Consider the following 56141-nt stretch of genomic DNA (forward strand, 5'->3'; position numbering starts at 1 on the left):
TTGCTTGGTGACAATAGCATTGTGGTCCCACCTGATCCCATCCCGAACTCAGAAGTGAAACGCAATCGCGCCGATGGTAGTGTGGGGTCTCCCCATGTGAGAGTAGGTCATCGCCAAGCGCCTAATTTAGCTTAATGTGAAAACGTTAAGTTAAAGGAGCGGTAGTTCAGTTGGTTAGAATACCGGCCTGTCACGCCGGGGGTCGCGGGTTCGAGTCCCGTCCGCTCCGCCAACATTAAGAGATAAGCCTCTGCAGCAATGCAGAGGCTTTTTTCGTTTTATCTGTTTCATTTTTGAGCCGCTCTTATCTCTTTGTCTATCTATCTTCAGGCTAACGCAAAATAAATCTTTATTTTCTGCTGTTGAAATCATGTTATTTGCCCCAAGATAATCCGAAGTGCTGCAATCTGGTGGCGTTTATCACAGGAGTTTATGTCATGCTTTATGATTTAACGGCTGTTCAATTTAGCAAGATGCTGAAAAACTTGAGTCTTATTCTGGAAAAGGGTGAGGTTTTTGCCAACTTGAAGAAGGTGGATATGGCGGTATTATTGAATTCCCGCTTAGCACCCGATCAATTTAATCTGATCCGTCAGATCCAGATTGCCTGTGATACCGCCAAGATTGGAGTCGCGCGTTTGACGGGTAATTTAGATACAGTGCCTAAGCATGATGATACTGAAACGACGCTACCTGAGCTGCAGGCGCGTATTGCTTCTGTTATCGAGTACTTAGCTCAATTTACCGAGGCAGATTTTGCCGATGCAGCGACTATCCATGTTTCTCAACCGCGTTGGGAAGGTAAGTATTTGACAGGGTACGAGTTTGCGATTGAGCATGCCATCCCGAACTTATATTTCCATGTGACGACGGCTTATGCGATTTTGCGCCATAACGGTGTGGATGTGGGTAAGAAAGATTATCTTGGCCCTATGCCTTACAAGTCGTAATCCCCACCGCACAGCAGAGTGTTTGCTTTGCTGTGCGCTTAATGCGGCTGAGGTAATATCACGCTAACCTTTAGCCCGCCAAGAGCTGAATGCGTAAAGCTAAGTTCCCCCTGATAACTCTCGACAATATCTTTACAAATCGATAGGCCTAAGCCATGGCCTTGAGTGCTCTCATCGAGCCGAATCCCACGCTCCGTGATCAACGTTAAATCGCTATCCAATACTCCTTCGCCATCGTCGCTGACCTCAATCAGATACGCTCGATTGCTGGTATTTGTCTGTTCAATACAAAGCTGTATCTGTCGACGCGCATGCTTGCAGGCGTTATCGAGCAGATTGCCAAGCAGTTCCAGCAAGTCGTCCCGATCGAAGGGCAGCACAAGTTTCTTATCAAACTGACAATCAATTTGACGTTCTGGATAGATGCGCTGCATCACTTGGATAAGTGGCGGTAGATCGTCATTGAGCACGGTGAAACGTCCAGGGGTTGAAAGCCCGACGATTTTAGTGCGTTTAAGCTCTCGCTCAATAATATGGTGCAGATCCGCGAGTACCTTGCTGCCTTCGCGTCTTTGCTCTGGCGCTAGGCTCTCGAGGTAGGATTGTAGCCCTTGCAGAGGGCGTTTCATTTCGTGGGCAAGATTACCCAAGGCATTGCGTGAACGTTGCACCCTCTGCCCAAGTTGATTCATGAGGCGTTCGATTTCCTCAATCAAGGGGCTAATTTCTGTTGGCGTGTGCTGGGTATCGATTTCTTGCCCTTGGAGCCGCAGTTGCCTGATGGCATCTGGCATTTGCTCTAGCGGTTTAAAGCCTCGTTTGAGCAACAGATGCTGCGCAAATAGTAGGATCATAATGGTCAGGAGTACCACTACCGCCGCAAAGCCTAGAAAGCGTAATTGGGTTTGCTCGAGCGAGCTTATGTCTTCCGTTACCCACAGGGTAATGGTTTGCCCATTCTTGACTATGGTCTGGCTGAACATCAGCCAGTGTTCCTGGCCCACGTATTGAGTGGCTTGTTTTTGCTCGCCAACTTTAAGATTGGGGAGTGAAACGGCATGGTCAAACAGCGAGCGTGAACGTAATAACTGCTCACCGATGTTAATCGCAAAGTAGTGACCCGAATTGACCCTGTGATACTCATTGGGGAGCCTGTCTGTACTTAGCGCCCAAGTGCCATCGGCTTGCGGCTCTAGGGCGGAGATCAGGCTATCGGCATCGTGCTGCAGGCGCGAGGCAACAAAGTCTTGGGTCAAGATTTGAATGCCTTGAAATAGCAAATACAACAATAGCACCATGGCGCAGGTGAGGGTGATAAGCAGATTACGGGTGAGATAGGCTTTGAGTGAATACACGCTTATGCATCCTTGAGTCGATAACCTTGGCCGCGCCGCGTCTCGATATAGTCTTTGCCTAGGCGTTGGCGGAGTCGGTTGACGTACACTTCAATCACATTACTGTCTTTGATTTGTTCCTCTTCGTAAATGCGCTCGCTCAGCTCGGATTTGGACACAATCTTAGTCGGGTTAGCCATTAAATAATGCAACAGGCGATACTCAATCTTAGTGAGCTCGATAACTTCCCCTTCGGCATTGGTCACAGCTTGTTTATCCACATCGAGGGAGACACCCGCATGTTGCAGCAGATTATCGGCGCGGCCAAAGTGTCGGCGGATCAGCGCTTCTAATCTGGCGAGCAGCTCCTCAACATGGAAAGGTTTACCGAGATAATCGTCGGCGCCGGCCTTAAGGCCATCGACGCGTTCGTGCCAAGCATCGCGTGCCGTAAGAATTAACACTGGCATCAGCAGGCCCTTTTGGCGCCATTGGCTCAGTACGCTTAAGCCCGGTTTTCCAGGCAAGCCTAAATCGAGGATCACCGCTTCGAAGGCTTCTTCCTCCCCCAGAAAAGCGCCATCGATACCATTATTGGCATGTTCAACCGTGTAGCCCGCCTTGTTAAGGGCGGGGACGAGGCGAGCCACTAAGTCAGTATCATCTTCAATTAGGAGTAAGCGCATCAGTCGACCTTTTCCTTAAGCCATTCACCCGTTTTGGCATCGATCTTAATCTCATAGACCACGCCATCGTCGCGCAGGATTTCGAGTTCATAGATGATGCGCCCGTGTTTTTGCTCGACCTCGAGGTCGAGCAAGCGCCCCTTAAGGCGCGACTCATAGCGTTGCATGATGGTGTCGAAGGGTAATACTTTACCCTCCTTCACCCATTCGACCACTTTGTTGGAGAGGTCTTCATCATGGGCTAGACAGCTTGGGCTGTTAATCATCCCAGCGGCCAACGCCAGGAATATTAACGGTATCTTCATCGAATATGCCCTTCTCTGCGAGGTTATGGCAATTGCTGCATTGGCTGAATGAGCCGACTTTGGGGTTATCTTGCACCATGCGTCTTGGGAGCTCATCGTGCTTACGGATAAAAAATGCCTGCTCGGTAATTTTCTGTGGCCCCATGCCGTCAATCAAAGGTTTGCTATTTTTCATCACCTTACCATTTTGTGCAGCATGTTGAACGAGATATTGCTCAATTCTAGCCGTTGCTTCAGGCGACAGACTGGCATCATCACCAAAGTGGTTGCTTAGGTTGCTGGTAATTGCCTGCCACTTTTCGGCGGGCAGTAGATTTGCGGGATACGCCATATGGCAGCTACCGCATTCTGCTGAATATTCTGCATTTTGTGGGATGGCTTGATTATGTTCGAAGCCATCGTGGGCATAACCTGTGCCGGTAAAGGTTAAGCTAAGGCCTACGGCGCCTATCGCAAGGGCGAGGACGGTGAGTGTGGTTCCGGCAATCCAGCTTAGGGGATGGGCTTGTTTAGTCATGGTATTTCCTTAAGTTTTACTGATTAAAATGGGTGTGAATAACGCCCTTATTGCAAACTCAGCCACAGCAGTACGTCGCCTTTTTCTTGAGGCGTGCACTCGCGTTTAAAGGTCCAGTTACAGTTGCGGTTAAACCATTTCTCAATCTTGGCCGCATCGGTTAAACGGTTACTGGTAAGCGACGGCGCCATGGCTTCAATGGGTTTTCGGGTATTTTGATGCATACCTGGGTCTGTCACTTTGGCGGTGTGACAGCTGGCACAGCTGCGATCCTCACTCTGCTGTAGCCACAGCGCTTGTCCTGCATCTGCGCTAAAGGGGCCTGCACCTTGTGCTTGATATTGTTGCAGTTGTAAGCCAATTCGCTCGGCACTGAGTGGCAAGCTGGCGACCTTAGTATTGGCGGCACTGGCATTAACACTGCTGAGTAGTAGCGCAGTGATTGCTAGTCCGATGCTGTGTTTATTCACGTAGTTCATTTCTGACTCCTTTGAACGGTCGAGTTGCGGCGGTTATTGATGTTCATCTTGTTGGATCAGCGGACGCTGCTTTTTACCTGTCAGCATGGCTTTGACGAGGTTTTCCTTATGCAGCAGGCTGCTGACGATCACGCCGCCGACATGGGTGACGATAAGAAACAGGCTGAAGTTGGCGAAAAACTCATGCACTTCTTTTAATGCGCCCTCTGGCCAAGTGGCGAAAAAGCTTGTGGCCAGTGGACCTTGGCCATCGGTGGCATAAAGCGCCATGCCGGAGAAGCCCGTGAATCCTATGCTGAGGATCAGGGCGACTATCATCAGCGCGCCTGCGGGATTGTGGCCGATGTAATCCTTAGCCTTGCCCGTGAAGAGTTCTTTCAGGTAAGTCCATGCTATGCTCGGACGGGTAACAAAGTTGATAAAACGCGCATGGTGAGTGCCAATCACGCCCCATAACAGGCGAAATACCAGCAGGGTTAAGATGCTGTAGCCAGCGTAACTGTGGATGTTCATCCATTCGTCTTCACCTTCGGTGAGGTAGGCTAAGGTAAAAAAGCCCACCAATGACCAGTGAAAGATACGGATCAAGGGATCCCAGACTTTGATGTTTTGCTGCATATTTGAGGACATGATATGTTGCTCCTAAGGTGGTGTGCTTGCAGGCTACTAAAGCCAAACTTAAACGGCGCTTAAATTTTGCGGAGTGAACTTGCCCGCTGTTCTGGTGAGCGAAATGGGTAAATAGGAGATAAATCCATCGAACTAAGCTTGTTAAGGTATTGGTATTCAGCTAGATTTTGCCGCTTCATCTTCGAGAGGTAAGGGAGCAACCTGTTTATGCCAGTCCATCTTTTTAGCCGTCAGCCCGATCGAAAATCTTTTTTAATTTATGCGGTGCTGCTGTTTATCATCGAAGTGTCGATCGCGCGTTTTGCGCCTTCGGGGTTTATTCGCGGTTTTGTCGGTGACGTGTTAGTGGTGATCCTGTTGTTTTGCATGGCGCGCACGCTAGTGCCCGTGGTGAATGCAAAAGGGGAATCAATCAATCGGTTTTGGCACACGCCATGGTTGGCGCTGGCTGTGCTGCTGTTTGCCTTCGGTATCGAATTTGGCCAGTATTGGGGCTTAGTCGACAAGCTGGGGTTGGGCGGCAATCGTTTGGCGCGCATTGTGATTGGTAGCCATTTCGACCCACTCGACTTGCTGGCGTATTTTGTGGGATACCTGATATTGATGGGCTTGTATTGGAAGCGAAATTAGCTATTTCAAGGCAAAGGAAGGATACAACATGCAGCCGATAACAGCCTTCACACTGCGAGTGTCCGATACTGAGGCGCTCACTCAGCCTTTGTATTTCAATGAGCAAGCTACTGGGGCCAAGATTGCGGGAAGGCAGCTTGAGGCCCAGTACCGCTGCACTTTACCCAGTGGCACCCAAGGCTATTTACTGTTGACCTCCTACGATTGTCCCTTTGAAGAATCGACCGAGTGCAGCCTGCTCGATACAAATTTTAAATTAGTGGCGAGTCGCTCCTTCTCGCAGAGTTATCATTCGTTTTTACTCTATGCCCATTGGCCTGTTGCGGATAATGGCCTGCGGCTGCATTACTACGATCAGTTAGTTTGGGATTTGCATATTCTGCCAAGCCGTTTAGGTCGGTTCGGCGGTCCGCGTCTCGAATTTAACCCAGTAGCCAATCCTGAGTGCGATCCCCGCACCACAAGCTCGATGGCAGAACTGTCGCAGCGGTTAGCGAATATCGAAACTGACCATTAACGCGATACTAAAAAAGGCGTCAGCAACTCGGTTAACCAAGCCATAAATACCTGAAGGCGTTTAGAAAGATGGCGTCTATGGGGATAGAGCAAGCTCACAGGCATTGAGGGCGCTGGGTAATCTGGCAAGATCTCTATCAGTTCGCCAGTTTGGAGATATTTCGCCACCCCAATATTCGGCGCTTGAATAATCCCTAAACCCGCCAGACAGGCCGCGCTGTAGGCATCGGCATTATTAACTGTGATTAGCTTTGGTAAGGCTAGGGCGCATAGTTCGTGATTATCTTGGCTTTGATACTCAAATCCTGAATCGCTGCCGCCCAATTGGCCAACGTAATGAATAAGCTTATGCCCTTGGCTAAGCTCTTCTATATTCGATGGTTTACCGTATTTTTCGATATAGCTTGGGCTAACGCAGTTCAGCATCTTAAAGTAGCCAATCTTTTTAGCGATAACGCCATCTTGCTGCACGCTACCAACGCGGATCACGCAGTCAAAACCTTCGGCGACGATATCGACCTTGCGGTCGGTACTGCTTAGCTCCAACTCAATTTGGGGATATTGCTCAATAAAGTCAGGAAGATGGGGAAGCACTAAGTTACGCGCAATCCCTGTGGACATATCGACTCTTAAGCGACCCGAAACTTGCGTCGCCTGCAGCTGGAAAAGGCTTTCTAATTCTTGATAGTCGGTGAGCAAGTTTTTGCAGCGCTCATAACAACTTATACCATCTTGAGTGAGGCGCACTGTGCGAGTGGTACGTTGAAGTAAACGTGCGCCTAGAGCGGTTTCGAACTGGGCTACGACATTCGATACATGGGTTTTCGACAGACCTAGGCTGATACTGGCTTGAGTAAAACTCTCTAATTCAGCCACCCGCATAAAAATTTGCATGGCTTGCAGTCTATCTTGCATCGCAATTGTTCTCTAATAGCTAACAGTCTTGCCATTTATAGTGTGTTTATCCCTCTATTTGCAAGTAATAAGCTGTGTGCAGTGGAATCGCCATGCTGTGCGGCGGCATTAACATAGATGAATGAAGAGGATACACAATGAACACAACTCCCATCGCGCTGATCACCGGTGCAAGCCGTGGCTTAGGTAAAAATGCGGCCCTGACCTTAGCCGCACAAGGTGTTGATATTATTCTAACTTACCAAAGTAATGCCGCTGCCGCCGCCGAGGTGGTTGCGGAAATTGAATGGCACGGACGCAAGGCTGTCGCGTTACCGTTAGATGTGGGTGATAGCCGGTCCTTTAGGGATTTTTCTCAACGCGTTAAAACCGCACTCGAACAGACTTGGCAACGGGATAGTTTTAACTATCTAGTTAATAATGCCGGGATTGGTATTCATGTGCCCATGGCTGAAACCAGTATGGAGCAGTTCGATACTTTGATGAATATTCATGTCAAAGGACCTTTCTTCTTAACTCAGGCTTTGCTGCCTCTGCTTGCCGATAATGGCAGTATTATCAATGTCTCTACGGGGTTAACGCGCTTTGCTGTTCCGGGGTTTGGTGCCTACGCCACCATGAAAGGCGCGGTCGAAACCATGACCAAGTATTGGGCGAAGGAGCTTGGTCCACGCAGCATTCGCGTTAATGTGCTGGCTCCCGGTGCAATCGAAACGGACTTTGGTGGTGGTGCAGTTCGGGATAACCGACAGATGAATGAGTTTTTAGCGCAGCAAACGGCGTTGGGGCGGGTGGGATTACCCGAGGATATTGGCGGTGCAATCAGTGTCTTGTTATCACCCGCCGCGGCGTGGATAAACGCACAACGTATCGAGGCTTCTGGCGGTATGTTCTTATAGTTCAATGCGATAAAAACAAAGAAAGGGCCAATGGCCCTTTCTTGTTATCAAGGCAAAGTTGCAGCTGGGTTAGAAGAACCCGAGCGGATTGATATCGTAACTCACCAATAGGTTTTTGGTGTTTTGATAGTGATTGAGCATCATTTTATGGGTCTCACGGCCGATGCCCGACTTCTTATAACCGCCAAAGGCCGCGTGGGCAGGATAGGCGTGGTAGCAGTTAATCCAAACGCGACCCGCTTGAATGCCTCGTCCTAGACGCTGGGCGCGGTTCATGTCCCGAGTCCATACACCCGCACCAAGGCCGTATTCGGTATCGTTGGCAATTGCCAAGGCTTCGGCCTCATCCTTGAAGGTGGTGACCGAAATAACCGGACCGAAGATTTCCTCTTGGAAAATCCGCATCTTATTATGGCCTTTCATGATCGTTGGGCTGATGTAATAGCCTTTGCTTTGCTCGCCTTCAAGCTGGCAGAGCGAGCCGCCTAAGAGCACCTGTGCGCCTTCATCTTTACCAATCGCGAGATAGCTTAAGATCTTATCGAACTGTTCTTGGGAGGCCTGTGCGCCCACTTGGGTGGCGGTATCCAGCGGATTGCCCTGCTTGATGGTTTGCGCACGGGCGAGCACTTTTTCGATGAAGCGATCGTAAATCGATTCTTGGATCAGCACCCTTGATGGGCAAGTACAGACTTCACCTTGGTTGAAGAAGGCTAACAACATGCCTTCGACGGCCTTATCTAAATACTCGTCTTCGTGGTCCATCACATCGGCGAAATACAGGTTAGGCGATTTACCGCCGAGTTCGACTGTCGATGGGATCAGCGATTCGGCAGCACATTTTAAGATGTGGTAACCGACTTCGGTGGAGCCAGTAAAGGCCAGTTTGGCGATGCGTTTGCTGGTGGCGAGGGCTTGGCCCGCTTCTGCGCCAAAACCGTTGACGACGTTGAGGATGCCGGGCGGCAGCAGATCTTCAATCAGTTCGAGTAGTACAAGGATAGATACCGGCGTTTGCTCGGCGGGTTTGAGTACCACGCAGTTGCCTGCGGCGAGTGCAGGGGCGATTTTCCATGCCGCCATCAATAGCGGGAAGTTCCACGGAATGATTTGCCCGACGACACCCAATGGCTCTGGGAAGTGGTAGCTGACGGTATTGCCATCGATGTCCGCGGCGCTGCCTTCCTGTGCTCGAATGCAGCCAGCGAAGTAACGGAAATGGTCGACAAACAGAGGTAAGTCGGCATTGAGGGTTTCGCGCACCGCTTTGCCGTTTTCCCAAGTTTCGGCAACGGCTAAGTATTCAAGATTTTGCTCAACGCGATCGGCGATACGCAGCAGTAAATTCGCACGCTCGGTGACCGAGGTTTTTCCCCAAGCGTCCTTAGCGGCGTGGGCAGCATCGAGCGCCAGTTCAATATCGCGGTAGTCGGAGCGGGGAATTTTACAGAAGTTTTGACCATTGACGGGGGAGCGATTATCGAAGTATTCGCCGTTGACTGGGGCGACCCATTTACCACCGATAAAGTTGGCGTATTTTTCTTTAAAGTTAACGATGGCACCAGCGGTTCCGGGTTGAGCATAGATCATAGTGTTTTCCTTCTGTGACTGCCGAATACGCTAAATGTGCAGCGTCTCAGCAAAGGGTCTTGTTGAAATAGGTTTTAGCACTGTTGTTATTTTTATCCTTTGCCAATCGAATTGACTGACAAAGCTATTGATTAAGTTGGTGTTCTCTTACGCAACACTTGAGTACTGCGCACAAATGGATATCGCAAGGACAGTGCCAAACTGGCAGGAGTTGTACACTTGTTGAGCTAACAGTATGATGAAAAGCTAATTTTGCAGATCCCAAACAATAGGGGCACTCACGGAAGGAAAGGTGCCCTGTGGTCATTTTGTCATCCAACGACACACTATGGGTGTGCCGAAATGGAACAGCGCTCGGGGAGCATGGCTATGACAGTAAAACCGCATTTTCCAACCACACAGGCATGGTTAGCCGATTCATGGCAGCGCAGCTTAGGTGCTGGCTTATCAGAGTTTCGTGCTGGTGAGGATCTCAGGCTCACGCGTGCTGAACTCAAACATAAACATGAGCAATATCAGCAACTCATCGAATTAGTACAATCCCATGCCTTACCGCTGTTTAATCAACTGATGGCGCACTCCAATAGTCGATTATTGCTCTCCGATGCCGACGGTTATGTGCTGAAACATTGGGGGGTGAGCCGCTATTCCAGCAAGCTGGCGGATGTGGCGCTCGATATTGGGGTTAACTGGCTCGAAAAGTATAAGGGCACCAATGCAATAGGCACGGCGCTTACGGCCAAACAGGCGGTATCAGTGGTCGGCGAGCAGCATTTTATCCGCCAAAACCGTTTTATGAGTTGCACCGCTTGCCCGATTTTTTCGCCCCAAGGCGAGATGCTCGGAGTGCTCGATATTACCAGTGAGCAGCAGCGGCATTCGCAGCAAACCTCGATGCTAGTGTCGAGTCTAGCGCAGCAGGTCGAAACGGCGCTGCTGTGCCATCTGCCCGATAGTCATTATCGAATCGATTTCGCGGCGCAGCCGAGTCTATTAAATTCCGGTTGGCAAGGCATAGTTATCGCCAGTAGTGACGGACGAATTGTGGGCTGTAATCCCATGGCTAAACAGCTGCTGAGCCAAGCCAAGTTGGGTGACAGTTTAGAGCTACACCTCGGCGACAATTGGGCGCGAGCGGGGGGCTTTCACCGCGATTCGGCGCTGCATGTGCAGACCCAAGCGCTGGCACTGACACAGACGAAAAGTACCAGAACCCTTCAAGACAAACCCTTGAACCAATTGGGGGTCAGGTTTCGCGATCCACTGCTTGAGCGGGCCTGGCAGCAGGCGAATAAGGTGATCACTAAGCAGATCCCCCTACTGGTGCTTGGCGAAACGGGTGTCGGCAAGGAGCAATTTGTGAAAAAGCTCCACGCCCAGAGTGCCCGCCGCGCGCAGCCCTTGGTGGCGGTAAACTGCGCCGCCTTGCCCGCTGAGTTGGTTGAGTCAGAGTTATTTGGTTATCAGGCGGGGGCTTTTACTGGCGCTAATCGAACCGGTTTTATCGGTAAGATCCGCCAAGCCCACGGTGGCTTTTTATTCCTCGATGAAATTGGCGAGATGCCGCTGGCGGCGCAGAGCCGTTTACTCCGGGTGTTGCAGGAGCGCGAGGTCGTTCCCGTCGGCAGTAATCAAAGTTTTAAGGTCGATATTCAGATCATCGCCGCGACCCATATGGATTTAGAGTCGCTGGTGGCGCAGGGATTGTTTCGTCAGGACTTGTTTTATCGCCTAAATGGATTGCAGGTGCGACTGCCTGCGCTACGTGAGCGGCAGGATATTGAGCGCATCATCCATAAATTGCACCGCCGTCACCGCAGTAGCGCGCAAACCTTGTGTACTGAGTTGTTGGCGCAGCTAATGCGTTACGATTGGCCCGGCAACCTAAGGGAGCTGGATAACCTAATGCAGGTGGCGTGTTTGATGGCTGAAGGTGAGGCCGTACTCGAGATAAATCATCTCCCCGATTACCTTGCTCAAAAGCTCATGAATCTGGCGTTTGAGCCCCAAACTTTAACTGAAGTTGTCGACGCCGAAACCACGGCGCATCCGCACGAACTGTCCGAGTCTAGCTCTACGACTATAGACTCGCTCCACGGAACCATAAATCTGAACGTGTTACAGGCTTATCGTGCCTGCGAGGGCAATGTGAGTCAGTGCGCTAAGCGTTTAGGGATCAGCCGTAATGCCTTGTATCGCAAGTTAAAACAGCTAGGGGTTAAGGACTAACGGCAGTTGACTGTTGATGATATAAGCCCCGCTAACGGAGTTAGCGGGGCTTATGTTTTTAGGTCGGTAAACTGATATTGACTTCGAGGCCGTGGGGCCGGCGATTCTCGGCTCTGATTTTTCCTTTATGGGCGCTAATGGCCGCTTCGGTAATGGCGAGTCCTAGGCCCCAGCCACCGCTTTCCCGCTGCCTTGCCGAATCGGGGCGATAGAAGGGTTTGAAAATCGCCTCAAGCTCAGCAGGATCAATCCCCGGACCATCGTCTTTAATGGTGATCTGTACTTGGCCGTTGGTTTGGCTCGCGCGCAGGTGAATATCGCTCTGGGCATAACGAATGGCGTTGCGCAGCAGGTTTTCTATCGCACGGGACAGGGATTTAGGGTAATGGCTGAGCTCGATGGCTTCATCGATATCGATAGTGATCTTTTTGCCCTGTTGATCGGCCTCAAACTCGGCGTCATCCAGCACTTGGCTGAGGGACTCGGCCAAACCGAGGCGGATCTTAGTTTCATTGGTGCTGAGTTTTACCCGCGATAGCTCTAACAACTCTGCAATCAGTTGTTCTAACTGTTCGGCCTCGTAGGCGATACGGTCGGTTTCGGTGGTCTGTTGGCCTTTTTTGCGGGCCAGTGCCAGTGACAATTGTAGGCGGGTCAGCGGGGTGCGCAGCTCGTGGGAAATATCCCCCATCAAGCGTTGCTGATTCTTCACCATGGCTTCAATCGAGTCCGCCATGCTATTAAACGCGGTGGCGAGCTGACCTATTTCATCGTTACGTTGAGTGGTGGCCTTATCGACACGATTGCTGAGGTCGCCTTCGGCGAGGGCATCGGCACTTTTCTTCAGCGAGTTTAATGGTTTACCTAAATGCCAAGCGAGTATGGCGCAGAGCAATCCCGAGAGCACTATGGCTAAACTGAGAGTGAGCAGCTTATTTTCGATAAAGAAGAAGAACCATGGGCGAGGGTGAATATCCGGCAGGCGGCCATAGAGGTAATAGGTTTCACCTTCGAGGCTAAATTGGTAGGGGCCAAACACTAGCTCATCTTTAAATTGATGACTAATGGGTTGTTTTTCTTCATCTGTCATCAACATAAAACTGCGAACACCGCGGCTCACTCTGTTGGTGTTAATCACTTGTCCTTGACTGTTGGCCAGATAGAGTCGCAGGGGCTTGCCCTCCATATCCCTGTGCCTTTCCCAGCGGCGCAGGAAATCGGATTTAATGAGGGTCGGATTGTCTTGAATGCGTTGTGCTATAGTCGCGAGCACTTTTTGCATGTGCGGCGGGATAGGTGCGCGGTCGTGATTTTGTTGCAGCAAGGGGAGCAAGCCGACTAAGGCGATAATCAGTGAGCTACAGAGCCAAAATCCGAGCAGTAATTTGATAAATAAGCGATTAGGCACAGTTGTTCCCGCCGTTATGGTAACCAGATATAGCCTTTGCCACGGATAGTTTTCACCCTAGGTCTGCCATCGCTGCGCTCGGGGAGCTTTTTGCGTAGATTCGACAGGTGCATATCTAGGCTGCGATCGAAGGGCATGAGCTTTTTGCCGAGCACAATTTCATTGAGCTCTTCTTTATTCATCAACTCTCCCGCATGCAGTGCCAGTGTGTGCAGCAGGGTAAACTCAGTCCCTGTGAGTATGATGAGTTGCTCATTGCAGTAAGCCTCTTGGCGTGAGGGATCTAAGCGTAAATCGCCAAATTCCTGCGCCGGAGTGGCATGGATTTCTTGGGCGGTTAAGTGTGAGCGGCGAATAATGGCGCGAATGCGGGCGATCAGTTCCCTGTCATTGAAGGGCTTAGGTAAATAGTCATCGGCACCAATCTCAAGCCCTACCACTCGGTCAATCTCGTCGCCTCTGGCGGTGAGCATCAACACCGGTGTTTGCTTGTGTTGGCGAAGGGCGCGTAGCACTTCAAAACCGTTTAATTTAGGCAGCATCACGTCGAGTAAGATCAGATCGTAATCCCCCGCGAGAGCCAGTTCTAGGCCTTGCTTGCCATCGTAGGCGAGGGTGAGTTTAAACCCTTCGAGTTCGAGTAATTGTCCGAGAAGTTCTGATAAACCAAGATCATCATCGATTAATAATATCCGACTCATAGTGTTCCTTAATCTGGGTGAACTGGTGCGAAAGTCTCAAAGCTGCGTGCTAAACCGCAGACGCTTTTAGCATTTTGCCTGAGTATACCTCTTTTGATGTCAATTGCTGTGTAGCAATGTAAGCCAAAGTAAAGAATAGAGAATCTGTATGCTCAAGCTATCCTCAATACACGAGTTTCAACATCTTAAAGTTGTTTGGGGATAGTTCTTATCGCAACTTTACACTGATTTACTCAGGTCACGCCCTCACTTACATAGGGTGCTTTAGACTGTGATCGTCGAAAGTGATTCGGCTTTTAAAAGGGTCGTCACTGTATACAACATAAGTTGAACTATTGAGGTTAACATGATGAAAACACTATCTCCTTTAAAAGCAGGTCTATTTGCCATCTTAGCAAGCTCCGCTGTATTTGCGACAACAGTCAGTGCAGAGCCCGGCCAAGGCTGCGATCATCCACGCGGTGAGTTCCATAAACATGGTGACCGTATGGGCCATGACGGTATGCACAGAATGTTCGAAGGTTTAGATTTAACCGATGCACAAAAGGCCGACATTAAGAAACTGTTTGCAGAGCACCGCGCCGCCCGCAGCGATGATAGACCAACCAAGGAAGAGCGTTTAGCGCACCGCGCCGAGATGCATGCGCTGATCACTGCGGCCAACTTCGATGAGGCGCAAGCTAAGGCATTAATGAGTGCCCAGCAGGAAAAACGCCAAGCTCAAGCGATTGAACGGATGAAGATGCAGAATCAAATCTACAACCTGCTAACGCCTGAGCAACAAGCAAAATTTAAAGCGCGATTTGAAGCACAAGCTGGTAAAGAACCTCGCGGTTAAGCTTGTAAGCTGATATACAATAGAGTCATAGCTTCCCGATATAGACCCCTATGACTCAAACTTCCCAATACGATTTTTGGGTCAAACTGGCTAGTCGCGCTTCCGTGGCTACCGCTTTGACCCTTATTATTATCAAGCTGTTAGCTTGGTTATATTCAGGCTCTGCCAGTATGCTGGCGTCCTTAACGGACTCCTTTGCCGATGCGCTCGCCTCGATCATCAACTTTATCGCCATTCGTTATGCTATCGTTCCTGCCGACCATGACCACAGATACGGCCACGGTAAGGCCGAGCCGTTAGCGTCGCTGGCACAATCGGCCTTTATCATGGGCTCGGCATTCCTGCTGCTGTTTTATGGCGGAGAACGCTTACTCAATCCTGCTCCAGTTGAATATGCCACCTTAGGTGTGGTGGTGTCTGTCGTTGCTATCGTGCTGACATTGGCGTTAGTGGCGTTACAAAAGCGGGCGCTTGCGGCAACTAAGAGCACTGTGGTTGAAGCCGATTCGTTGCACTACAAGTCGGATTTATTCCTCAATGGCGCCGTGTTACTCGCACTCCTTTTGTCCCAGTATGGCTGGTGGTGGGCCGATGGGGTCTTTGCTGTGCTTATCGCCTGCTATATAGGTCAACAGGCCTTTGATTTAGGTTACCGCTCTATTCAAGCGCTGCTCGACCGTGAGTTAGATGAAGAGACGCGTCAGCAAATTAAGCAAATCGCCAAGCAAGATCCTAGAGTGCAAGGGCTACATGATTTACGCACGCGCCAAGCGGGTAAAACCATCTTTATTCAATTCCATTTAGAGTTGGATGGTAACCTGAGCCTGAACGAAGCCCACAGTATTGCCGATACCACGGGGCTGAGGGTAAAGGCCGCCTTTGAAGATGCAGAGGTGATTATTCACCAAGATCCTGTGCAGGTGGAGCCCAGTTTAGGAGTTTAGTCTTCAATCACGAGTAACAACCAAAGGAATGGTTATGTCATGGGTACAGCAGCAGGTTCATCCCTTGGCCGAACAGACTCGGCTCATCTGCCGTTATCATAAATTTTCGACCCGCTTCGAGTTGATTGCTGAACATGCCCCCGCCGCGAGCGCGGGGCCTGATTCAAAACTCCTCGATCCGTATTTAGTCAATCCTCCTACGGGCGTTTGGAGCGAGCTTATCCTGCGCCAATCTTTATATTATTGGCCGAGAACGATCTCATTCAATATCGCGCAGCGGGGCTACCGACTGCATATTTGGCCCTTGTTGATGTGGCGCAGCCATGTGACTTGCGCACAGTCGGAAAAGGTTATGATTATTGAATGCCTTGATGAACGAAAACGCCGTTCGATAATTCGTTGGTGTTATTTTGGTATCATGAATTTATTGCGAATAGTCAGTTAATACTTATTGTTTAATATTGAGTATGTTATTTAATACTTAAGTGCATCAAGCTTGTTATTGTTTAATTTAAAGCTGAATATTTCCTGTATAAAGCGCATTTAGTTTTTACAAACTGTCACTCTTATTATTTGTTTGTTGTAATATCCGCAACGTTTACTACTCAAGTTAACTCATTAGGGAAATATAATGAAAAAACTATCTTTAGTTGCGGTATCTTTATTATCTGCATTAGTGGCCGGCCAAGCTTCAGCGGCAGCCGATACTACTGGTTTTTATGTGGGTGGCGCACTAAACCGCGTAACTGTAGAGGCTTTTGATGATTCAGAAACTGGCACAGGTTTCGGTGTTTACGGTGGTTACAACTTCAACGAGTGGTTTGGTTTAGAAGCCAATTTATTTGCGACGTCCGATTTGGGCGACAGCGATGTGGATATTACTGCGGGCGCATTAACCTTCGCACCTAAGTTTACTCTGCAAATCAATGATATGTTCTCAGCTTATGCAAAAGTAGGTGTTGCATCTATGGCTATGAATGTAGACGGTTTAGGTTTTGATGAAGATTTTACTGGCTTTGGCTGGACGTATGGCGTAGGTATCAATGCTGCCGTGACCGAGCGTTTAAATGTGCGCTTTAGCTACGATGTTACCACTGGTGATTTAGAGGCTGACCATAAACATTTAAATGTGAAAGATATCGACACCGATATGAAACAACTGGCGATTGGTGTTCATTACCAGTTCTAATGATTTAGATTTAATCTAAATAATAAAAAAGGGATAGTTATATCCCTTTTTTGCTTTTTAATGGATGGCTAATCCATAGACAATTCTTTGAGTTTTCGCGTTAAGGTATTTCTTCCCCAACCTAAACGTTTTGCCGCTTCTTGTTTATGCCCTTGGGTATGGCGTAATGCGGTTTCGAGCAAAATACGTTCAAAGGCCGGCTGAACCTCAGTTAATAAATCACTATTTCCCTCAGACAGTTTTTGGTCAATCCACTCTGTGAGTGCCGATTGCCAATCTTGGCTGCCTTTTGCCATAGGATTAATACTGGCGGGCTCTTTAAGTAGCTCTGGGGGTAAATCCTGGGGCAGGATTTCTTGCCCTGAGGCCATTACCGTGAGCCAGCGACAGGTATTCTCGAGTTGTCTCACGTTCCCTGGCCAAGGCAGTTGCGATAGCTTGGCGGCGGTCTCTTTGGTGAGGATTTTTGCCTCAACACCAATTTCCTTCGCAGCGGAGGCTAAAAAGTGGGTCGCCAGTTGGGGAATATCCTCACGGCGTTGTGACAGCGGCGGCAAGTGGACGCGGATGACATTGAGCCGATGGAATAGGTCTTCCCTAAATCCCCCTTTGAGTACGAGTTGCTCCAGATCTTGGTGAGTAGCGGCAATAATGCGCACATCCACTTGGACGGCGCTATGGCCGCCGACTCGATAAAATTGCCCATCGGCGAGCACCCGCAGCAGGCGGGTTTGCACGTCCAGCGGCATATCGCCTATTTCATCTAAAAACAGGGTGCCGCCATTGGCTTGCTCGAAGCGTCCTTGGCGCACGTTTGCCGCGCCGGTGAAGGCGCCTTTTTCATGGCCGAAGAGCTCTGATTCGATTAGATCTTTAGGAATCGCCGCCATATTCAAGGCGATAAAGGGCTTATCCTTACGTGGGCTGTGTTTGTGCAATGCGCCTGCAACCAACTCTTTACCCGTACCCGATTGGCCGTTGATCAGCACGCTGATTGAGGAGCGTGATAACCGGCCGATGGCGCGAAACACCTCCTGCATGGCGGGCGCTTCACCTAGGATTTCGGGCGTTTTGACTTGCGTCTCCTGCGCCGCAGGTGCAGGGCTTTGCTCGGTCGCATGGGTTAGGGCGCGCTCGACTAAGGAAATCGCCTCATCAATATCGAAGGGCTTGGGTAAATACTCAAATGCACCCGCCTGATAGGCGCTGACGGCACTGTCTAAATCCGAATGCGCAGTCATGATGATGACGGGAATATGCGGGTAGTGGATTTGCAGTCTTTCTAACAGGGTTAAGCCATCGGTGCCCGGCATGCGAATATCTGAGACTATGACCCGTGGCTGGGAAATCTCTAATGCCTGCCAAAGTGATTCGGCCGCGGCAAAGCTGGCGGTGCTGAGTTTCGCGCCTTGGAGCGCCTTTTCGAGCACCCAACGTATCGAACTGTCATCGTCGAGGATCCACACTTGTTCACTCATTCGCATTTTGCTTCCTCATACGGTATGTGTTGGTTTGTCTTGATTATTTGGCGCTTAAAATCGGTAACGAAATGATAAATTCGGTATGCCCAGGGCTGGATACACAATCGATTCTGCCTGAGTGTAATCTGGCAATGTTATGGGCAATTGATAGGCCTAATCCCGAACCTTGCTCACGACTGGTGACCATGGGATAAAACAGCGTGTCCATTAGCTCTGGTGGTATACCTGGGCCATTGTCGATAATGGACAGGGTCAGCACGAGCTTGTGGCGCTGCGAACCGATAGTGACCTGATGTTGCGTGCGGGTGCGGATCAGGATTTCGCCACCTGTATGCTCAAGGGCTTGCACCGCATTCTGCAAAATATTCAACACGGCTTGTTGCATTTGGTCGGGATCCATCTCGATATCGGGAATCGAGGGGTCGTAGTCGCGTTTTAGCTGAATATTGGCGGGCAGAGCCATTTCCACCAGTTTATAGACCTTCTGCACCACTTGATGAATGTTGTGCAGGCTATGTTGGGTCGGTCGCTGCGGGCCGAGCAATCTGTCCACTAGGCTGCGCAGGCGGTCGGCCTGCTCAATGATCAGATTGGTAAATTCCTTTTGTGCCGGATCCTCTAATTCCCGCGAGAGCAATTGTGCCGCGCCACGCAGGCCACCCAAGGGATTTTTGATCTCGTGGGCCAAATTTCGCACCAGAAATTGCGCCGCCTGTTGCTGGGCATCTTGGCTGAGTTGCTGGTGGATCCGGCGTTGCTGGTCCACCTGTCTAAGCTCAAGTAGGCTCAATTGTGCTTCGTCTTCGAGCGGGATCAGCGTTAGGTCGACGGTATGGTGCTGGGCATCTAAGGTCACTAAGGTCGCCGTGTTAACCGTGAGGCCTTGGCCAGCTTTCACCGCATCACTCAGTAATTGGGCATCAACGCCAAGGACTTGATAATGCTCCGGAAGGGCTTGCTCGACTAACCTATGGCTACCTACACCTAACAGTTGCTCTGCTGCTGCGTTGGCATAACAAGGCTTAAGATCCTTATCGATGACAAGTACCGCGGTGACTAAATGATTAAGCAGAGTCTCTTTATCCATCTACCGTTCCTGAAAATGGGGTTGCACCATTATGTTGCACCGATTTGGTGCAGGCTGCAACTCGACTTCATCAAACGGCTAGATTGAATAAAAACGACCTAATCAATTGTTATTAAATGGTTTAATTGGATTTTGGTTGTTTTTTCGGGACTGGATTCATCGCCGCTTGATGAAGAAATATCTTTCGTGGAGAGCTAGATGCAAAGACTTTGCCGTTTTGAGTCATGGCATCGACAACAATGGTATGTTCACCTCGGTCGATGTTCTTAAGTTGGAAGATGCCACCCACTTGAGGCTGGCCGACCGTTTGACCGTCGAGTTTTAGTGCCATCAGATACTGGCTTTTGATCTCCGGGGTGACAGTGGCCGTGACCTGAAAGTCGCCGTTATTGTCTCTCACGGTTTCCTCTTCTTCTGGGGAGGTGATAACGACTTGATACTGGATTTGCTGGATCACTTGCGAGTCATCCGCGTCATTTTTTACGGGGGGAAGTGCAATTTGATTGAGGGTTTTCTCTTTTAACTCAACAACCTCGGCATTGGGATGCGGCTCATCTGAATAATGGACTTTTCCATCCTTATCGACCCATTTGTACACTGTTGCCTGAGCGAACAAGCTGAGCAGCAATAAGCTGATGAGGGTGAATGCACGCATGCGAAAGTCCTTTTGCCTTGGAGATGAAGTTCTACAAGATTAGTCGTTTTTTCACCAAAAATCATGGTGTTTATTCAGCTCGGTTGAGGTTTAGCGTGGGAATAAACGCGGGGTTGATTTTATGCCTGCAACTTTGTAGCGCGTGTGGTTCTAGCGGCAAATATATTGTGGAGTGAAGGTGAGAGCGGTTTGGATGTTGAGGCGCAGCCGAGTTTGCCTCTTTTAGGGGAGTGTCAACGCACCACTATGGTGCGTTGACGGCGGCGACTAAAGCTTAGAGCGCCAAGGTTAAAATATCGCGGCTCATAGCGGGATCGATATTGCCATGTTCGCCTAGGGCAACCATGCCATGCTGCTCAAGCTGAGTGACGACAGCATCGACAGCTTCTTTACCTAAATCGTAGGCAGATAAGTGGGTTGCAATGCCCATGGATTCGAAGAAGGCTTGAGTTTTCGCAATCGCCGCCTCAATACGTTCATCTTCCGAGCCGCTGTTGATGTGCCACACTCTGTCAGCAAACTGCAGTAACTTCTCGCGCTTAGCGGCTTTAGTGCAGCGTAATAATGCTGGCAATACAATGGCTAAGGTGCGGGCATGGTCAACATCATACAAGGCTGTGAGTTCATGACCGATCATGTGTGTTGCCCAGTCGTGCGGTACACCCGTCGCAATCGTGCCATTGAGTGCCATAGTCGCGACCCACATCAAGTTGGCGCGGATATCGTAATCTTCTGGCTGTGTGAGTGCCTGTGGCCCTAGTTCAATCAAAATTTGCAGCAAGCCTTCGGCGAATCTGTCCTGCACCGCAGCATTGACTGGGTAGGTGAGGTACTGCTCTGTGATATGCACAAAGGCATCGACCACACCGTTCGCCACTTGTCTTTCTGGCAGGGTGAAGGTCTTAGTTGGGTCGAGGATTGAGAATTGCGGATAAACCAAGTCGTTACGGAACGGCAGTTTAGCTTTCAACGACTTACGGGTCACCACGCTGGCGTTGTTCATCTCTGAACCCGTCGCAGGCAAGGTTAATACCGAGCCAAATGGCATGGCTTTAGTCACATTCGCACCCCAGTTGGTGAGAATATCCCAAGGCTCGCCTTCAAATATCGCTGCCGCCGCAACAAATTTAGTTCCATCGATCACAGAACCGCCGCCGACGGCGAGTAAAAAGTCGATGTTTAATTCACGAACTTGCTCGACAGCCTGCATCAGGGTTTCGTAGGTTGGGTTAGGTTCGATTCCCTCAAACTCGACCACGAAACGATTTCCAAGCGCTTGTTTTACTTCGGCTAAGGTGCCTGTTCTTCTGGCGCTGCTGCCGCCAAATAACACCATGACTCTGGTATCGCGAGGCACTAAGGTGTCGATTTCAGCTATGGTGTTTTTACCAAAGTGGATTCGGGTTGGGTTGTAGTAGGCGAAATTGAACATACTGCTATGTGTCCTATGGTTGGAAAATGATTTTAGTAGACCAGTCGTCTAGATTTGTTTGGCTACTAAATGATAAATCAAGCCGATGAGGCGATATTTCATTGTTCATTAACGGGTTGCGGATTAATTGGTGTGCCAGTGTTGTTGGCATTAACCTATGGTTTTGGTCTTTAAAATTGATTCGGTCATTGCAAGTGCGCGCTCTAAAGCCTCGCGGCTGTGGCCGAGTTTATTCATCAAACTGGCACCGAGCCACATGTGATACAACAACTCTGCTGTTGCCTGGGCATCCTGTTCGCAGATGGATTTATCGGCAATCCCCACTTGAATGCACTTGGTTAAGCGCTCAATGATGCCAGCCGACCCCTTTAAAAGCACAAGGCGCATGGCCTCAGAGAGATCGGCCACCTCTGCACTTAACTTAACGACTAGGCATTTTTGATCGACACAGCCGTCCTGCTGCACGTGCAACCATCTTTGCCAGTATTGTATTTGGCGCTCAAAGCCAGAGAGTTGAGTCTCGTTAAACAGGCCATCAAGCTCAGCTTGGTATTGCTCGAAATACCCAGCTAACAAGGCCTCACCGAATTGCTCTTTGGATTTAAAATAATGATAAAACGAGCCTTTAGGGACTTGGGCGGCCTTGAGTAATTGGGCTAAGCCTAGGCACGAAAAGCCTTGTTTGAGGATTAGTGAGTATCCAACGTCGAGAATATGCTGACGTGTCGATTGGGTTTCAGATTTCATGGCGAAGGATCATAAAGTATATTAGACCAGTCGTCTAGTGGTCTGGTTTGCATCAACACAAAAGCGCTAACGATTAAGGAATGCCTAAGCTGGTTAAGCATTCCTTGGTAAGAGTCTTACAGGTAGCTACAGCAGTACTCGGCTATCGCACTGTTGCGGATTTTAAAGCTGACGTTGGCCGCGAGTTCAAATTGACTGCCTTCGCTAAAGGTTTGCCAGGTTGTGTTATTTGGCAGTAACACCTCGAAACTGCCGCTGGTAACCTGCATGATTTCTCCCTGAGAGGTGGAAAACTCATATTCTCCAGGGAGGACCACGCCTAAGGTCTTTTTGCTGCCATCGCTGAAAAATACACTGCGGCTGGCAACTTTACCCTCAAAGTAAATATTGGCTTTTTTCGCGACTGAGACTTGCTCGATTAACTCCATGTTACGCTCCCATTTGTATAGATGTGAATTTGTATTCAATTTGATGTGATTTTTATTCTGGCGTCAATGTGAAAATTTTCAGCGTCAACGTTATGTATCACTTAACAACGCTATTTCTATTGCCTCTTATACATTTCAATGAAATATGCATAAAAGCGCCTGAGCAAGGTTAATGGTTGTTCAATTAGCGAGTTGCGTACTGAATAAAAAAATGGCCTCAGTTGGTTGAGGTTTCAATCTTCACCTATAGTTTTAAACGGTAGTTGTTTTGCCAGTAATTATGGAATCTTGAGTGCGACAAGGAGTGTCTCCATGGGATTTACGCGTAAAATTCAACTGATTAGTCTGTTGATCGTTCTGTTACCTCTAATCCTATCGACAGCGATAGTGACCTATCTTGCCAAAAATGAGTTATTTGCAGAGGCTCAATCCCGTTTGGTGGCCGTTCGCGAGATTAAACAGCGGCAGATCAACGGTATGTTTCAAGATTTCTCAGATAACTTACAGTCCGTTAGCGCTGTGATTGCCAGCCAGCCGAATCTAGAAAACTTGAGCGATTTAGACTCAACGCTCAAATCCCTCAACAAACTGCTGGGTTTTTATGATCTGTTTATCATCTCCGATGACGGCACGGTTTTTTATACTGTGGCGAAAGAGCCTGATTACGGAACCAATTTGCGTACTGGGCCCTATCGTTCTTCAGGGCTTGCACAACTCTTCGATAAGGCACTTACGACATCGGACACTGTGTTTTTACAGGATTTTTCCGCCTATGCACCATCAAACGGACAAGCGGCCGCCTTTATTGGCCAAGGCATTCAATACCATGGGCAGCATATTGTGGTGGCGGCACAGGTTTCTATCGAGCGGATCAACCGCGTGATGCAGATCCGCGAAGGGATGGGGGATTCGGGGGAAACCTATCTCATCGGCCCCGATAATCGAATGCGTTCTGACTCTTTTCTTGACCCCATCAATCGCACCGTATCTGCCTCCTTTGCAGGCTCGGTCGCTAAAAATGGGGTCGATACTCTGGCGGTGGCAGCTGCGTTAGCTGGCAAAGAGGGGGTTATGCAGGTTTATGATTACAATCATAATCTGGTTCTCTCAGCCTACTCGCCAGTCATTGAAATGGGGCTCAAATGGGGCTTAATGGCCGAGATTGATGTGAGTGAAATCGCCGCGCCTGCCTACCATATGATGTATATCGGGCTGATGGTGTGTGCCTTGTCTGTGGTGCTGGCGATCGCGGCGGCAAAACTGGTGACCAGCTTTGTGCTTAAACCTCTGGGTGGTGAGCCCGAGGATATGTGCCATTTGACTAGCCTTATCGCCTCCGGGGACTTAACCCATAGTCTCTCCCACGCCCATGCCGATAATCACTTAATGAGCTGGCTCGCGCGGATGCAGACCAAATTAAAGGAAATTATTAGCCAATTGGTGGGGATGGGCCACGAGCTAGAGTCTGCCGCAGAGCAAAATTCCGCGGCTATGTGTCAGGCCGATTGCAGCATTCAATTGCAGGCGAAAGAGACCGATATGTTAGCCACGGCCGTAGAGGAAATGAGTTATGCCGCCGCCGAAATCAGTACCAATACACTGAAATCCTCCGACGAGGTGGCCTCTTGTACTCAATCGAGTGGCATTCTTTCACAAAATCTTGCGAGTACTCGCCAAAGCTTACAGGTGACACTAGCAAGTTTTGCCGCCATTCATCAGCAGGTCGGAAATCTTGAGGCTGATAGCCAGAAAATCGGCAGTGTGCTGGATGTGATTAATGCGATTGCCGAGCAAACCAATCTGTTAGCCCTCAATGCGGCGATTGAAGCTGCCCGAGCAGGCGAGCATGGGCGTGGATTTGCGGTGGTAGCCGATGAAGTGCGGCAACTTGCGGTGAAGGTGCAGGAGGCTACGCAGGATATTGGAAAGGTATTACAGGGGATCCAGCAGCAATCGGGTGTGCTGGCACAGCATAGTGTGACTTGTTCATCTGAGGCTTCTAAAACGGCTGAGGATGCCGAAGGCATGCAAGCGGCGGTGGATGATATTGCTATGCGGCTAGAAACACTTAAAGCCTTAATGATCCAAACGGCAACTGCCGCAGAGGAACAAACCACAGTGTCGGCGACGATAGCCCAAGGCATTGCAGGGCTCAGCGCGGCGGCGGAGGAAAATAGCGCGGCCATCAGCCAAGTGGCGGCAAGCACCCGCAGCCTGTTAGGGCTAGCAAACCAACTTGGTTTAACAACGGCTCAGTTTAAGGTCTAGGACGCAGTGCCAAGCATAGGTAAGCAATGCCGAGCATTCGTCGTTCTTGCAACTGGATGACTATTATTGCTGTGCCGTTTGTTATGCATCCGCCAGAAGGGATTGTCTGGCGGATTTTTTCTTTAGGGCGACGATTAATCTTGAAAACTAACGCTTACGCCAGATCGTCATCTCTGAAATCGAATGCTGGAATTTACGCTTGGTTTCGCGGATAACGAAGGGGATTTCTTTCACCGCGACCAGTTCAAATTGGCCTATTAAGGTTTCGGTTAACCCATCTAAAGTAGTGAAGTTCTCCCCTTTGACTTTAATCCCCCCGAGCCATTTATCCTTCGGCGTGTAGTCTTCGAGCCAAGTATAGGGCGAGGCGATAACCAGATATCCTCCTTGGTTGATGCGTTGCCCAATACTGGTGAGGAAATGTTGAGGGTCGTTCAATCTGTCGATGAGATTTGAGGCATAGACCAAATCGTACCCTGTGTAGATTGGTTTGAGATTACAGGCATCCCCTTGGATAAAATTGACTTTTTTGGCTTCGCCAAGGTATCCCAGTTTAGCAAGGCTGGCGCTCTTGAATTCCTGTAAGTCTCCCTCAGTGCGAATGGTGTAGCGTTTTTCGCCTTGCTCGGTCAGGGCGTAAGCCTGCTGGATAAAGCGCGCCGAAAAGTCGATGCCATCCACATGGTCGAACACTTTGGCTAACTCAAAACTAGCGCGTCCGACTGAGCAACCTATATCTAAGGCTTTGGTGGTGTGCTCGAGTTGGATCTCGTTGAGTGCTTGTTGTACCCCATTTACGCAAAAATTCGGTACACCAAAGTACTCGGCGCCATAATGGAATTCTAAATACTGGGAAATCAGTTCATCGGTTTCGTACACATTGACCTCGGCCATCTGTTCTGGATTTTGCAACGACTCGACGTAACGGAATCCGGCATGTTGATAAAAGTGACGCCTAAAGGCGTAGCGTGAGGCGGCAATGGCTTCATTGCCCGTTGAAATCCACGAGCCGCCCTTAATCAGATTGTGCTTGCCATCGAAGGTAGGCGTCGAAAAATCATCGTAGAGCGGATGTACGGCAAAACCATTAAAACCGTCGATAGCGGTTTCAGTCCATTGCCAGACATTGCCGACAATGTCATAAAAATCATTGTGTTTAAAGCGGTTCACCGGGCAGGAGGAGGCGTAATAAGCCAGCGAGATATTGCCTGGAACTTCATGCCAATCGGGAGCATCGCTCGGTACATTTTCCCGCAAGATATACCACTCGGCTTCGGTGAGCAGGCGAATATTGCTCTGGCTTTGGCGCGCCTTCCAATTACAAAAGGCCTTAGCTTCGAGTTGATTGACTTCGACGGGCCAATTGAGCGGCAAAGGAATTTCGCTGGTGAGGTTGCGTTGCCACCATTTATCATCGCGGCGACGCCAAAAGCGCGGCATTTGGGCTTGGGTATACGCCAGCCAAGCTTGGCCTTCCTCATTCCAATAGTCTTGCGTTTGATAGCCTCCCGCTTTGATAAAGGCTAGGTATTCTTGATTGCTCACTAAGTACTTTGAGGCTTTAAAGTCGGCGACTTTAAAACTCTTGTTACCGTATTCGTTATCCCAGCCATAGGTGTTGTCTTGCTCTTTTTTGCCTAAGGTGATTTTTTTACCCGCCACGGCAAGCAGCTGATTGGATTCGGCGCTACCAACATCCTGACATTCTGACCATTGGGCATTGGTACACACATCCTCTAATGGAAGCTGGCGAATAATGGCGGAAGAGGTCTCTAAGTGAATGCGCTCGTGTTCTATGCCCATCAAGATGACCCAAGCGGGGCTGTCTTGGCTGATCGGCAGAGTGATTGGCATGGTATCAATCAGTTGATTGACGACCTGTTTGACTTGATCCCGATAAGTCTTTACCTCTGCGACACTTGGCCATTGATAGTGGGTTTCGTCGAGGTCATCCCAAGACATTTCGTCCACACCGATGGCAAACATAGATTCAAAGTGATCATTCACTCGTTCATCGAGATACTTACCCAGCTTGAGTTTATTGATATAGAAAGTGGCGGTATGGCCAAAGTAAAAAATCAGCGGATGGCGCAGTGGTTCGGCTTTAACGTAATAGGCCTCGTCGTGCTTTATCAACTCGAAGAGGGATTCATAGAGTGCCCAAGTTTGATTGAAGTATTGTTTAAGCTCTTGACGTTTCAGCGCCTCATTCTCACCCGTAAGTTTGAGTGTTTGCAAAACTGGCATGTTCGATTTCTCCATAGGGCAAGCTGGTGCCATAGTGGTGGCTATGGGTTGTCAGGCTCAATACGTGGCGCGGGTTTATTGGATCACTCTATCAACAAAATGTGGCAGTTATTGAGCTGTTTTTTCAAGCTAACAGAAAGTCCGCATGGCTCCAATCATTAACTCGAAGTACAGCATATGACCTTAGCGGCGTCATTTTTATTGCAGTTATGCGGGTTACAGCTTGAGGGGAATTGTCTGCAGAAGGTTAAAATTATTTTATCCCTGACCAGTATTTTATCTGCCAAGGTTAAGGCAGAATGTTCTCGTCCGTAAAATTATTATGCAGGATATAACGGGATGGCAATGAACGCATTATGGATACCCGCTTGGTATGAGCTTGATCCGTCGATCGTTGTGGGCGTGACTGAAGAGTTTGTATTTCATAAACCCGCTACCAATGAGGCACTGAGATTTTACAGCGGCGCGAAAGAAGCTGATGCAGTGAAAGCGACAGGCGCAATTTCAAGCATTCATCACAAAGTCTTGGGGGATATTGAAAGTGTTGATGCTCAAGGGCTTGATTATACGGTTGTGTTAAAAGATGGTCGTCGTTTATTGGTGAACGCAGAGGAAGATCCTGGTCTCATTTACGAATGGGTGGATGACAGTTGGCAACCTTCGGAGATGGTGATCCAAGATTGGCAACTGGATGTAAAGTTTACCTCGCTTTCTCCCTTTAAGATGATCGATTAACCAACATCCTATTGTTCGGAGCAGTTAGGCTCAAAGTGTTGAACCGACTGCTCCTCAAATAACGCCTTTAATAACTGATATTCATGCTGAATCTTCGCGACATAGGCGTCATGAAACTCCAACTCGCTAAACTCTTCTAAACATTGTCGATAACGACGCAGTTGCTCTTGTCCATCAATATCTTGATGTAGCCAGTCGATAAGCATACGAATTCCTTTCGTCTTTCATCCTTGAAACGCCAGCTTAACCTTTTTCTAATCTAGTGTGGGATGGCATTTGATGACACTTTTATGAATAAATGTCTAAAAATCACACATTGAAGAATATTTTTATTATTTATCAATATATTGAGTGATTGTATTTAACGTTTAAGTTGCCTGGTGGGTTAACTCGCTGAATTCAAATATGGATAAAGTCTTACAGCAAAAACTGCTATTGGCTGCTGTGATGGGGTTCAACACCTTGATAGCGGCGATTGTGTCACCTGAGGTTTTGGTCTAGATTGAGGGCTCTTTTAACCGAGTCATCGCCGAGAGTTAGCGCGGTCTGTTCTTTCATTATGGAGTCCTGTCATGGCAAATATTTTGCTGGTGGCCAATCTTAACTGTGACCGAGTGTTGATCCTTGATAAACCATTGAAAACGGGCGGGCGCTTTCATTATCAAGATGGTGGACAAAGGTTAGGTGGTGGTGGCGCCAATACTGGGCTCGGACTGGTATGGGCGGGTCATAGAGTTGCCTTGGTGAGCCAAGTCGGGCGGGATGAAATGGGCGACTGGGTCATCGCAGAGGCGAGTACTCAAGGGCTCGATTGTCGTTTAGTGCAGCGCCGCGCGGGAAATACCTGTGAAATGTTACTGGTGATGACGCCCGATGGTGAGCGCACCATCATTCGTCCGCAGCGGCCAGTTTTTGAATTATCTGTGCCACCCAAATGGCAGCATTGGGATGCGCTGTATTTTAATACCTCGGCTGAGGGTACCGTTAGTTGGGCGAAAACCGCACTGGATCATTGCCTTGTGATCGCACAACTGGCGAAGGATGACAGGCCGCGCCCTTGCCACGTGTTACTGGCTTCTGTGAGTGATATGCAAGGCCGCTGTGATGTCGCGTCTTGGGATTATGGCGTGAGCATTGGTGGAGAATCATTACGTTATTTTGTTGTCACCGACGGTGTGCGTGGCGCTAAGGTGTACACCCGAGATGATGTGCAGCATGTGCCGGCTGTGCCTGCTGAGGTTGTCGATACTACAGGAGCGGGAGATGCCTATGCCGCAGGGCTTATCCATGGCTTATGTGCGGGAAAAACCATTACCGAAGCTATGGCCGAAGGCGCGATTTGGGCAGCATTTGCCGTGGCCACCGACAGCTCTATCCCCGGTGAAGCATTGAAACACTATTTAGAAGGTTAGAATGGCTGATTAGCCTCAATGTGACGTCCAAGGGAAGTCATCTTTCTGTCATCTAGGCTTGCTAGAGTGTGTTCAGTGACGAATAGCTCTTGTCCCTTAACGTTTTCTTGTGCTTTTCTCCCATTTTGTTGGTTCGCATTTTTGCCCCGTTTCCCCAACGGGGCATTTTTTTAGCTCGAATAATGTTATTCCGTTACCGAACATTCATATTGTGGAAATATTGTGCGGTTGGCGAGGGTTTACGTTAACATTCAGGCAACGCATCTCGTTGAAATAGAATAATAAGCCTGCAGTTGTTGGAGTTGGAAATGGGCAATCACGTTTGGAATGATAAAAAGAAGTTTATTTGGTTGCTGTCAGTATTGTTACTGGTGGCCTTTTTAGTCACCAGTGGCATTAGTTATAAAGTGGCCCATGACTCTTTGAGTCAGCAGATTGAGAGCAATACTTTACCCCTAACCAGTGACAATATTTATTCTGAAATTCAACAGGATCTGCTTCGTCCCATCTTTATCTCCTCGCTTATGGCGCAGGATACCTTTGTGCGTGACTGGATGTTAAACCATGAACAAGAACCCGAAAAACTGATCCGTTATCTCAAAGAAATCCAAGATAAATACGACACAGTCACCAGCTTTTTTGTCTCGGAGCAGAGCCGTAATTACTACCATTCTTCGGGAGTCCTAAAGAAAATCCAAGATATCGACCCAAACGATGCCTGGTATTTTCGTGTGCGCTCGTTACCCGAGTCAGAACTTTACGAGATTAATATCGATGCCGATACGGCGGATCGGACTAAGACAACCGTATTTGTTAACTACAAGGTTTTTGATTTTGAAGGTAAGTTTATTGGCGTCACCGGTGTTGGCCTCGCGGTTGAGAAGGTCAAGGCGCTGATCGAGCTCTACCAGAAACGTTACAACCGCCGGGTATTTTTCACCGATAGGCAGGGCAACGTCACCCTCCATGGGGATGAATATGATGGTGCCGATTCTTTGCAGACTACTGCCGGACTCGAGCTGCTAGCCACGCGGATTTTAACCAGCCCGAGCGCGGCCTTTAGCTATCAACGCAATGGTAAAACGGTCCACTTAAACAGTCGCCTCGTGCCTGAATTCAAATGGTATCTTATCGTTGAGCAGGAAGATGTGCCGCAGGAGCAAGAGCTGCTGAATACCTTTTGGGGTAACTTGGGCTTAAGTTTATTGGTGACAATTGGGATTTTACTGATTTCAAACATGACCTTAGGTCGTTATCAGCGCAAACTGGAGATTATGGCCTCAACCGATAAACTCACTGGTGCCGCTAATCGCCAAGTGTTTGAAGAGTATTTCCATCAGGCATTAGAGAAGGCAAAGCTATCCAAGCAAGCGATTTCAATCCTCCTTGTCGATATCGACCACTTTAAAAAAGTGAACGATAGCTATGGTCACAGCATTGGTGACTTAGTATTAAAAACCGTCACTAACCTGCTGCGTAGTCAGTTAAAAGAGCAGGATGTACTTTGCCGTTGGGGCGGCGAGGAATTTATCGTGTTATTGCCTGAGATGGATCTTAGCCATGCCGCTGAATTGGCGGAGCATTTCCATGATTTAATTTTCCAGCGCGAATTAAAAGTCAATGGCGTGCATATCGCTATCACTGTGAGTATTGGGGTTGCCGAATACCAAAAACTTGAGCCCGCGGAAGATTTGATTAAACGAGCGGATCTCGCCTTGTATCAGGCGAAAGAAGCGGGGCGCAATCAAGTGGTTCTCAATCAGTAGTATGCTGTTATGATGGCCAAATCTGCCAAAGGGATTGTTTTGCTTAACGCCGCGTTTAGTGGCTGAGGCGTGCGGGCAGAGTTCGGTGACGGATAGTGATGAAGTAGGAGTAACAAATGTCGACCTTGTTGGTAAATAGATTATCGGGTTTGTATTTAGGGGCGGTTCTGCAAGAGATTGACGGTGTTTCTACTGGTATCGACGGTAAAAAATCGGCGCAGCAGTTGCGAGTGAATGTCGATCATGTCGAAGGCGATGCGCAAGCCGATCCTAAGCACCATGGCGGACTCGATCGAGTGCTGCATCATTTTCCCCGCGAGCATTATGGTCAGTACCGTCGTTGGGATTTAATCACCCAACTTGAAGATGCGCCGAGCATGGGTGAAAACATCAGCACTGTTGGTTTGAATGAAACCGAGGTCAATATCGGCGATATCCTGCAAATCGGTGCCGTCACAGTGCAGGTGACTCAGCCGCGTTCACCTTGCTTTAAATTGAACTTGCAATTTGGCCATAGAGACTTTGCCCTCGCTATGCAGCAGAGTCAGCTATGTGGTTGGTTTTACAGAGTATTAACCCCTGGTGTGATTCAGCTAAACGACAGGATAGAATTAGTCGAGCGTAAAACCGATATCAGTGTTGCCGAGGCCATGGCGTTGTATTTCTCACCCGAATACGATGCCAAAGCCTATGATAGACTCGCCTCCTGTGAAGGGTTGGCACAAAGCTGGGTGAATAGTCTGCAGCGGCGCTTAGCGACACAGCAAGTCGAAGATTGGCAGATGCGCTTATATGGGCCAAAAGGTAAATAAACTTTATTTTTCAAACGATAATACAGGGAAAGTGTAATGATAGAGTCAGTGACTAAGAGTGAAAGAGATTTTGGCTTACTTGTGTATGCCTCCAGTTTAATCGGTTATTTAGTGCCATTAGGCTCGATTCTCGGACCACTGATTATGTGGTTGATGAAACGTGAAGAGTCGGCTTTTGTCGACCAATGCGGCCGTAGTTGCTTGAACTTTAAATTAAGCCTGTTGATCTATGTGATTATCAGCGGGCTGTTAGCCTTTGTGGGCATTGGGTTTATCTTCTTGATCATCCTCGGCATTCTCGACTTAGTTTGCACTATCCTTGGGATCATTAAGGCGAGCGAAGGGCAAGTGTATCGTTATCCGCTGACGATTAAGTTCCTTTCCGACAACTAATTGCTTTTAAAGCGATTCAATAAAAACGCCTTAGGGAGAGATTCGCTAAGGCGTTGTTGTTTGGTTTCAACCCATCTTGGACTTACACCTTAAATTTCGCCACTAAGGTGTCTAAGCGGTGGGCGAGTTGATTTAGCGCTAAGCTCGCCTGTGCCGCAGCTTGTGCCGTGCTGGCAGTGCGCTGGGTGATCTCGTTAATTTCGGTCACGTTGCGGTTGATATCTTCCACTACGGTCGATTGCTCTTCCGTCGCCGCGGCCACTTGAATGTTCATATCGCTGATCAGGCCAATACGGTCACTAATGCCTACCAGAGATTGGCTGGCCTCATCGACGGCGGCCACCCCTTCGTGGGAGCGCGCACGGCTTTGGGCCATGGCATTCACCGCTCGGCTGGCTTCGGATTGCAACTTGTCGATCATACCTTGGACTTCGTTGGTCGATGCGGCGGTGCGCGATGCCAGATTACGGACTTCATCGGCTACCACGGCAAAGCCTCGTCCCGCTTCACCGGCACGTGCGGCTTCAATCGCGGCGTTTAGGGCTAACAGGTTAGTTTGCTCCGAAATCGCGCGGATCACATCGAGAATGCCACCGATAGACTTGGTATGAGTCGCGAGGGATTCAATCACTTCACCAACTTGTTCCACATCCTGAGAGAGCTGATTAATGGTATCTCGAGCACGGGTTACCACCACTTGGCCACTATTGGATTCGGTATCGGCATCTTTCGCAGCAACAGCGGCTTGGGCGGCATTGCTGGCGATTTCATTTACCGTGGCACCCATCTCATTGATGGCGGTCACTACCATCATAGTGCGATCTTTTTGCTCATGGCTGTCTTCAAGGGTTTGCTGCGCCTGATTAGACACATCCTTCGCCGAGAAGCCGAGCTGTTCGCTGGTTTGGGCAACTTCAATCACTGAGTCTTGGATTTTGCTGATAAAGCTATTAAACCCTTGTGCTAGTTGGGCAATCTCATCTTCACCTTTAACGGGGAGGCGCTGACGTAAATCGCCTTCACCTTCACCGATATCACGGAACATTGCTGCGACTTGTGCGATAGGGCGGCTTACTGAACCGGCCACCACGATCGCCAGCATGATAAAGCCCGCGGCAATGATTAAGGTCCAAATTAAGATCTGGTAGGCGGCATCCGTCAGCAGGGCGAACACTTCGGCTTCGGGCACTTGAGCGACCAAATACCAATCCATGGAAGGAATATAGCTGCTGGCTACGAAGGTGTTTTCACCTTGGATTTGGGTATCGATCAGGTTGAAGTCGCTACGATTAAGTAATGAGCTGATGTTGGCGCCCGAGTACAAGCTCTTGAGGCTGCTCTTGCCAATTTGGCTGGCGTCGGGATGCAGTTTTACCTCGCCTTTGGCATCGACTAAGTAAACAAAGCCAGTTTCTTCAATCTTAAAGGAGCCCAGTAGACGCACCATATCATCGAGGGATTTGGCGAGGCCAACGAGTCCGCGGCCATTAGGTTGCTGGTAGTTGATAAAGAGTTTTACCTCGCCATTGGCTTCGGTAAAGACGTTAAGCATCCGCTCTTGGCCGCTGTCGCGATAACCAAAAAACCAACCGTCCTGCGCGGGGGTGAGTACACGTAAAAAACCATCCTGAGTGTAGTAGGCGGCGGTTTGTCTATCGGCGTATGAGGCTTGAGCCAAATGATATTGGCGGGTGATATCCTTCAGCTGGGCAACGACTTGCGGTTCTTGCTCCTGTGGACGACCGTTTTCAAGCCATTGCAGTAACATACGGCTGCTGGCGAGTTGTTCGGCGGCATTCATTAAGCTCGAAATATCTAGCTCAATCTTGTTGCGGATCTGCATCATTAAGCTGGGCATTTCCGACCCGAGCATACGCTGCTGTACCACGCTTTTTGCACTACGTTGGCTGAGGACGCCCACGAGTATGGTCGACAGCAGCACAGCAAATGTCACTGTCAGCAGGATTTTCTGCTTAATAGTAAGGTTATTCAATATCATAAATATCAATATGCCTGTGTTAGACGTTTAGAAATATCGGTCGACGTTTTCTAGCCAATAACAAGTATCGGACAGAAATGTTAAAAGTTAACCTCTGTTTAGGTCGAATGCCGAATAAAACAGCGTACAAGACATTTATTGGGCCTAACCTGTTGCTCTTGCGGTAGATCTTGTTATGTAGAGTATAGATGGAAATGAGTTGCTGATTTGGAGCATGTGATTTTTATGGCGTAATTGTGACCAAAGTGTGGCGTGAAGGCAAGCAAAAATAAGGCGCTCAATGAGCGCCTTATTCCGGTTGAGTTACATATTTGGGTAGTTTGGACCACCGCCGCCCTCGGGCGTCACCCAAGTAATGTTTTGGCTCGGATCTTTAATGTCGCAGGTTTTGCAGTGGATGCAGTTTTGCGCATTGATCACAAACTTAGGCTGACCTGCTTCTTCAACGATCTCGTATACGCCGGCAGGGCAGTAACGCTGGGCTGGCTCGTTAAATTGCGTCAGGTTTATCCCGAGCGGGATGCTGTTGTCTTTTAAGCGCAGATGGCAAGGCTGGTCTTCCTCATGATAAGTGCTCGACAGATAAACCGAAGAGAGCTTATCGAAGCTGAGTTTGCCATCGGGCTTGGGATAATCAATCTTGCTGTAGGCGCTGACTGGGGCCATTTGTGCATAGTCTGGGTGCTCATCACGCAGAGTGATAGGGAACTTACCGCCGAACCAGTTTTGATCTATGTAGTTAAATGCGCCGCCGAGGAAAGTACCAAACTTGTGCATTGCTGGGCCAAAGTTGCGCGACTTATATAACTCTTCGTGTAACCAGCTTTCTTCCAGATGGGTTTGGAAACAATCTAGATCTTTACCGCCTTCGACCTCGGCCAGCATCGCTTTAGCTAAAGTTTCGGCCGCGACAATACCGCTCTTCATGGCAGTGTGGGTGCCTTTGATCTTGGCAAAGTTTAAAGTTCCCGCATCGCAACCAATCAGCAGACCGCCGGGGAAACTCATCTTCGGCATTGAGTTCAGGCCGCCCTTAGTGATTGCGCGAGCCCCATAGGTCAAACGCTCGCCGCCAGTTAAGTATTTGGCGATGACTGGGTGAGTCTTATAACGTTGGAATTCATCGAACGGGCTTAAATGGGGGTTCTTGTAGTTGAGGTCGATAATCAACCCCACGGCAATTTGGTTGTCTTCCATATGGTAGAGGAAGCCACCACCCGATGCGCCATCGGTTAACGGCCAACCACCTGTGTGCACCACTTTACCTTGTTCGTGTTGTTCGGCGGGGACTTTCCAGATTTCTTTAAAGCCTAAGCCGTAATGCTGTGGTGTCTTGCCATTATCTAAGTGGTATTTCGCGATCAGCTGTTTGCCTAAGTGGCCACGGCAACCTTCTGAGAACACGGTATATTTGGCGTGTAACTCCATGCCGGGCATAAAGCTGTCTTTCGGCTGGCCGTCGGCACCGACGCCCATATCACCAATCAGGATGCCCTTCACGCTGTTATCTTCATTGAAGAGTAATTCGCTGGCAGCAAAACTAGGGAAGATTTCTACGCCGAGCGCTTCGGCGCGGGTCGCGAGCCAACGGCAGAGGTTACCTACGCTGACAATATAGTTGCCTTCGTTGTGCATGGTTTTAGGCACAAACGCATTGGGCATCAGCTTGCTGTCGGTGGCGGAATTGAGTAGATAGATTTCATCGTGGGTCACGGCTGTGGTGACGGGAGCGCCTGAATCGCGCCAGTCGCTGAATAGCTCATCTAACACTCGTGGTTCGAATACGGCGCCAGATAGAATGTGCGCGCCCACTTCGGAGCCTTTTTCTACCACGCAGACGGTAATTTCTTTGCCTGAACTCTGTGATATCTGCATCAACCGACACGCAGTGGCCAAGCCAGCTGGGCCTGCGCCAACGATAACAACATCGAATTCCATTGATTCGCGTTCCATCAGTTCACCTCTTCCTTCGCATATCCCCGATTTTTACCGGGTGTTGTAGTTTGTTTGTAAACGGGCGTTTTATTGCTGATGTCCACCTTACCTCAAAATTACCGCAGGGCACAGGGGCTAAGCGGGCTGTTTAGTCTAAATCATGACAAATCTTTGGGTGAGCGCTGTCACAGATTGTTCACGCCCACTTGAAGCGGATCAAGAAATACCTGTTTGGGGGTATAGCTAGGCAATACTTTCGGCTTATAATCACGGTTGACGGTTCTCCGAGCTTGCCTACCTAAGTCAACAGATATGGGGGTGTAGCCGTGGCAATAAGGCCACTGGGGTGAGTAAAGAAATGCACTCGCCTCCCACACTTGGAAAGGTGATCATGTCTCAATTACAAGACAATTTTGGTCGTAAATTTCATTACTTACGAATGTCAGTCACTGACGTTTGTAACTTCAAATGCAGTTATTGCCTCCCAGATGGTTATCATCCGAATGGCAAACAACAGTTTTTATCTCTCAGTGAGATAGAAAACCTTGTGTCCGCATTTAGCCAGGTTGGCACTCAAAAAATCCGTATCACTGGCGGCGAACCCACGCTGCGTAAAGATTTTACCGATATCATTCGAGTAGTCGCTGACAACCCACGTATTCATACCGTAGCCACTACCACTAATGGGTATAGGCTTGAGAAGCATGCCCAAGAGTGGTTCGACGCAGGGCTGCGCCGTATCAATGTGTCGGTAGACAGCTTAGATCCTAAGATGTTTTACCAGATCACCGGCGAAAATAAGTTCGACGAGGTGATGCGTGGTATCGATGCCGCCTTATCCGCGGGTTTTGAGCGCGTGAAGGTCAATGCGGTATTGCTCAAGGGTATGAACGATAAAGATTTACCGCGCTTTTTGAATTGGATTAAGCACACGCCCATCGACCTGCGTTTTATTGAGCTGATGGAAACAGGCCTTGGCCGCGAGTATTTCCAAGCTCACCATTTGGCGGGTGCCGATATCAAAGCGCAGCTGCAAGCCGAGGGCTGGCAATTAGATACGCCTCGCGCCGACGATGGCCCTGCGCAAAACTTCAGCCACAGTGACTTTAAGGGCCGTATCGGCTTGATCATGCCCTACGCCACTAACTTCTGCGCGAGCTGTAATCGCTTGCGGGTCTCGGCCAAGGGTAAGTTGCACTTATGCCTCTTTACCGAGTCTGGCATCGATTTGCGTGATCTACTGCAACACCCGAGTCAGCAAGCGGAATTAATCGAGCGGTTACACGGTCAACTGGCGCAGAAGAAGGAAACCCATTATCTGCATCAGGGCATTACTGGCGTGACGCAACATCTGGCCTCGATTGGCGGTTAATCTAACTTAGGTCTTAGTCTGCTTATCGCGTTATCTTTCATTAGGTTAGATTTCGCGATGGCGCTTAACTTCCCTATGCTTGAATTTGGCATCAGTTTAAAGGATCGCTTCAATGAGCAATGTATTTACCCATATTAACGCCGACGGCAATGCCCATATGGTCGATGTGACCGAGAAAGCCGTGACCGAGCGCGAGGCCCGTGCAGAAGCCTTTATCGAGATGGCGAGCACGACCCTCGAGATGATCATGAGCGGCAGCCACCATAAGGGCGATGTGTTCGCCACCGCGCGTATCGCGGGGATCCAAGCGGCGAAAAAGACTTCAGATTTAATTCCGTTATGTCATCCACTAATGCTAACTAAGGTTGAAGTCGAGCTCGAGGCTCAGCCTGAGCACAATCGCGTGCGCATCACTAGCCTGTGTAAATTGTCCGGTAAAACCGGTGTCGAAATGGAGGCGCTCACGGCGGCCTCTGTCGCAGCGCTGACGATTTACGACATGTGCAAAGCCGTGCAAAAAGACATGGTGATTTCACAGGTGCGCCTGCTCGAAAAACGCGGCGGCAAGTCGGGACACTTTAAAGCTGAATAACGTAAAGCGAGATAAGAATATGATTAACGTGTTGTTTTTTGCCCAAGTTCGTGAGCTTTTAGGAACTGCCCAGCTGAGTGTTGAAGCGAGTGAGCAGACACAAACCGCAGAAGGATTACGCGCAACACTCGCGGCCACCGACGATAAATGGGCCAAAGTGTTAGCCTCGGACAAATTGCTGGTGGCGGTGAATCAAACCATCAGCCAGTGGGATACACGAGTGAGCGATGGTGATGAAGTCGCCTTCTTCCCGCCTGTGACAGGAGGTTGATATGCGTTTACTGCCAAATGTGCGGGTGCAAACCGTCGATTTTAATGTGGCCGATGAGTACCACCAATTAGCCCAAGACAATAGCGATGGCGCCGTTGTCACCTTTGTGGGCAAGGTGCGCGACTTTAACGACGGTTCAGTGGTGACGGACCTGACCTTAGAACACTATCCCGGTATGACGGAGCGCGTGCTCGAGCAAATCGTGGTCGAAGCGCGTGAGCGTTGGCCGCTCAATAAAGTTACGGTTATCCACCGTGTCGGTACTATGGCGCTGGGTGAGCAAATTGTGTTTATCGGCGTCACCAGTGCCCATCGCAAGGCGGCCTTTGCGGCCTGCGAATTCTTAATCGACTTCTTGAAAACTAAAGCCCCTTTCTGGAAATTAGAAGCCAGGGACAAGGGCAAGAATTGGGTCGAAGCCAAGGACGCCGATGAGCAAGCGGCGCAATTGTGGCAACACAAAGACTAACGTAAGACTGAGTCAGTAGTAGGTGAGGGTGAGTTTATGCACAGTGTGACAGGGTTAGGCAAAATCTGGAGTTTAGTATTTGCTCTCGGCTTGTCGTGCTGTGTCGCCTTGATGCCTGCCATTAGCCGCGCCGAGACTGTGCCAGCGATTGCGGCCGCCGCCAATATCAAGTTTGCCCTCGATGATATTGTTAAAAACTTCAGCGCCGAAACCGGGCTTAAGGTGCGAGTATCCTACGGTTCATCGGGTAATTTTGTGGCGCAAATTCAACATGGTGCGCCGTTTGAACTCTTGCTCAGCGCCGATGAGCGTTATATCCATGAGCTGCAAAAAGCTGGCTTTACTCGCGATGCTGGTGTGCAATACGCGGTCGGTCGCCTAGCCTTAGTGGCCCCAAATAAGTCTCCCTTAACCTTAGATGCCGAGCTGAACGGCGTAAAAAACTTGCTCGCCGCAGGCAAGTTGGAGCGCTTTGCGATTGCCAACCCTGATCATGCGCCGTATGGGGAGCGTGCCCGCGAACTCCTACAAAAATTAGGTTTGTGGGACGGCCTACAAACTAAGTTAATCTTGGGCGAAAATGCCTCCCAAGCGGCGCAATTTGCCGTGAGTGGCTCCACCCAAGGCGGGATTATTCCGTTATCCCTTGCCTTAGCGCCACAGTTTAAGGCCTTAGGTCAGGCGATTGCCTTGCCCGAAGCATTGCATGGTCCACTCAATCAACGCATGGCATTGATGCCAAAAGCGGGAGCAACCGCAGAGCGTTTTTATCAATATCTTCAATCTGATGCCGCCAGAGCCGTATTCCTGCAATACGGATTTGGTCTACCTGCTCGGTAAGGCTAGACATGGATTGGCAGGCACTCTGGTTATCGGTCAAGCTCAGTAGCATCACGGTATTGGTGTTGATCCCGCTGGCGATTCTGGCGGGGCGAGCCTTAGCCTATCGTCAGTTTGTGGGTAAGTCTTGGGTTGAGGCCTTAATCATGGTGCCCTTAGTCTTACCGCCGACTGTGATTGGGTATTACTTGCTGGTGGGGCTAGGGAGTCAAAGCTGGTTAGGGCAATGGTTAGAGCGCCTAACCGGGCAGCAGTTAGTGTTTCATTTCTCGGGGTTAGTGCTGGCGTCTGTGCTGGTGAATATTCCGTTTGCGTTGCAACCGATACAACGCGCCTTTGAAGCGGTTCCCCACGACGTGCGCGATGCTGCAGCCTGTTGCGGCATGAGCAAACTTAAGATTCTGCTGAAAATTGAATTGCCTATGGTGTGGCCTGGGGTGCTGACCGCCTTAGTGCTGTGTTTCTCCCATGTACTCGGTGAGTTTGGGGTCGTGTTAATGATGGGCGGGAATATTGCCGGCGAGACCAAGACTATCTCGATTTCCATCTACGACAGTGTTCAGGCCTTCGATTTTGGTGCAGCTGGCACTATGTCATTGGTACTGTTGTTATTTGCGATTACCGCATTGGCGCTCACCACCAGTTTATCGCGGCGTTTAGGAGGTCAGCGTGGCGCAAATCATCGCTGATCTGTATTGCCAGATCCAAAACCAAAAGCATATTAAGCTGAGCGCCGAATTTAGCTGTAAAGCGGGTGAGGTACTGGCTGTCGTCGGGCCATCGGGGGGCGGTAAGACAACCTTGCTGCGGATGATCGCGGGGCTGAATCATCCCGATGCGGGCAGTATTGTGTTTGGTGAGACGCCATGGTTCGATCATCAAAGTCGCACCGCGCTAACGCCGCAGCAGCGCCATATCGGCTATATGCCACAGCATTTTGGGCTATTTCCCAATCTTACCGCGCTCGAGAACGTGGTTGCAGGGCTTGACCATATTCCCAAATCGGAGCGAATTGCGAGGGCGAAGGACTGGTTAGAACGGGTCAATTTGCATGGTTTGCCCGATAGACTGCCTATGCACCTCTCTGGAGGCCAGCGCCAGCGGGTTGCGCTTGCTCGCGCCCTTGCCCGTGAACCGTCGGTGTTGTTACTCGATGAGCCCTTTTCGGCGGTGGACAGAGAAACCCGCGAGCGTTTATACCTCGAACTTGCTCGCCTAAAAGAGCAGCTGCTTTGCCCCGTGATTATGGTGACCCACGATTTAAATGAAGCGCTGTTGCTGGCCGATTCGATGATCTTGATTAGCCAAGGTCAGATGTTGCAGCAGGGCGCGCCGTTTGAGGTGTTATCGCGTCCACGTAACGAGGCGGTTGCGCGGCAGATGGGCTTAAGAAATATTTTCGATGGCGAAGTGGTGTTCCAAGACCGTACTAAGGACATTACTTGGCTCAAATTTGGCGAGCAGCTGATCGCCAGTGATTTTGGCAAAGACCGCAGCGTGGGCAGTAAAGTGCGTTGGGTGATCCCGAATCAAGGCATCAGATTTAACGCCATCTCAAATGGACGTTTATGCCGCAGTTTTAATAAGTTAGATGTCACCATCGACTCCTTGCTGGTGATGGGCGAGTCGGTGCGCGTGGTCTGTTATGCCACTGGGACTGAGTTGCAACTTAATACGGAAGTGTCGCTCCATCTCGCGCAGAAACTTGGCTTAACCAAAGGGATGCAAACCACGGTTGCGCTCAAATCTGAACAAATTCATATTTTAGAGTAACCAAGTTTTTTGCCTCATTTCGCGAAATCTATTCTCCATTAACGAATAACTCAGCTTGATTTGCGAAGCTGCGCTGCCGTTAAATCCCTAGATGATCAAAGCTTAATCTTGTTTCCATCGGTGTTTCAGTAGGTATTAGGTAAACTCAATACATTCGTCAGTGCTTGCCGAGCCTGAATCAATCAGATTGAGCAATCCACATGGGTGATGAACGAGGCGCCATCATGGGCAAACAGGGATAAAAACGATGGGGTTTTGGCACGCCATCGACATCTAACTGATTGTCTCATAAGATACAAACTTAGCCGATTTTTATGGAGGAGCCATGAGACTATGGTTGCTAGGATTCATGTTGGTATCTGGGATTGCCACCGCAGCCCAGAGCATGTATTCGATGCTTTCGAGCGGTGAGTATCAGCCGCCGTTAAGTGTGATGCAGCAAATTGAGAAGGATTTTCCTGGCGTGATTGCCGAGTTTGAAATGGAAATGCAGGAAGGCGAATTGGTCTACCAGTTTGAGTTGATTAATCCGCTGGCGAATGCGATTACCCGTTTCGAATATCGGGCGCGAGATGGTAAGTTATTGAAACAAAAAGCGGGTAAAGTCACTGCCGACGATGTCGGTGAAGTGGAAGCCGCGCGCCTTATCAGCACTAAACATCAAACTTTCTCCGGCATTATTGCGATGGCGACTAAGGATCATAAGGCCTTTTTGACCGACGCAAAGTTAGATCATGACTTAGGTATCAGTTACTTAGAGCTAAAGTTGCTGGATGATACTGGTAAGTATAAATTGGCATTCGATATTGAAAATTTACGGCAACTACCTTTACTTAAGTGGGATTAGCACTGAGCATCACCGCTAAGTGAAGACAGAGGAGCGCAGCATACAGATGAAAATACTTTTAGTTGAAGATGATGCGACAACGATTGACTACATCGTTAAAGGATTTCTTGAGCAGGGGCATAATATTGAGACCGCCAGCGATGGTCATCAAGGCCTGTTGCAAGCCACGAGTGGTCAGTACGACCTTTTGATTCTCGACCGCATGTTGCCCCAACTCGATGGTTTGAAACTGCTGGCCGCCCTCAGAGCCACGGGTAACCAAACCCCTGTGCTTATCCTGTCGGCGCTGGCCCATGTGGATGAAAGAGTGAAAGGCCTGCGTGCGGGCGGCGATGATTATATGACTAAGCCCTTTGCCTTTTCGGAGCTGCTCGTGCGTGCCGAAAAGTTGATGCAACGGGGTCAATCCGTCCCAATTACCACTGATTTAGTGGTCGGCGGCTTAAAAATGGAGCTGCTCACCCGCAATGTGACTTTAGATGGTCACGATTTAATGCTGCAACCCAAAGAATTCCAACTGCTTAAGTATCTGATGGAACACGCCAATCAGGTAATTAGTCGCACGCTATTATTCGAAGCAGTATGGGATTATCACTTCGATCCCCGTACCAATGTGATCGACGTGCATATCGCCAAGTTACGCCGTAAGTTTGAAGAGTTGGGCCACGGTGAATTGATTGAAACCGTAAGGGGAGCGGGTTATCGCTTACGCCAAAGGCATTAAGCCTTACCAAAGCAGCGCCTGGCGCATCACTATTATCTTCTCGACCTTAGTGACTGTGATCATAGGCGCTTTGCTGTTTGCCCTTTATCGGCAGCTGATTATCGAACAGCAGTACCAAGTGACTCAGTATCTCGAGTCAGAAACCCAACGCTATCAGCAGCTTGCTCTTACTGTGGACCGTCGTAGTTTTGCGGCGCAAATCCGTGCAGCCGATCCGCAGACGGCGCTCATCGCCTGGCGCAACAGTTATGACATGGTTGGCGCCTTAAGCTTTATGCCCGAAGGCATGCCCATGCTGCCGCAAACTCGGGATTTCCCGATTTTAACTGGCGGCCCTGATAAGCTGCATATCCTTACCGGCGGCCTAGTGATGACCCGCTATGGCCCAGTGCTAATCGCCACCCGTACCGATAACTTAGCCACCTTGATTGATAAATTTATCAGTGCGGCGGCCACGGCCGTGATGTTGACCATAGTGTTAACCTTAGCGTTGGGCTATTTGTTTTCTAAGGCGATTTTGCGCCGATTAGTGCAGTACAACCGCTTGAGTGAGCAAATTGAGCGAGGGCATTACGATACGCGTCTGCCACTCAGTTGGCGTCAGGACGAGTTCGATATGTTGGCGCTGCAGTTTAATAACGTGCTGGATATTCTTGAGAATAACCTGATGGCGGTGCGCGGGGTGACTGACAATATTGCCCACGATTTGCGTACGCCCCTATCCCATATTCGCATCGGTCTTGAGGAGTTAGCGGCCAAATCCCCCGATGAAATCAGCGAAGGTTGCGCGATTTTGACCGAAGAGCTCGACCACTGCCTTGCGACCTTCGATGCCATGCTCTCGCTGACACGCATCGAGGAAGGTCAGCAAACTTTAGACCTGCAGGAGCTGAGTTTGGCGCAGCTATGTACCGATTTGTTGGACATGGCCGATGCGGTCGCCGAGTCGAATGAGCAAACCTTGAGTCTATCGCTCCTATCAGACCATAAGATTTATGGTGACAAGTATTTGTTGTTCCAAGCCTTATATAACTTGGTCGACAATGCGATGAAGTACTCAGGCCAAGGCGCTCGCATCGATATTATTCAATCTGGCGCCCAAATTAAGATTTGCGATAACGGCCCGGGGATCCCCGATGACAGCAAGGAAAGGGTGTTTGAGCGATTAGTGCGTCTCGACCCAAGCCGCCATTTGCAGGGCACAGGTTTAGGATTATCTATGGTCAAAGCGATCATGTCGCGGCACAATGCGCAAATTACTCTTTCGGATAATCATCCAGGCCTAGTGGTGACCATTCAGTTTTAGGCCAATATCCGCGTGACAGTGTTGAGAACCCCATGTACCGAATCATAGCCGATGAGGCTGATTTTCTTGTTATTTCTAAATCGCCGAATGTGCATTTTCACAGCCAAGATGGCACTGCGGGTGTCGTTGCGCAGCTGGAGCAGGATTTAGGGATAAAACTCTTTGCCGTGCATCGGCTCGATACGCCGACCTCAGGGCTGTTACTGTTAGCCAAACATCCTGCGGCGGCGCGGCAGTTGACTGAGCTTTTTAGCGCCCATCAAGTGCAGAAATACTATCTTGCACTCGCCAAAGGCAAGCCGAAGAAGAAGCAAGGCTGGGTGATTGGCGATATGGCTAAATCCCGCCGCAGCATGTTTAAGTTGCTGCGAACCAAAGAAAATCCCGCAATAACCCAGTTCTTTTCCACCAGTGTTGGCGAAGGGCTTAGGCTTTATTTACTCAAACCCCACTCGGGGAAAACCCATCAGTTACGGGTCGCGCTTGCAAGCCTTGGGGTACCAATTTTAGGCGATGCCCTCTACGGCTCGGATGTCGCCGACCGTTGTTATCTGCACGCCTATTGCCTGCATTTTCGTTATCAACATGAGGATGGTCACTGGCAAGAATATGCGTATCTTGATATGCCCGAGCAGGGCGAGGTATTTACCTTGCAGGGCGTGACTGAGGCGCTTAAACAGTGGCAAGCCCCCGAGTCATTAGACTGGCCCGAGCGTTAGCTCTGTGGTGTTAGGGCTTGGCAGATCCTGTCTCGCCCCTCTGATTTGGCACGATACATGGCATGGTCGGCTTCGATTAAGAGTTTGTCTAGCTCACAGCCTCGGTAAATGGTGGCGTAACCAATGCTGGCATAGAGTTGGATCTCCTGCCCTTGGCATTGCAGCGGATTTTCCCTCAACACCCTATGTAACTTATCTGCGACGGTTCTGGCGGCGGACGCGCTGGTGGCGGGCAGTAATACCAGAAATTCCTCTCCACCTTGGCGGCATAGGACGTCATCTTCCCTCAATACAGTGCTAAATAGTCTTGCAGCCGTGAGTAGGGCGAGATCGCCTACGGCGTGGCCATATTGATCGTTGATTTGTTTGAAATGATCGAGATCGAGCAGTATCAGGCTGTAGGGCTCAGCATTTTTTTGCCAGCGTTGATGGATAACCGTAAGCCGCTTTTGCATCGCCCGCCGATTCCATAGCCCAGTCAGTTGGTCTCGCTCGGCTAACACTCTGATTTTGCTGACAAGGCGTGTTATCGCATTGCCAATCATCACTATGTTGATGATAAGGGCGAGGACAACATAAAACCACAGCACGGGCGTTGCCTCCTCGCGATAGATGGCGATAAAGACATGGTTTTCGTTCGATGAAAGCAGGGCGATTAAGAAGCGAAGAGTGAAGATAATGACCATGGCGATTAATGGCAGCACCATTGCCGTGGCGACTTTGTTGCCAGCATCTGGCTTGATGGCAATAAAATTATCTCGAGTCAGCATCACAAAGGTAAGGGCGGCATTGGCAGAAAACAGCATGGCCAGTACTGGTTCTGAGTGAGAGCTCGGGGGAACCGTTAACATCAAGACTGCGGTGATAGTAAGAATGGTTAGATCGAACTGAGTGCTGTGCTTCAAGCGAAAGAGATACTGGGTCCCCCAACGCAGCATGATAAATCCCAACAAGATGATGATATCCGAGCAAAACCAATAGAGATAACTGTTTGATTCTGTCCGTTGGGTATTGAGTATGATGCCAAACAGCACAAAAAGGTTGGCGAGGGAAAACCGCATGCTGGCTAAGGTGGCGATTTTTAACGGTTGAGCGATTAATCCCCAAGCAATAGCGGCGGTGCCCGTGAGCAGGCAGATAAACTTAATCAGTAAAAGGGCTTGAGGATCCATGGTTAGGGTTCATTTTTTCCTTTAACTATAGATGGCTTTTTCAGTTTATGCGGACGTATATACCACTCAAACAAAACTGTGAACGATGAAAAAGTTGCAAACCTGCACACTAACTGCGAAGTTAGTTAAAGATATGGTCAATTAAGGACAGCCTGCTATGGATACAAACAAATTACTCTTAGTCATCATTGCGATTCTATTACCTCCAGTCGCGGTATTTTTAAAGGCGGGTGCAGGCAAGGACTTATTAATCAACATAGTGTTGTGTTTATTTTTCTGGTTCCCCGGTTTGTTGCATGCACTCTGGGTGGTGACGAAAGATTAGTGAATCCCCAATAAAAAAGCGCAACCTAGGTTGCTCTTTTTTATACGGTAAATTGGGTGTGCTAACTAGAAAGCCACTGTATAACCGAGTGTTGCTGTGCGACCCATGCCTTTGAAATAACGATCATTAGTACCCATAGTTTGTGAGTAGTAGTTGAAATAATCCTTATTAAACAGGTTTTGTACGCCTAAGGTTAAGGTGCCAGTGTAGAGCGGCATAGAGAATGACGCATCGACAGTGGTGTAGCCATTAAACTCGGCATATTTCTCGCCTGTGGCATCTTCGAAATCACGGTCCATAAAGTAGTTTGCCTGTACGCGCGTCGACATTTCGTTATCGAAATTATGGGTCCAGAACAGGTTGATACGATTCGGTGAAATGTTGGCACCATCGAGATCGGTATCCGTTTTGTTGTCATCATTCGAATCGTATTCACCGCGCTGAATCGCTAGATTCATGCCCAGATCGTCGTTGCTGGTCAGGTAGGCTGTGATATTGGCTTCGATACCGTCAATGACGCTCTTCTCACGTTTAACGTCGTAGAAGCCGTCGCTGTTTAAGGCTAAACGGGCGCCATAATCGGTGGCCGAACGGTAGTAAGCAATCTTAGCGCTCAAGAATTCACCTTGGTAATCGGCGCCAAACTCCACGTTATCCGTCACAATCGGTGCAAGGGATAGAGAGTCGCTGATACTTGGATTCGCTCCAGGGAAGCTGTTACCGTCGCGCAGAATACGGCCGATATCTGGCATGCCAAAGCCTTGGTTATAGCTAGTGTAAACGCGGATATCTGGAGTGATCTTGTAGGAGACACCTATGTTGAATAGGGTCTCGTCGAAACTCGCTTCGCCCCCTTCGATTTCTTTATTCCCTGCACCGTAGAGCGTCTTATAGTCATCGACATTGAGTTTAGCGTGCTCGTAGCGTACGCCGGTAGATAGGGTTAGATCGGTAATTAAATCATAATCTAACTGCAAGTAAGGCGCGAAGTTGTCATAGGTGCTTTCAGGTACCCACGACAGACCCGTCTGCACTAAATCCTGCTCTGTGGTATCGCGGAACAGGTCGATACCATAGGCGGCGTTGATACCCGTATCGGCAATATTTTTGGCAATTAACGAGGTCTTTAATCCCCATTTGACTGAAGAGTTACGCGATTGCTCATAGTACCAACTCTCGCCTTTAGGGCCTTCGCATTGTACTAGGTTGTCGTTATTGGCAAATGCAGGATCGTAGAAAGTCTTGTTACAGCCACCGCCATACACGGCCTCAAAATCTTGATTAAACAACTGAATACTCAGTTGTTGACCGGCAATATTCTCGTGAGTGTAGGTGAGGCTAGTCGTTGTGACTTGGTTGTTGGCCGCTTCCCAAGGTTGTTTTTCTTCGATTGCGCCCGTTGGTTTGCCAGTGGTGATATCGCCTTTCACCGGCATCCAATCGCCATTGTTCTCCATGTTGTAATGGTTAACCATCAGCTCTAAGCGCGACTCGGCAAAGTTATGGCCGAGTTTGATAAAGAAGTCTTTGCTCTGGCTGTCCATGGACTCGCCTTGCGTCGTGTCCACCCCAATCACATCGTGGTTTGCATCGTAGTACACGCCGTTATTGCGATAGCTCACCGAGCCCAACATATCGATCAGCTCGGATTCGCCCGAAAACGCATAGCTGGCACCAAAACTTACACCGTTCGATTTGAGCGAGTCGGGCACACTAACATCGAAACTGACGACGTGTTGGTTATCACCCGTTGGTTTTTTGGTGATGTAGTTGATGATACCGCCCTGTGCGCCTAAGCCGTGCATCGCATTGGCGCCGTGGATAATTTCGATACGCTCGATCATCGCAGGGTCGATAGTTTGTCCCGAACGACCACCACTACGCAGTGGGTTGGATTGGGGGACGCCATCGATCATTATTAATGGCGGACGGCCACGCAGGGTTTCGCCCGTGTTGCTCATCTTCTGGCGGCTGGGTGAAAAGCTAGGTGCTAAGTTGCCGATAATCGTCGACAAATCTTTAGTGGTGCGGAACTGCTCTTCGAGTTGCACGCGGTCGATAATGGTCACTGTATTGGGAATGGAGCTTGGCGATTTATCCATGCGGCTCGCGGTGACAGTAATCTTTTCGATGTCTTTATTCTTATTCGTTCCCGTATCAGGGGCTTCTTGAGCCACTGCGGATTGGGTGAGGGCGGTAAATACGGCGAGGGCAACAAACGAGGTTTTGAACGTCATATAACTTCCTGCTAAGGGCGAGTGAATTTGCTACACCGATATCCTTGGCATCAGACTATTCCGTTAAACAACATTGCAAATGATAACGATTTTTATTGCGACCGATTTTAAGGAAGTGAATTGGGCTTGTCTAGTCGAGTTGTAAATAAAATGCGTGGAAAAAGTGGCACTTTCTTGAACTTGTGACTCGGTTATCAATATAGGTGCATTTAGATTGAGGGTTTGCACGTAGGCTGAACCGCCGATTTGTTGCCGAGTCGAAGGAAGAATATAATGGCGGCCTTTTTCTCGCCTTGGTGCCGATATGAACCGTAAAAAGAAGATTAACCAAACGCTTAAACAGAAGGCGAAAAAAGCCAATGCCAAGTTGCATAGCAGCAATAAGCCTAAATACGTTTCTAAAGCCGAGCGAGCGGCGCAGGCTATCGCGGCAGAAACCGAGGTGACTCAACCCGTTGAACAACCCGCTGAAGTCGTAGCCAACGGGAATGCTTAACCGACCAACCTTTTACTTAGGGTCTAAATAGTCGATTGGATTTAAGTAAAACGCCTTTTTATATCCTTGGGTTGAAGTGTCGATTAACCAAGGTCTGGGTAACATGCTCAAAATGGAATAGTGCAAATGGGGCGGTTTGCCTTGGGCGTTCCCCGTTGTGCCGACAGTACCGAGCACATCCTCGCGTCCCGCAAATAACCCTGTCGATGCGTTAAGGCTATCGAGGTGGGCAAAATAGTGGATTTGCCATTTGGGACCAAGTCCTACCACCACCTTGCCACCCTTAAAAAACTCCCCTTTATACAGAAGTAACAACGGCGTTGGTGCGATTACGGGCGTATTGGCCGCGGCAAATATATCAATGCCTTTGTGGGTGCCTGAGCTGCCCCAGGGTTCATACCAAAAGGTTTGGCTATTCCAATCCTTATTGCTGGCGCCTTTGACTGGGATGACGGGCTGTTCTGGCACTAGGCACCCTGCAAGAATAAAAAGCAGCATGGCGAGCGTGATAAATTTGAGCTTCATTTTGACCTCCGTTTAACGCTGCTAGTGGAACTCACTGAATTCATGCCAATTCGCGGGGTACTGACTGCGCTCGGCCTCACTGAGTGATAGCCAGTAAGGCCGCCAAAACCTATCGCACCAAAACTCAATATTGCCCTGCAGACTCCCGAGTGTATCAGGATCGACATCAGGAAAGCTTTCCCACGGTGCTGGTGGCGCGGCCTTAAAGCCGATTAGTCGTTGCAGCAGCGCGATATCATTGCTGATGAGTAGCACGCAGACTCCTGCAAAATCAGCATATTGATGTAGAAAAACATGGCTTGGTTCTTGGGCATGGTGCAACAGCTTACTCAATGCTGCATCCTTTTCAGCAATAGGCGCGAATGCCATCTCGGTGAGCAGGGCATCGAGTCGCGGTTTATCTTGGTTACTCAACAAGCAATGTATTTGATAGGCGGCGAGATCTGGCTGCATCGCGGCGGTGACGATCGGATAAACTTGATGGCTGGGCAAAAGCAGGTGAGGTAAGGGCTCATTAAAAATCGCTCGGAGATCCGCAGTCTGTGAGTCTATATTCGCCTTAGGGCCGAGGTGTCGTTTTAGCCAGTCGAGTAGTCCCATTTTTGTCATCCTAATCTTAGCGTTTAAGTGGAGTCGCTTGTTGGTTTGCTTGGGTATTTCCCTCAGTACCTCCTTCAACACTCTCCCCAACGCTCTCCTCAACCTCTCCCGCGATAATCATGGTCGCAGGAGCTTCCCAGCGTAGCCAACCCTTGGTGCGAGGGGCATCGATATACCACAGACCTTCACGTTGCACTAAGGGAAAAACCTCCCGTGAGGGCGAAAAAGGACCGGGGTTCTGCTGGGCAATTTCGATACTGGTCTCTGTGACGCTGGCGACAATCGCGACATGGCCGTAGGGATTAAACATCCATGGCGCGAATACCAGTAAGTCGTCGGCCATAGGTTTGCTTTGGCTGCCATTGGTATATTGCCGTAGGGCGCGTTTTTCATTCCAGCTCGCATCGGGCAACAGGTCGTTGAAGAAGTCTTTAGCGTGACCGAAACTGTCGGGCATTTTGTGCTGATAACGCAGATAAAAGTAACGTTTAACGAACTCTACGCATTGGTATTTGATGCCCAAGTTATAGCCGTCGAGGGAGAGGTTGCGCCCCTCGTTAGTGTTGACGCCGCCGTTATAATAAATCTCGACGCCATTGAGTGAGTCGAGCACATCACCCACTTGATAGTCCGTATTTAAGTTATAACGAGTCAGCCCGTGGTAGCCGAGATAACCAAGGCCGCAGACTAGGCTCGCTGCGAGTATCAATAAACGAAAACCTTTCACCATCTTTAGTAGGACATTCTCAAAAGATAAATTGATTCAGCAGGATACAAGGTCGGATTGTATGCTGATGTCGCTAAAAACGTCTAGGCGTACTGACTGTTTGCCGGGAGCTTAATGCTTTCGTAGTACTTAAGAAGTGGAGGAACCTTAGCGGCGCACTGATTAAGCGCCGCTAAGGAGAAACTTCTATGACTATTTGTTGGAGGCGAGTTTGACTGGAACTACTTCAAACTCGGGTCTGTCTTTGGGTAAGAATGACTTCCACCACCCTTGATTGAGCGCTGGGCTGTGGGCTAGCTCATTGAGGTTAATCCCCTGACCAAATTCAGGCGTCAGCAGGGGGACTGCATAGGCTTTCGCCGCCGCGGCAATTCGCTCTAAGGGTTCGTACCAACTGTGCAGCGCTAAGTCGAAACTGCTGTTGTGGATTGGGATAAGGTATTGACCTTGAAGATCTAAATGCGCCCGCAGCGATTGCTCAGGTTGCATATGGATATCGGCCCACATCTCATCGTAGGCGCCAGTTTCGACTAAGGTGAGGTCGAAGGGGCCAAGTTTATCGCCAATCTTTTTAAAACCATCAAAATAGCCTGAGTCGCCACTGAAAAAGATATTTAACTCAGGGGATTGAATAGCCCAAGAGGCCCACAGGGTTTGATTTCTGTCTTTCAGTCCTCGGCCTGAAAAATGTTGTGCGGGGGTGGCGGTAAAGCGCACACTTTGCTGCTCGGTTGCCTGCCACCAGTTGAGGGCGACAATTTTTTCCTTCGGTATCCCCCAAGCAATCAAATGTTTATCGACGCCCAGTGGCACAATAAACTTCTGAGTGCGCGCCGCGAGCGCCACTACGCTTTGCTTGTCTAAGTGATCATAATGATCGTGGGACAAGATAATCCCAGCGAGCGGCGGAATGTTCTCGAGCTCAATGGGCAGAGCGTGAAAACGTTTTGGACCAAACCATTGGCTGGGTGAGGCGCGCTTTGAAAACACAGGATCGGTTAACCAATACTGGCCGTTTAGCTGTAACAGCACAGTCGAGTGGCTGATTTTATACAGCATAGGCGTTGCCCCCGCCGTGGCGGACAGTTGCATGGGCTGAATCGGTAGCGCTTGGCTCGGACTCTTATCGGGAATGCGTTCAGTGACGTAACGCCATAAAATAGCAGGTAAATTACCTTCACCACTGTGAGCGTTTGGCGCTTCATTACGAAAGCGTTGATCCTGAGTTGGGGCAGTTTGAATGGTGTTGGGATCTAAGGTCATAATAACACTCCCGAGTAACAGTATGGCCAAGGTGATTTTGAGTCGCATCGTAAACTTGATAAAAGTAAACTACACAGTGTAGTTTACTCAGGGCTGTGCAAAAGTAAACTCAATAGTGTAAAATCTCGGCAAATATTTTGATGGCATACCACAATGGCAGAAAAAGCAGTAAAACTGACACATTCCCAAATGAAGCGTTTGGCGATCCTCGACGCGTCACAGGAAGAATTTATGGTCAATGGTTTTGCCGGCGCCAGCATGGATAGAATTGCCCAGCGTGCCAATGTCTCCAAGCGCACTGTTTACAATCATTTCCCCAGCAAAGAAGTGTTATTCGAGGCGACAACCGGTGACCTGTGGGCGCGCACTAAGGAAGCGGCCACCTTGGCATTTAATCCTGAGCAGAGCCTCGAATCACAATTGCAACAGATTGCGCGTCGCTGCTGGGAGTTATATCAGCAACCGGATTTCCTACGAGTGGCAAGGGTAGTGATGGCCGAATTTATTCGCTCACCGGTTCAAGCGACCGAGGCCATGGAACGATTAGCTAAGCAAGAAGGTGGATTAGAGGCGTGGCTTGCCGGAGCTGTGGCTCATAAGGCATTAAAAATCGATAATATTCCACTGGCGGCAACCCAGTTTTGGGGGATGTTTAAGGCATTCGCCTTTTGGCCGAAATTGTTCCATTTGAAAAATCACGATGAGCAACGGCAAGAGATCATTGATGCCAATATCCGTATGTTCCTTGCCATGTATCGCGCTTAACTTTCACTTATTACAAGCATAAGGCCGATAACGTTTTCACGTTATCGGCCTTATGTGTTTTATCACTTCAAATCGTGCTTACAGTAAGGTGGTCGCCAGCAGATAACCGACGGTCGACGCCGTACCCACACCGATCAATCCCGGAATAATAAAGCTGTGGTTAATGATGAACTTACCAATTTTGGTGGTCCCTGTTCGGTCGAAGCCGATACAGGCCAAATCGCTTGGATAAGTGGGTAGCACAAAGTAACCATAGCTCGCGGGTAAAAAGGCAATCAACAACTTAGGATCGACACCTAAAGCTAAGCCCATGGGCGCGATAGCCGTGAGCGCCGCCGCTTGGCTGTTGACCAGTTTTGAGATTAAAAACAGCACTAAGGCATAGGTCCAAGGTTGGTTTTGCACTACATGGGAGAGGTTTTCCTTCAGTACATCCATATGGCTGATAAAGTAAGTATCACTCATCCAAGCCACGCCAAATACTGAGAAAATCGCTACCATGCCGGCCTTAAACACTGGGCCATTGGCAATTTCTGTGGGTTTGACTTTGCAGCTCATTAAGATAAAAGCGCCAGCGATCAACATCATCATCTGGATCACTAAGTTCATCGATAGTGGCGCCAGCTTGCCTTTTACCTCAAACACAGGCCGCAGTTCGCTAAAGGAGCCAAGTAACACCACGGCGGCGATAGCGGTGAAGAAAATCCCCGTCGCCCAATAGGCTTCCTTCGGAAAGGTTTGATCCAGCAGAGTCTCGCTCTTGTCGTAGATAAACGCCCTTTGTTCGGGATCTTTAATTCGCGCCTGAAACTCTTCGTCCTTATCTAAATCTTTACCACGACGCAGGCTCCAGAGTGCCGCCACTAACACACCGCAAAGGGATGCTGGTACAGACACCATTAAAATTTCCAGCATGCTGTAGGCATGGCCGACACCATGCTGCGCCGCCAAAATCGATACCATAGAGACCACGGCGACCGACACTGGAGAAGCGCAAATCGCCATTTGCGAGGCGACTGATGCCACCGCCATCGGGCGTTCTGGACGAATGTTTTTCTTCAGGGCGATATCGGAGATGATCGGGAACATGGTGTAAACCACATGGCCAGTTCCGCATAAAAAGGTTAAGGTCCAAGTGGTGAGTGGCGCCAGAATGGTGATGTATTGCGGATGGCGGCGCAGTAAACGCTCGGCAAACTGCATCATCACATTTAAACCACCTGCGGTTTGTAACACCGAGGCACAGCCGATCACCGCAAGAATGGTGAGCATCACCTGTACGGGCGGTTGTCCGGGGGCGAGACCAAACACAAACGTCAGTAAAAATAAGCCGATACCACTTATCAGCCCTAGTCCCATACCACCATAGCGAGTACCGAGCAGTAAACAGCCGAGTACGACAATAAATTCCATTAAAATCATTTGATTCACCCCTGCGGAACCTGCCGCGCGATTTGCATTAGGACTAGCTTTATTTGGCGCTATTGTGCGAGGGGAATGGATTTGAGAACTTGCGCTGGCGCAAGGTGTAAATAAAAAGTGGCATTGGATTTTTCATAAATTTGAGCTAGCGCTAGAAACGCGCGAGTATAAGTTGCATTCTTGTTAACTAGGATACGCTAAAGACGCCAGTAGCCAAGTAAAAACGCGTCTATCAGTACTTGCTCCGGTAAAAATAACCATAACAATTTCCAAGGATGTCCAAGTGAAACCTGCCACCTATAACACCGAAGCTTTCGATGAGTGGATCCGCAGTCGCTTTGTGGAACTTAACTCCCAGCTCGAACAGCTTTATTACCAGCAGACCGACCGCGCCAATGTGCAAGATATCGGCACCGAGCTTAAGCAAACATTAGAAAGTGAAGGGCGTGAGCTGATTAAGGCGCTGCTCGATGAAGGCAATACCGATGAAGGCTTCGACAGTGCCTTCGATCTACTAGGGAATGTCGGCCTATATATGGCCGCCTGTCGTCGCCATGAGATTACCGAGCCGACGCGGGAAACCACTTCGCCACTGGTCGAGGCGTCGGCGTTAGCTATGCATATCGGCGCCTCCATCGGCGTGACGCCACGCTTTGCTACTGCTCATTTGACCACCCATAACCGTGCCCACAATGGTATCTACAAACGCTTTACCGATCTGCCCGACGAGAAGCTGTTTGTGGATTACAACACTAAGGGCATCTTGGCCTATAAGCGCGCCAGCGATGCCTTATTAAAAATTCAACCCTTGGGGATCTCTCATCCTATTAGCCACGATTTACTGCGGGTGGCCAAGCAGGCATTGCAGGATGTGATTGAGTCAAATCAGCAGTTATTCAAACGGTTAGATACCGATCGCTTCTTCTATTGCGTGCGCCCCTATTACAAGCCCTATCGGGTTGGCTCTGTGGTATATCGCGGCGCCAATGCTGGCGACTTTGCCGGAATTAACGTTATCGATTTAACCCTAGGCCTCTGTTTTGCCAACGAATCGGCCTATTCGCAAATGCTGGTGGATAAGTTTTTATACATGATGCCAGAGGATCAACAAATCCTGCGGGAGTGTATGCGCCGCCCGAATTTGATGGATGACTTTTTACAGTCCAAGGCCTGCGTGCAGCAGGATTGGTATCAGGAAAACCTTAAGCTGTTTATCGAAGTCTGTGAATTGCATGGCGAAACCGCCATTCAACACCACAATGAGTTGGTGACTAAATACATTGCCGAGCCTTCGGTGAATATGGAGCAGCAACATTTAGCCAAGGTCACCGCCAGCGGCCCACCGTTGCATGTGCTGCTCGGCTCCCTCGAGCGCTTAAGGGATAGACGCGCGGCGGTGTTGCGACACGATATTCGCACCCGTTATCACGATCTGAAAAAACTCAAAGACAGTTTAAGGTAAGGCCATGCTGCTAAATGTAAAACAAGACTTTTGCCTCGCAGGCCCAGGGTATTTGCTCAACCATTCAGTGGGGCGGC

General features: G+C 49.4%; 58 protein-coding genes, 1 tRNA gene, 1 rRNA gene and 1 riboswitch (1 of these 61 running past the window's edge). Of the genes, 33 read left to right on the forward strand and 27 right to left on the reverse strand.

Going from position 1 to position 56141, the window contains the following annotated elements; all coding sequences use genetic code 11:
* Window positions 1-3 precede the first annotated feature (3 nt).
* The 3 genes from rrf to CBX96_RS13775 all read left to right on the forward strand — a co-directional run bounded on the left by rrf (window position 4) and on the right by CBX96_RS13775 (window position 950).
* Window positions 4-119: ribosomal RNA gene (gene rrf, locus CBX96_RS13765) — 5S ribosomal RNA — on the forward strand.
* Between the two features lie 36 nt (window positions 120-155).
* A tRNA-Asp gene (locus CBX96_RS13770) sits at window positions 156-232 on the forward strand.
* 205 nt (window positions 233-437) lie between these two features.
* Complete coding sequence (locus CBX96_RS13775; RefSeq protein ID WP_089068731.1) at window positions 438-950, forward strand: DUF1993 family protein; 513 nt, start codon at window positions 438-440, stop codon at window positions 948-950.
* Between the two features lie 38 nt (window positions 951-988).
* Here CBX96_RS13775 and CBX96_RS13780 read toward each other — a convergent pair whose 3' ends face one another.
* Genes CBX96_RS13780 through CBX96_RS13805 form a run of 6 tightly spaced genes read right to left on the reverse strand, consistent with a single transcriptional unit; the run spans window position 989 to window position 4901 of the window.
* Window positions 989-2305 carry a sensor histidine kinase gene (locus tag CBX96_RS13780; protein WP_109287074.1) on the reverse strand — a complete coding sequence of 439 codons (1317 nt, stop codon included), beginning with the start codon at window positions 2303-2305 and terminating at the stop codon, window positions 989-991.
* Between the two features lie 2 nt (window positions 2306-2307).
* Window positions 2308-2970 (reverse strand): response regulator transcription factor, encoded by a 663-nt coding sequence (locus CBX96_RS13785; RefSeq protein ID WP_109287075.1) that lies wholly within the window; start codon window positions 2968-2970, stop codon window positions 2308-2310.
* Complete coding sequence (locus CBX96_RS13790; protein ID WP_011621049.1) at window positions 2970-3236, reverse strand: PepSY domain-containing protein; 267 nt, start codon at window positions 3234-3236, stop codon at window positions 2970-2972. Before CBX96_RS13790 ends, CBX96_RS13785 begins: the two co-directional genes overlap by 1 nt.
* Window positions 3229-3792, reverse strand: a complete 564-nt coding sequence (locus CBX96_RS13795; RefSeq protein ID WP_109287076.1) for a diheme cytochrome c — start codon at window positions 3790-3792, stop codon at window positions 3229-3231. The genes CBX96_RS13790 and CBX96_RS13795 overlap by 8 nt, the downstream gene beginning before the upstream one ends.
* Window positions 3793-3839: 47 nt before the next feature.
* A complete protein-coding gene (locus CBX96_RS13800; RefSeq protein WP_037423065.1) occupies window positions 3840-4271 on the reverse strand; it encodes a DUF1924 domain-containing protein in 432 nt (143 codons plus the stop codon).
* Window positions 4272-4304: 33 nt separating this feature from the next.
* Window positions 4305-4901, reverse strand: coding sequence for a cytochrome b/b6 domain-containing protein (locus CBX96_RS13805; protein ID WP_109287077.1), 597 nt, complete (start codon window positions 4899-4901; stop codon window positions 4305-4307).
* 207 nt (window positions 4902-5108) lie between these two features.
* Between CBX96_RS13805 and CBX96_RS13810 the strand changes: the two genes are divergently transcribed.
* Window positions 5109-5531, forward strand: coding sequence for a DUF2809 domain-containing protein (locus CBX96_RS13810; RefSeq protein ID WP_109287078.1), 423 nt, complete (start codon window positions 5109-5111; stop codon window positions 5529-5531).
* Window positions 5532-5559: 28 nt separating this feature from the next.
* Window positions 5560-6048: a hypothetical protein gene (locus tag CBX96_RS13815; RefSeq protein ID WP_109287079.1), complete on the forward strand. Its 489-nt coding sequence runs from the start codon at window positions 5560-5562 to the stop codon at window positions 6046-6048.
* On the opposite strand, the gene CBX96_RS13820 is transcribed toward CBX96_RS13815, so the two are convergent.
* Window positions 6045-6962, reverse strand: a complete 918-nt coding sequence (locus tag CBX96_RS13820) for a LysR family transcriptional regulator (protein ID WP_109287080.1) — start codon at window positions 6960-6962, stop codon at window positions 6045-6047. The genes CBX96_RS13815 and CBX96_RS13820 overlap by 4 nt on opposite strands.
* Window positions 6963-7099: 137 nt before the next feature.
* Here CBX96_RS13820 and CBX96_RS13825 point away from each other — a divergent pair, with 137 nt between their 5' ends.
* Complete coding sequence (locus CBX96_RS13825) at window positions 7100-7861, forward strand: SDR family NAD(P)-dependent oxidoreductase (protein WP_109287081.1); 762 nt, start codon at window positions 7100-7102, stop codon at window positions 7859-7861.
* A 69-nt stretch (window positions 7862-7930) separates the two neighbouring features.
* Here CBX96_RS13825 and CBX96_RS13830 read toward each other — a convergent pair whose 3' ends face one another.
* Window positions 7931-9451, reverse strand: coding sequence for an aldehyde dehydrogenase family protein (locus tag CBX96_RS13830; protein WP_011621057.1), 1521 nt, complete (start codon window positions 9449-9451; stop codon window positions 7931-7933).
* A 369-nt stretch (window positions 9452-9820) separates the two neighbouring features.
* On the opposite strand from CBX96_RS13830, the gene CBX96_RS13835 reads away from it, so the two are divergent.
* Window positions 9821-11680, forward strand: coding sequence for a sigma-54-dependent Fis family transcriptional regulator (locus tag CBX96_RS13835; protein WP_109287169.1), 1860 nt, complete (start codon window positions 9821-9823; stop codon window positions 11678-11680).
* A 58-nt stretch (window positions 11681-11738) separates the two neighbouring features.
* On the opposite strand, the gene CBX96_RS13840 is transcribed toward CBX96_RS13835, so the two are convergent.
* Complete coding sequence (locus tag CBX96_RS13840) at window positions 11739-13088, reverse strand: ATP-binding protein (RefSeq protein WP_109287082.1); 1350 nt, start codon at window positions 13086-13088, stop codon at window positions 11739-11741.
* A 14-nt stretch (window positions 13089-13102) separates the two neighbouring features.
* Window positions 13103-13789, reverse strand: a complete 687-nt coding sequence (locus CBX96_RS13845; protein WP_011621060.1) for a response regulator — start codon at window positions 13787-13789, stop codon at window positions 13103-13105.
* 349 nt (window positions 13790-14138) lie between these two features.
* Here CBX96_RS13845 and CBX96_RS13850 point away from each other — a divergent pair, with 349 nt between their 5' ends.
* The 4 genes from CBX96_RS13850 to CBX96_RS13865 all read left to right on the forward strand — a co-directional run bounded on the left by CBX96_RS13850 (window position 14139) and on the right by CBX96_RS13865 (window position 16760).
* A complete protein-coding gene (locus tag CBX96_RS13850; RefSeq protein WP_181382212.1) occupies window positions 14139-14627 on the forward strand; it encodes a Spy/CpxP family protein refolding chaperone in 489 nt (162 codons plus the stop codon).
* A 50-nt stretch (window positions 14628-14677) separates the two neighbouring features.
* Window positions 14678-15571, forward strand: a complete 894-nt coding sequence (locus CBX96_RS13855) for a cation diffusion facilitator family transporter (RefSeq protein ID WP_109287084.1) — start codon at window positions 14678-14680, stop codon at window positions 15569-15571.
* 34 nt (window positions 15572-15605) lie between these two features.
* Complete coding sequence (locus CBX96_RS13860; protein ID WP_109287085.1) at window positions 15606-16016, forward strand: hypothetical protein; 411 nt, start codon at window positions 15606-15608, stop codon at window positions 16014-16016.
* A 186-nt stretch (window positions 16017-16202) separates the two neighbouring features.
* The gene (locus CBX96_RS13865) at window positions 16203-16760 is read left to right on the forward strand and encodes a porin family protein (protein ID WP_109287086.1); all 558 of its coding nucleotides are present in this window, start codon (window positions 16203-16205) and stop codon (window positions 16758-16760) included.
* Between the two features lie 68 nt (window positions 16761-16828).
* On the opposite strand, the gene glnG is transcribed toward CBX96_RS13865, so the two are convergent.
* The 6 genes from glnG to CBX96_RS13895 form a co-directional block, all read right to left on the reverse strand.
* Window positions 16829-18244, reverse strand: a complete 1416-nt coding sequence (glnG, locus tag CBX96_RS13870; protein WP_109287087.1) for a nitrogen regulation protein NR(I) — start codon at window positions 18242-18244, stop codon at window positions 16829-16831.
* A gap of 37 nt (window positions 18245-18281) precedes the next feature.
* Window positions 18282-19328: a nitrogen regulation protein NR(II) gene (glnL, locus tag CBX96_RS13875; protein WP_086903929.1), complete on the reverse strand. Its 1047-nt coding sequence runs from the start codon at window positions 19326-19328 to the stop codon at window positions 18282-18284.
* A gap of 121 nt (window positions 19329-19449) precedes the next feature.
* Complete coding sequence (locus CBX96_RS13880) at window positions 19450-19983, reverse strand: DUF4124 domain-containing protein (protein ID WP_109287088.1); 534 nt, start codon at window positions 19981-19983, stop codon at window positions 19450-19452.
* Window positions 19984-20257: 274 nt separating this feature from the next.
* A complete protein-coding gene (locus CBX96_RS13885) occupies window positions 20258-21415 on the reverse strand; it encodes an iron-containing alcohol dehydrogenase (protein WP_109287089.1) in 1158 nt (385 codons plus the stop codon).
* A gap of 150 nt (window positions 21416-21565) precedes the next feature.
* Complete coding sequence (locus CBX96_RS13890; protein WP_109287090.1) at window positions 21566-22162, reverse strand: TetR/AcrR family transcriptional regulator; 597 nt, start codon at window positions 22160-22162, stop codon at window positions 21566-21568.
* A gap of 116 nt (window positions 22163-22278) precedes the next feature.
* On the reverse strand, window positions 22279-22590 hold the full coding sequence (locus tag CBX96_RS13895) for a pyrimidine/purine nucleoside phosphorylase (protein ID WP_109287091.1): 312 nt from the start codon (window positions 22588-22590) through the stop codon (window positions 22279-22281).
* Between the two features lie 312 nt (window positions 22591-22902).
* On the opposite strand from CBX96_RS13895, the gene CBX96_RS13900 reads away from it, so the two are divergent.
* The gene (locus tag CBX96_RS13900; protein WP_109287092.1) at window positions 22903-24858 is read left to right on the forward strand and encodes a methyl-accepting chemotaxis protein; all 1956 of its coding nucleotides are present in this window, start codon (window positions 22903-22905) and stop codon (window positions 24856-24858) included.
* Window positions 24859-25005: 147 nt separating this feature from the next.
* On the opposite strand, the gene ovoA is transcribed toward CBX96_RS13900, so the two are convergent.
* Window positions 25006-27105, reverse strand: coding sequence for a 5-histidylcysteine sulfoxide synthase (gene ovoA, locus CBX96_RS13905; protein WP_109287093.1), 2100 nt, complete (start codon window positions 27103-27105; stop codon window positions 25006-25008).
* Window positions 27106-27444: 339 nt separating this feature from the next.
* On the opposite strand from ovoA, the gene CBX96_RS13910 reads away from it, so the two are divergent.
* Window positions 27445-27840 carry a hypothetical protein gene (locus CBX96_RS13910; protein WP_086903936.1) on the forward strand — a complete coding sequence of 132 codons (396 nt, stop codon included), beginning with the start codon at window positions 27445-27447 and terminating at the stop codon, window positions 27838-27840.
* Window positions 27841-27848: 8 nt separating this feature from the next.
* Here the strand turns inward: CBX96_RS13910 and CBX96_RS13915 are convergent, their stop codons facing one another.
* Window positions 27849-28046: a hypothetical protein gene (locus CBX96_RS13915; RefSeq protein ID WP_086903937.1), complete on the reverse strand. Its 198-nt coding sequence runs from the start codon at window positions 28044-28046 to the stop codon at window positions 27849-27851.
* Window positions 28047-28412: 366 nt separating this feature from the next.
* On the opposite strand from CBX96_RS13915, the gene CBX96_RS13920 reads away from it, so the two are divergent.
* The 4 genes from CBX96_RS13920 to CBX96_RS13935 all read left to right on the forward strand — a co-directional run bounded on the left by CBX96_RS13920 (window position 28413) and on the right by CBX96_RS13935 (window position 32223).
* The gene (locus CBX96_RS13920) at window positions 28413-29252 is read left to right on the forward strand and encodes a PfkB family carbohydrate kinase (protein ID WP_109287094.1); all 840 of its coding nucleotides are present in this window, start codon (window positions 28413-28415) and stop codon (window positions 29250-29252) included.
* Window positions 29253-29560: 308 nt separating this feature from the next.
* On the forward strand, window positions 29561-31018 hold the full coding sequence (locus tag CBX96_RS13925; protein ID WP_109287095.1) for a diguanylate cyclase: 1458 nt from the start codon (window positions 29561-29563) through the stop codon (window positions 31016-31018).
* Between the two features lie 116 nt (window positions 31019-31134).
* A complete protein-coding gene (locus CBX96_RS13930) occupies window positions 31135-31830 on the forward strand; it encodes an MOSC domain-containing protein (protein WP_089068710.1) in 696 nt (231 codons plus the stop codon).
* Between the two features lie 36 nt (window positions 31831-31866).
* Window positions 31867-32223, forward strand: coding sequence for a DUF4870 domain-containing protein (locus CBX96_RS13935; RefSeq protein ID WP_011621077.1), 357 nt, complete (start codon window positions 31867-31869; stop codon window positions 32221-32223).
* Window positions 32224-32305: 82 nt separating this feature from the next.
* Here CBX96_RS13935 and CBX96_RS13940 read toward each other — a convergent pair whose 3' ends face one another.
* Window positions 32306-34222 (reverse strand): methyl-accepting chemotaxis protein, encoded by a 1917-nt coding sequence (locus CBX96_RS13940; RefSeq protein WP_011715510.1) that lies wholly within the window; start codon window positions 34220-34222, stop codon window positions 32306-32308.
* A gap of 303 nt (window positions 34223-34525) precedes the next feature.
* Entirely contained in the window at window positions 34526-36175 is a 1650-nt protein-coding gene (locus tag CBX96_RS13945) for an electron transfer flavoprotein-ubiquinone oxidoreductase (protein WP_109287096.1), read from the reverse strand.
* Window positions 36176-36427: 252 nt separating this feature from the next.
* Window positions 36428-36561: riboswitch (molybdenum cofactor riboswitch) on the forward strand.
* Here CBX96_RS13945 and moaA point away from each other — a divergent pair.
* The 11 genes from moaA (at window position 36549) to CBX96_RS14000 (ending at window position 45070) form a co-directional block, all read left to right on the forward strand.
* Complete coding sequence (moaA, locus tag CBX96_RS13950) at window positions 36549-37529, forward strand: GTP 3',8-cyclase MoaA (protein ID WP_041412503.1); 981 nt, start codon at window positions 36549-36551, stop codon at window positions 37527-37529. Its footprint overlaps the riboswitch before it by 13 nt.
* 112 nt (window positions 37530-37641) lie before the next feature.
* The gene (gene moaC, locus CBX96_RS13955) at window positions 37642-38121 is read left to right on the forward strand and encodes a cyclic pyranopterin monophosphate synthase MoaC (RefSeq protein WP_011074083.1); all 480 of its coding nucleotides are present in this window, start codon (window positions 37642-37644) and stop codon (window positions 38119-38121) included.
* 19 nt (window positions 38122-38140) lie between these two features.
* A complete protein-coding gene (moaD, locus tag CBX96_RS13960; protein WP_011621081.1) occupies window positions 38141-38392 on the forward strand; it encodes a molybdopterin synthase sulfur carrier subunit in 252 nt (83 codons plus the stop codon).
* A 1-nt stretch (window position 38393) separates the two neighbouring features.
* Entirely contained in the window at window positions 38394-38861 is a 468-nt protein-coding gene (moaE, locus tag CBX96_RS13965) for a molybdopterin synthase catalytic subunit MoaE (protein WP_109287097.1), read from the forward strand.
* Window positions 38862-38897: 36 nt separating this feature from the next.
* Window positions 38898-39701: a molybdate ABC transporter substrate-binding protein gene (gene modA, locus CBX96_RS13970; RefSeq protein ID WP_109287098.1), complete on the forward strand. Its 804-nt coding sequence runs from the start codon at window positions 38898-38900 to the stop codon at window positions 39699-39701.
* Window positions 39702-39709: 8 nt separating this feature from the next.
* Complete coding sequence (gene modB / locus CBX96_RS13975; protein ID WP_011621084.1) at window positions 39710-40390, forward strand: molybdate ABC transporter permease subunit; 681 nt, start codon at window positions 39710-39712, stop codon at window positions 40388-40390.
* The gene (locus CBX96_RS13980; RefSeq protein WP_109287099.1) at window positions 40371-41474 is read left to right on the forward strand and encodes an ABC transporter ATP-binding protein; all 1104 of its coding nucleotides are present in this window, start codon (window positions 40371-40373) and stop codon (window positions 41472-41474) included. The genes modB and CBX96_RS13980 overlap by 20 nt, the downstream gene beginning before the upstream one ends.
* A gap of 325 nt (window positions 41475-41799) precedes the next feature.
* The gene (locus CBX96_RS13985; RefSeq protein ID WP_086903948.1) at window positions 41800-42321 is read left to right on the forward strand and encodes a hypothetical protein; all 522 of its coding nucleotides are present in this window, start codon (window positions 41800-41802) and stop codon (window positions 42319-42321) included.
* A 46-nt stretch (window positions 42322-42367) separates the two neighbouring features.
* Complete coding sequence (locus CBX96_RS13990; protein WP_011621087.1) at window positions 42368-43045, forward strand: response regulator transcription factor; 678 nt, start codon at window positions 42368-42370, stop codon at window positions 43043-43045.
* A 49-nt stretch (window positions 43046-43094) separates the two neighbouring features.
* Window positions 43095-44351: a HAMP domain-containing sensor histidine kinase gene (locus CBX96_RS13995; protein ID WP_086903949.1), complete on the forward strand. Its 1257-nt coding sequence runs from the start codon at window positions 43095-43097 to the stop codon at window positions 44349-44351.
* A gap of 32 nt (window positions 44352-44383) precedes the next feature.
* The gene (locus CBX96_RS14000; protein WP_109287100.1) at window positions 44384-45070 is read left to right on the forward strand and encodes a TIGR01621 family pseudouridine synthase; all 687 of its coding nucleotides are present in this window, start codon (window positions 44384-44386) and stop codon (window positions 45068-45070) included.
* Here CBX96_RS14000 and CBX96_RS14005 read toward each other — a convergent pair.
* On the reverse strand, window positions 45067-46242 hold the full coding sequence (locus tag CBX96_RS14005) for a GGDEF domain-containing protein (RefSeq protein ID WP_109287101.1): 1176 nt from the start codon (window positions 46240-46242) through the stop codon (window positions 45067-45069). The two genes, CBX96_RS14000 and CBX96_RS14005, sit on opposite strands and share 4 nt — an antisense overlap.
* A 157-nt stretch (window positions 46243-46399) precedes the next feature.
* Here CBX96_RS14005 and CBX96_RS14010 point away from each other — a divergent pair, with 157 nt between their 5' ends.
* Window positions 46400-46567: a YqaE/Pmp3 family membrane protein gene (locus CBX96_RS14010; protein ID WP_011787651.1), complete on the forward strand. Its 168-nt coding sequence runs from the start codon at window positions 46400-46402 to the stop codon at window positions 46565-46567.
* Between the two features lie 65 nt (window positions 46568-46632).
* Here the strand turns inward: CBX96_RS14010 and CBX96_RS14015 are convergent, their stop codons facing one another.
* Window positions 46633-48804 (reverse strand): TonB-dependent receptor, encoded by a 2172-nt coding sequence (locus CBX96_RS14015; protein WP_109287102.1) that lies wholly within the window; start codon window positions 48802-48804, stop codon window positions 46633-46635.
* A gap of 304 nt (window positions 48805-49108) precedes the next feature.
* Between CBX96_RS14015 and CBX96_RS14020 the strand changes: the two genes are divergently transcribed.
* The gene (locus CBX96_RS14020; RefSeq protein ID WP_011627483.1) at window positions 49109-49300 is read left to right on the forward strand and encodes a DUF2986 domain-containing protein; all 192 of its coding nucleotides are present in this window, start codon (window positions 49109-49111) and stop codon (window positions 49298-49300) included.
* Window positions 49301-49312: 12 nt separating this feature from the next.
* On the opposite strand, the gene CBX96_RS14025 is transcribed toward CBX96_RS14020, so the two are convergent.
* From CBX96_RS14025 to CBX96_RS14040, 4 genes are all read right to left on the reverse strand, one after another.
* A complete protein-coding gene (locus CBX96_RS14025; RefSeq protein ID WP_109287103.1) occupies window positions 49313-49825 on the reverse strand; it encodes a M23 family metallopeptidase in 513 nt (170 codons plus the stop codon).
* Between the two features lie 21 nt (window positions 49826-49846).
* Entirely contained in the window at window positions 49847-50425 is a 579-nt protein-coding gene (locus tag CBX96_RS14030; RefSeq protein WP_109287104.1) for a hypothetical protein, read from the reverse strand.
* Between the two features lie 16 nt (window positions 50426-50441).
* Window positions 50442-51155: a CHAP domain-containing protein gene (locus CBX96_RS14035; protein WP_109287105.1), complete on the reverse strand. Its 714-nt coding sequence runs from the start codon at window positions 51153-51155 to the stop codon at window positions 50442-50444.
* Window positions 51156-51344: 189 nt separating this feature from the next.
* Window positions 51345-52415, reverse strand: coding sequence for an MBL fold metallo-hydrolase (locus CBX96_RS14040; RefSeq protein WP_109287106.1), 1071 nt, complete (start codon window positions 52413-52415; stop codon window positions 51345-51347).
* 153 nt (window positions 52416-52568) lie between these two features.
* Here CBX96_RS14040 and CBX96_RS14045 point away from each other — a divergent pair, with 153 nt between their 5' ends.
* A complete protein-coding gene (locus CBX96_RS14045) occupies window positions 52569-53180 on the forward strand; it encodes a TetR/AcrR family transcriptional regulator (RefSeq protein ID WP_109287107.1) in 612 nt (203 codons plus the stop codon).
* 78 nt (window positions 53181-53258) lie between these two features.
* Here CBX96_RS14045 and CBX96_RS14050 read toward each other — a convergent pair whose 3' ends face one another.
* The gene (locus CBX96_RS14050; protein WP_011621099.1) at window positions 53259-54602 is read right to left on the reverse strand and encodes an anaerobic C4-dicarboxylate transporter; all 1344 of its coding nucleotides are present in this window, start codon (window positions 54600-54602) and stop codon (window positions 53259-53261) included.
* A gap of 283 nt (window positions 54603-54885) precedes the next feature.
* On the opposite strand from CBX96_RS14050, the gene CBX96_RS14055 reads away from it, so the two are divergent.
* Window positions 54886-56064 carry a monodechloroaminopyrrolnitrin synthase PrnB family protein gene (locus tag CBX96_RS14055; protein ID WP_011627476.1) on the forward strand — a complete coding sequence of 393 codons (1179 nt, stop codon included), beginning with the start codon at window positions 54886-54888 and terminating at the stop codon, window positions 56062-56064.
* 4 nt (window positions 56065-56068) lie between these two features.
* Window positions 56069-56141, forward strand: partial view of an aminotransferase class V-fold PLP-dependent enzyme gene (locus tag CBX96_RS14060; protein ID WP_109287108.1) — the 5' portion only. It continues 1052 nt past the right edge of the window; only the first 73 of its 1125 coding nucleotides appear in the window; it begins with the start codon at window positions 56069-56071; its stop codon lies off the right edge, out of view.

It is taken from the genome of Shewanella sp. BC20 (assembly GCF_003129585.1).
Taxonomy (GTDB): Bacteria; Pseudomonadota; Gammaproteobacteria; order Enterobacterales; family Shewanellaceae; genus Shewanella; species Shewanella seohaensis.

Excerpts from the sequence above, each read along its gene's own strand:
- CBX96_RS13800 (WP_037423065.1), bottom strand. The coding sequence starts at position 4,271 with ATGAACTACGTGAATAAACACAGCATCGGACTAGCAATCACTGCGCTA.
- moaD (WP_011621081.1), top strand. The coding sequence starts at position 38,141 with ATGATTAACGTGTTGTTTTTTGCCCAAGTTCGTGAGCTTTTAGGAACT.
- CBX96_RS13850 (WP_181382212.1), top strand. The coding sequence starts at position 14,139 with ATGAAAACACTATCTCCTTTAAAAGCAGGTCTATTTGCCATCTTAGCA.
- CBX96_RS13890 (WP_109287090.1), bottom strand. The coding sequence starts at position 22,162 with ATGAAATCTGAAACCCAATCGACACGTCAGCATATTCTCGACGTTGGA.
- CBX96_RS13885 (WP_109287089.1), bottom strand. The coding sequence starts at position 21,415 with ATGTTCAATTTCGCCTACTACAACCCAACCCGAATCCACTTTGGTAAA.
- CBX96_RS14045 (WP_109287107.1), top strand. The coding sequence starts at position 52,569 with ATGGCAGAAAAAGCAGTAAAACTGACACATTCCCAAATGAAGCGTTTG.
- moaC (WP_011074083.1), top strand. The coding sequence starts at position 37,642 with ATGAGCAATGTATTTACCCATATTAACGCCGACGGCAATGCCCATATG.
- CBX96_RS13990 (WP_011621087.1), top strand. The coding sequence starts at position 42,368 with ATGAAAATACTTTTAGTTGAAGATGATGCGACAACGATTGACTACATC.
- CBX96_RS13865 (WP_109287086.1), top strand. The coding sequence starts at position 16,203 with ATGAAAAAACTATCTTTAGTTGCGGTATCTTTATTATCTGCATTAGTG.
- CBX96_RS14005 (WP_109287101.1), bottom strand. The coding sequence starts at position 46,242 with ATGGATCCTCAAGCCCTTTTACTGATTAAGTTTATCTGCCTGCTCACG.
- CBX96_RS13910 (WP_086903936.1), top strand. The coding sequence starts at position 27,445 with ATGGCAATGAACGCATTATGGATACCCGCTTGGTATGAGCTTGATCCG.
- CBX96_RS13880 (WP_109287088.1), bottom strand. The coding sequence starts at position 19,983 with ATGCGTGCATTCACCCTCATCAGCTTATTGCTGCTCAGCTTGTTCGCT.
- CBX96_RS13825 (WP_109287081.1), top strand. The coding sequence starts at position 7,100 with ATGAACACAACTCCCATCGCGCTGATCACCGGTGCAAGCCGTGGCTTA.
- CBX96_RS13775 (WP_089068731.1), top strand. The coding sequence starts at position 438 with ATGCTTTATGATTTAACGGCTGTTCAATTTAGCAAGATGCTGAAAAAC.
- CBX96_RS13795 (WP_109287076.1), bottom strand. The coding sequence starts at position 3,792 with ATGACTAAACAAGCCCATCCCCTAAGCTGGATTGCCGGAACCACACTC.
- CBX96_RS14030 (WP_109287104.1), bottom strand. The coding sequence starts at position 50,425 with ATGGGACTACTCGACTGGCTAAAACGACACCTCGGCCCTAAGGCGAAT.
- CBX96_RS14025 (WP_109287103.1), bottom strand. The coding sequence starts at position 49,825 with ATGAAGCTCAAATTTATCACGCTCGCCATGCTGCTTTTTATTCTTGCA.
- CBX96_RS13925 (WP_109287095.1), top strand. The coding sequence starts at position 29,561 with ATGGGCAATCACGTTTGGAATGATAAAAAGAAGTTTATTTGGTTGCTG.
- CBX96_RS14000 (WP_109287100.1), top strand. The coding sequence starts at position 44,384 with ATGTACCGAATCATAGCCGATGAGGCTGATTTTCTTGTTATTTCTAAA.
- modA (WP_109287098.1), top strand. The coding sequence starts at position 38,898 with ATGCACAGTGTGACAGGGTTAGGCAAAATCTGGAGTTTAGTATTTGCT.
- ovoA (WP_109287093.1), bottom strand. The coding sequence starts at position 27,105 with ATGCCAGTTTTGCAAACACTCAAACTTACGGGTGAGAATGAGGCGCTG.
- CBX96_RS13860 (WP_109287085.1), top strand. The coding sequence starts at position 15,606 with ATGTCATGGGTACAGCAGCAGGTTCATCCCTTGGCCGAACAGACTCGG.
- glnG (WP_109287087.1), bottom strand. The coding sequence starts at position 18,244 with ATGCGAATGAGTGAACAAGTGTGGATCCTCGACGATGACAGTTCGATA.
- CBX96_RS13935 (WP_011621077.1), top strand. The coding sequence starts at position 31,867 with ATGATAGAGTCAGTGACTAAGAGTGAAAGAGATTTTGGCTTACTTGTG.
- CBX96_RS14015 (WP_109287102.1), bottom strand. The coding sequence starts at position 48,804 with ATGACGTTCAAAACCTCGTTTGTTGCCCTCGCCGTATTTACCGCCCTC.
- CBX96_RS13835 (WP_109287169.1), top strand. The coding sequence starts at position 9,821 with ATGACAGTAAAACCGCATTTTCCAACCACACAGGCATGGTTAGCCGAT.
- CBX96_RS14040 (WP_109287106.1), bottom strand. The coding sequence starts at position 52,415 with ATGACCTTAGATCCCAACACCATTCAAACTGCCCCAACTCAGGATCAA.
- CBX96_RS13985 (WP_086903948.1), top strand. The coding sequence starts at position 41,800 with ATGAGACTATGGTTGCTAGGATTCATGTTGGTATCTGGGATTGCCACC.
- CBX96_RS13845 (WP_011621060.1), bottom strand. The coding sequence starts at position 13,789 with ATGAGTCGGATATTATTAATCGATGATGATCTTGGTTTATCAGAACTT.
- CBX96_RS14050 (WP_011621099.1), bottom strand. The coding sequence starts at position 54,602 with ATGATTTTAATGGAATTTATTGTCGTACTCGGCTGTTTACTGCTCGGT.
- CBX96_RS13830 (WP_011621057.1), bottom strand. The coding sequence starts at position 9,451 with ATGATCTATGCTCAACCCGGAACCGCTGGTGCCATCGTTAACTTTAAA.
- moaE (WP_109287097.1), top strand. The coding sequence starts at position 38,394 with ATGCGTTTACTGCCAAATGTGCGGGTGCAAACCGTCGATTTTAATGTG.
- CBX96_RS13920 (WP_109287094.1), top strand. The coding sequence starts at position 28,413 with ATGGCAAATATTTTGCTGGTGGCCAATCTTAACTGTGACCGAGTGTTG.
- CBX96_RS13815 (WP_109287079.1), top strand. The coding sequence starts at position 5,560 with ATGCAGCCGATAACAGCCTTCACACTGCGAGTGTCCGATACTGAGGCG.
- CBX96_RS13915 (WP_086903937.1), bottom strand. The coding sequence starts at position 28,046 with ATGCTTATCGACTGGCTACATCAAGATATTGATGGACAAGAGCAACTG.
- CBX96_RS13790 (WP_011621049.1), bottom strand. The coding sequence starts at position 3,236 with ATGATTAACAGCCCAAGCTGTCTAGCCCATGATGAAGACCTCTCCAAC.
- CBX96_RS13820 (WP_109287080.1), bottom strand. The coding sequence starts at position 6,962 with ATGCAAGATAGACTGCAAGCCATGCAAATTTTTATGCGGGTGGCTGAA.
- CBX96_RS13785 (WP_109287075.1), bottom strand. The coding sequence starts at position 2,970 with ATGCGCTTACTCCTAATTGAAGATGATACTGACTTAGTGGCTCGCCTC.
- CBX96_RS14010 (WP_011787651.1), top strand. The coding sequence starts at position 46,400 with ATGGATACAAACAAATTACTCTTAGTCATCATTGCGATTCTATTACCT.
- CBX96_RS14035 (WP_109287105.1), bottom strand. The coding sequence starts at position 51,155 with ATGGTGAAAGGTTTTCGTTTATTGATACTCGCAGCGAGCCTAGTCTGC.
- CBX96_RS13930 (WP_089068710.1), top strand. The coding sequence starts at position 31,135 with ATGTCGACCTTGTTGGTAAATAGATTATCGGGTTTGTATTTAGGGGCG.
- CBX96_RS13945 (WP_109287096.1), bottom strand. The coding sequence starts at position 36,175 with ATGGAACGCGAATCAATGGAATTCGATGTTGTTATCGTTGGCGCAGGC.
- CBX96_RS13805 (WP_109287077.1), bottom strand. The coding sequence starts at position 4,901 with ATGTCCTCAAATATGCAGCAAAACATCAAAGTCTGGGATCCCTTGATC.
- CBX96_RS13895 (WP_109287091.1), bottom strand. The coding sequence starts at position 22,590 with ATGGAGTTAATCGAGCAAGTCTCAGTCGCGAAAAAAGCCAATATTTAC.
- CBX96_RS13940 (WP_011715510.1), bottom strand. The coding sequence starts at position 34,222 with ATGATATTGAATAACCTTACTATTAAGCAGAAAATCCTGCTGACAGTG.
- CBX96_RS13855 (WP_109287084.1), top strand. The coding sequence starts at position 14,678 with ATGACTCAAACTTCCCAATACGATTTTTGGGTCAAACTGGCTAGTCGC.
- CBX96_RS13900 (WP_109287092.1), top strand. The coding sequence starts at position 22,903 with ATGGGATTTACGCGTAAAATTCAACTGATTAGTCTGTTGATCGTTCTG.
- modB (WP_011621084.1), top strand. The coding sequence starts at position 39,710 with ATGGATTGGCAGGCACTCTGGTTATCGGTCAAGCTCAGTAGCATCACG.
- moaA (WP_041412503.1), top strand. The coding sequence starts at position 36,549 with ATGTCTCAATTACAAGACAATTTTGGTCGTAAATTTCATTACTTACGA.
- CBX96_RS13810 (WP_109287078.1), top strand. The coding sequence starts at position 5,109 with ATGCCAGTCCATCTTTTTAGCCGTCAGCCCGATCGAAAATCTTTTTTA.
- glnL (WP_086903929.1), bottom strand. The coding sequence starts at position 19,328 with ATGGATAAAGAGACTCTGCTTAATCATTTAGTCACCGCGGTACTTGTC.
- CBX96_RS14020 (WP_011627483.1), top strand. The coding sequence starts at position 49,109 with ATGAACCGTAAAAAGAAGATTAACCAAACGCTTAAACAGAAGGCGAAA.